Annotated in this window: 75 protein-coding genes, 1 pseudogene and 1 CRISPR repeat array (2 of these 77 running past the window's edge); of the genes and pseudogenes, 21 read left to right on the top strand and 55 right to left on the bottom strand. The window is 70.9% G+C overall.

The window, feature by feature from the left end; translation table 11 throughout:
• Positions 1–689 carry the 3' portion of a glycosyltransferase family 2 protein gene (locus Q2K16_RS23595; RefSeq protein ID WP_302740219.1) on the top strand. Its footprint begins 184 nt before the window's first position, so the window shows 689 of its 873 coding nt (coding positions 185–873); its start codon lies beyond the left edge, outside the window; it ends in the stop codon at positions 687–689.
• A gap of 15 nt (positions 690–704) precedes the next feature.
• Here the strand turns inward: Q2K16_RS23595 and Q2K16_RS23590 are convergent, their stop codons facing one another.
• Genes Q2K16_RS23590 through Q2K16_RS23580 form a run of 3 tightly spaced genes read right to left on the bottom strand, consistent with a single transcriptional unit; the run spans position 705 to position 2,883 of the window.
• Complete coding sequence (locus tag Q2K16_RS23590; protein ID WP_302740217.1) at positions 705–1,832, bottom strand: glycosyltransferase family 9 protein; 1,128 nt, start codon at positions 1,830–1,832, stop codon at positions 705–707.
• An 8-nt stretch (positions 1,833–1,840) separates the two neighbouring features.
• Entirely contained in the window at positions 1,841–2,326 is a 486-nt protein-coding gene (locus Q2K16_RS23585) for an Hsp20/alpha crystallin family protein (RefSeq protein WP_302746588.1), read from the bottom strand.
• 50 nt (positions 2,327–2,376) lie between these two features.
• Complete coding sequence (locus Q2K16_RS23580; RefSeq protein WP_302740216.1) at positions 2,377–2,883, bottom strand: DUF2231 domain-containing protein; 507 nt, start codon at positions 2,881–2,883, stop codon at positions 2,377–2,379.
• 147 nt (positions 2,884–3,030) lie between these two features.
• Between Q2K16_RS23580 and Q2K16_RS23575 the strand changes: the two genes are divergently transcribed.
• Positions 3,031–3,651, top strand: coding sequence for a pyridoxamine 5'-phosphate oxidase family protein (locus tag Q2K16_RS23575; protein ID WP_302740214.1), 621 nt, complete (start codon positions 3,031–3,033; stop codon positions 3,649–3,651).
• Between the two features lie 22 nt (positions 3,652–3,673).
• On the opposite strand, the gene Q2K16_RS23570 is transcribed toward Q2K16_RS23575, so the two are convergent.
• The 8 genes from Q2K16_RS23570 to Q2K16_RS23535 all read right to left on the bottom strand — a co-directional run bounded on the left by Q2K16_RS23570 (position 3,674) and on the right by Q2K16_RS23535 (position 8,169).
• The gene (locus tag Q2K16_RS23570) at positions 3,674–4,261 is read right to left on the bottom strand and encodes an HAD family hydrolase (protein WP_302740212.1); all 588 of its coding nucleotides are present in this window, start codon (positions 4,259–4,261) and stop codon (positions 3,674–3,676) included.
• 196 nt (positions 4,262–4,457) lie between these two features.
• Positions 4,458–4,946, bottom strand: a complete 489-nt coding sequence (locus Q2K16_RS23565) for a hypothetical protein (RefSeq protein WP_302740210.1) — start codon at positions 4,944–4,946, stop codon at positions 4,458–4,460.
• A 119-nt stretch (positions 4,947–5,065) separates the two neighbouring features.
• Entirely contained in the window at positions 5,066–5,233 is a 168-nt protein-coding gene (locus Q2K16_RS23560) for a hypothetical protein (protein ID WP_302740208.1), read from the bottom strand.
• A gap of 122 nt (positions 5,234–5,355) precedes the next feature.
• Positions 5,356–5,910 carry a GNAT family N-acetyltransferase gene (locus Q2K16_RS23555; protein ID WP_302740206.1) on the bottom strand — a complete coding sequence of 185 codons (555 nt, stop codon included), beginning with the start codon at positions 5,908–5,910 and terminating at the stop codon, positions 5,356–5,358.
• 203 nt (positions 5,911–6,113) lie between these two features.
• Positions 6,114–6,323, bottom strand: a complete 210-nt coding sequence (locus Q2K16_RS23550; protein ID WP_302740204.1) for a DUF397 domain-containing protein — start codon at positions 6,321–6,323, stop codon at positions 6,114–6,116.
• On the bottom strand, positions 6,316–6,537 hold the full coding sequence (locus Q2K16_RS23545) for a hypothetical protein (protein WP_302740202.1): 222 nt from the start codon (positions 6,535–6,537) through the stop codon (positions 6,316–6,318). The genes Q2K16_RS23550 and Q2K16_RS23545 overlap by 8 nt, the downstream gene beginning before the upstream one ends.
• 53 nt (positions 6,538–6,590) lie before the next feature.
• The gene (locus tag Q2K16_RS23540; RefSeq protein WP_302746587.1) at positions 6,591–7,169 is read right to left on the bottom strand and encodes a phosphotransferase; all 579 of its coding nucleotides are present in this window, start codon (positions 7,167–7,169) and stop codon (positions 6,591–6,593) included.
• Positions 7,170–7,467: 298 nt separating this feature from the next.
• On the bottom strand, positions 7,468–8,169 hold the full coding sequence (locus Q2K16_RS23535; protein ID WP_489671932.1) for an NsdA family TPR-like regulatory protein: 702 nt from the start codon (positions 8,167–8,169) through the stop codon (positions 7,468–7,470).
• 472 nt (positions 8,170–8,641) lie between these two features.
• On the opposite strand from Q2K16_RS23535, the gene Q2K16_RS23530 reads away from it, so the two are divergent.
• Entirely contained in the window at positions 8,642–9,649 is a 1,008-nt protein-coding gene (locus tag Q2K16_RS23530) for a helix-turn-helix domain-containing protein (RefSeq protein ID WP_302740199.1), read from the top strand.
• 166 nt (positions 9,650–9,815) lie between these two features.
• Positions 9,816–10,109 carry a hypothetical protein gene (locus Q2K16_RS23525; RefSeq protein WP_302740197.1) on the top strand — a complete coding sequence of 98 codons (294 nt, stop codon included), beginning with the start codon at positions 9,816–9,818 and terminating at the stop codon, positions 10,107–10,109.
• A gap of 166 nt (positions 10,110–10,275) precedes the next feature.
• Here Q2K16_RS23525 and Q2K16_RS23520 read toward each other — a convergent pair whose 3' ends face one another.
• Positions 10,276–10,410: a hypothetical protein gene (locus Q2K16_RS23520; protein ID WP_302740195.1), complete on the bottom strand. Its 135-nt coding sequence runs from the start codon at positions 10,408–10,410 to the stop codon at positions 10,276–10,278.
• Positions 10,411–10,457: 47 nt separating this feature from the next.
• Between Q2K16_RS23520 and Q2K16_RS23515 the strand changes: the two genes are divergently transcribed.
• The 7 genes and pseudogenes from Q2K16_RS23515 to Q2K16_RS23485 all read left to right on the top strand — a co-directional run.
• A complete protein-coding gene (locus Q2K16_RS23515; RefSeq protein WP_302740194.1) occupies positions 10,458–11,150 on the top strand; it encodes a GOLPH3/VPS74 family protein in 693 nt (230 codons plus the stop codon).
• Positions 11,151–11,198: 48 nt separating this feature from the next.
• Positions 11,199–12,698 (top strand): APC family permease, encoded by a 1,500-nt coding sequence (locus tag Q2K16_RS23510; RefSeq protein WP_302740192.1) that lies wholly within the window; start codon positions 11,199–11,201, stop codon positions 12,696–12,698.
• A 23-nt stretch (positions 12,699–12,721) separates the two neighbouring features.
• Positions 12,722–13,381: a GNAT family N-acetyltransferase gene (locus Q2K16_RS23505; RefSeq protein WP_302740190.1), complete on the top strand. Its 660-nt coding sequence runs from the start codon at positions 12,722–12,724 to the stop codon at positions 13,379–13,381.
• Complete coding sequence (locus Q2K16_RS23500; RefSeq protein WP_302740188.1) at positions 13,378–14,013, top strand: GNAT family N-acetyltransferase; 636 nt, start codon at positions 13,378–13,380, stop codon at positions 14,011–14,013. The genes Q2K16_RS23505 and Q2K16_RS23500 overlap by 4 nt, the downstream gene beginning before the upstream one ends.
• Before the next feature lie 137 nt (positions 14,014–14,150).
• Positions 14,151–14,543 carry a hypothetical protein gene (locus tag Q2K16_RS23495; RefSeq protein WP_302740187.1) on the top strand — a complete coding sequence of 131 codons (393 nt, stop codon included), beginning with the start codon at positions 14,151–14,153 and terminating at the stop codon, positions 14,541–14,543.
• A 40-nt stretch (positions 14,544–14,583) separates the two neighbouring features.
• Positions 14,584–15,477, top strand: coding sequence for a hypothetical protein (locus tag Q2K16_RS23490; protein WP_302740185.1), 894 nt, complete (start codon positions 14,584–14,586; stop codon positions 15,475–15,477).
• A gap of 31 nt (positions 15,478–15,508) precedes the next feature.
• A pseudogene (locus Q2K16_RS23485) lies at positions 15,509–15,805 on the top strand (transposase); the annotation flags it as partial.
• 543 nt (positions 15,806–16,348) lie between these two features.
• Positions 16,349–17,943: a CRISPR direct-repeat array (repeat unit 37 nt; unit sequence GTTGCGATCCTCGCCCGACGCGGTGGCCGGGCGCAGC).
• Positions 17,944–18,069: 126 nt separating this feature from the next.
• On the opposite strand, the gene Q2K16_RS23480 reads toward Q2K16_RS23485, so the two are convergent.
• From Q2K16_RS23480 to Q2K16_RS23455, 6 genes are all read right to left on the bottom strand, one after another.
• Entirely contained in the window at positions 18,070–18,237 is a 168-nt protein-coding gene (locus Q2K16_RS23480; RefSeq protein ID WP_302740184.1) for a hypothetical protein, read from the bottom strand.
• A 9-nt stretch (positions 18,238–18,246) separates the two neighbouring features.
• Positions 18,247–18,384, bottom strand: coding sequence for a hypothetical protein (locus Q2K16_RS23475; protein ID WP_302740183.1), 138 nt, complete (start codon positions 18,382–18,384; stop codon positions 18,247–18,249).
• A 70-nt stretch (positions 18,385–18,454) separates the two neighbouring features.
• Positions 18,455–18,595, bottom strand: a complete 141-nt coding sequence (locus Q2K16_RS23470; protein ID WP_302740181.1) for a hypothetical protein — start codon at positions 18,593–18,595, stop codon at positions 18,455–18,457.
• Positions 18,596–19,171: 576 nt separating this feature from the next.
• Positions 19,172–19,489, bottom strand: coding sequence for a hypothetical protein (locus Q2K16_RS23465; protein ID WP_302740180.1), 318 nt, complete (start codon positions 19,487–19,489; stop codon positions 19,172–19,174).
• Positions 19,490–19,908: 419 nt separating this feature from the next.
• Entirely contained in the window at positions 19,909–20,313 is a 405-nt protein-coding gene (locus Q2K16_RS23460) for a GntR family transcriptional regulator (protein WP_302740179.1), read from the bottom strand.
• Between the two features lie 64 nt (positions 20,314–20,377).
• Complete coding sequence (locus Q2K16_RS23455; RefSeq protein ID WP_302740177.1) at positions 20,378–20,605, bottom strand: winged helix-turn-helix domain-containing protein; 228 nt, start codon at positions 20,603–20,605, stop codon at positions 20,378–20,380.
• A gap of 553 nt (positions 20,606–21,158) precedes the next feature.
• Between Q2K16_RS23455 and Q2K16_RS23450 the strand changes: the two genes are divergently transcribed.
• The gene (locus Q2K16_RS23450; RefSeq protein ID WP_302740176.1) at positions 21,159–21,848 is read left to right on the top strand and encodes a hypothetical protein; all 690 of its coding nucleotides are present in this window, start codon (positions 21,159–21,161) and stop codon (positions 21,846–21,848) included.
• 54 nt (positions 21,849–21,902) lie between these two features.
• Here the strand turns inward: Q2K16_RS23450 and Q2K16_RS23445 are convergent, their stop codons facing one another.
• Positions 21,903–22,070, bottom strand: coding sequence for an excisionase family DNA-binding protein (locus Q2K16_RS23445; RefSeq protein ID WP_302740175.1), 168 nt, complete (start codon positions 22,068–22,070; stop codon positions 21,903–21,905).
• Positions 22,071–22,256: 186 nt separating this feature from the next.
• On the opposite strand from Q2K16_RS23445, the gene Q2K16_RS23440 reads away from it, so the two are divergent.
• The 6 genes from Q2K16_RS23440 (at position 22,257) to Q2K16_RS23415 (ending at position 25,896) form a co-directional block, all read left to right on the top strand.
• On the top strand, positions 22,257–23,615 hold the full coding sequence (locus tag Q2K16_RS23440) for a sigma-70 domain-containing protein (protein WP_302740174.1): 1,359 nt from the start codon (positions 22,257–22,259) through the stop codon (positions 23,613–23,615).
• A 76-nt stretch (positions 23,616–23,691) separates the two neighbouring features.
• A complete protein-coding gene (locus tag Q2K16_RS23435; protein ID WP_302740173.1) occupies positions 23,692–24,036 on the top strand; it encodes a hypothetical protein in 345 nt (114 codons plus the stop codon).
• Positions 24,036–24,272, top strand: a complete 237-nt coding sequence (locus Q2K16_RS23430) for a hypothetical protein (RefSeq protein ID WP_302740171.1) — start codon at positions 24,036–24,038, stop codon at positions 24,270–24,272. The genes Q2K16_RS23435 and Q2K16_RS23430 overlap by 1 nt, the downstream gene beginning before the upstream one ends.
• Positions 24,273–24,274: 2 nt before the next feature.
• Positions 24,275–24,796, top strand: a complete 522-nt coding sequence (locus Q2K16_RS23425) for a hypothetical protein (RefSeq protein ID WP_302740169.1) — start codon at positions 24,275–24,277, stop codon at positions 24,794–24,796.
• Positions 24,796–25,311 carry a hypothetical protein gene (locus tag Q2K16_RS23420; protein ID WP_302740167.1) on the top strand — a complete coding sequence of 172 codons (516 nt, stop codon included), beginning with the start codon at positions 24,796–24,798 and terminating at the stop codon, positions 25,309–25,311. The genes Q2K16_RS23425 and Q2K16_RS23420 overlap by 1 nt, the downstream gene beginning before the upstream one ends.
• A 120-nt stretch (positions 25,312–25,431) precedes the next feature.
• On the top strand, positions 25,432–25,896 hold the full coding sequence (locus Q2K16_RS23415) for a hypothetical protein (protein ID WP_302740165.1): 465 nt from the start codon (positions 25,432–25,434) through the stop codon (positions 25,894–25,896).
• An 86-nt stretch (positions 25,897–25,982) separates the two neighbouring features.
• Here Q2K16_RS23415 and Q2K16_RS23410 read toward each other — a convergent pair whose 3' ends face one another.
• Complete coding sequence (locus Q2K16_RS23410; protein WP_302740164.1) at positions 25,983–26,213, bottom strand: holin; 231 nt, start codon at positions 26,211–26,213, stop codon at positions 25,983–25,985.
• Between the two features lie 26 nt (positions 26,214–26,239).
• Here Q2K16_RS23410 and Q2K16_RS23405 point away from each other — a divergent pair, with 26 nt between their 5' ends.
• Positions 26,240–26,563: a hypothetical protein gene (locus Q2K16_RS23405; RefSeq protein ID WP_302740162.1), complete on the top strand. Its 324-nt coding sequence runs from the start codon at positions 26,240–26,242 to the stop codon at positions 26,561–26,563.
• Here the strand turns inward: Q2K16_RS23405 and Q2K16_RS23400 are convergent, their stop codons facing one another.
• The 15 genes from Q2K16_RS23400 to Q2K16_RS23330 all read right to left on the bottom strand — a co-directional run bounded on the left by Q2K16_RS23400 (position 26,564) and on the right by Q2K16_RS23330 (position 38,650).
• Entirely contained in the window at positions 26,564–26,794 is a 231-nt protein-coding gene (locus tag Q2K16_RS23400) for a hypothetical protein (protein ID WP_302740160.1), read from the bottom strand.
• Positions 26,795–27,068: 274 nt separating this feature from the next.
• The gene (locus tag Q2K16_RS23395; RefSeq protein ID WP_302740159.1) at positions 27,069–27,998 is read right to left on the bottom strand and encodes a hypothetical protein; all 930 of its coding nucleotides are present in this window, start codon (positions 27,996–27,998) and stop codon (positions 27,069–27,071) included.
• A gap of 8 nt (positions 27,999–28,006) precedes the next feature.
• Entirely contained in the window at positions 28,007–28,471 is a 465-nt protein-coding gene (locus Q2K16_RS23390) for a hypothetical protein (RefSeq protein WP_302740157.1), read from the bottom strand.
• Positions 28,472–28,479: 8 nt separating this feature from the next.
• On the bottom strand, positions 28,480–31,263 hold the full coding sequence (locus Q2K16_RS23385; RefSeq protein WP_302740156.1) for a hypothetical protein: 2,784 nt from the start codon (positions 31,261–31,263) through the stop codon (positions 28,480–28,482).
• Positions 31,264–31,275: 12 nt separating this feature from the next.
• Positions 31,276–33,243, bottom strand: coding sequence for a phage tail tape measure protein (locus Q2K16_RS23380; RefSeq protein ID WP_302740155.1), 1,968 nt, complete (start codon positions 33,241–33,243; stop codon positions 31,276–31,278).
• 67 nt (positions 33,244–33,310) lie between these two features.
• Entirely contained in the window at positions 33,311–33,511 is a 201-nt protein-coding gene (locus Q2K16_RS23375; protein WP_302740154.1) for a hypothetical protein, read from the bottom strand.
• Positions 33,508–34,050: a DUF7426 family protein gene (locus Q2K16_RS23370; RefSeq protein ID WP_302740153.1), complete on the bottom strand. Its 543-nt coding sequence runs from the start codon at positions 34,048–34,050 to the stop codon at positions 33,508–33,510. Before Q2K16_RS23370 ends, Q2K16_RS23375 begins: the two co-directional genes overlap by 4 nt.
• A complete protein-coding gene (locus tag Q2K16_RS23365) occupies positions 34,050–34,805 on the bottom strand; it encodes a phage tail tube protein (protein WP_302740152.1) in 756 nt (251 codons plus the stop codon). Before Q2K16_RS23365 ends, Q2K16_RS23370 begins: the two co-directional genes overlap by 1 nt.
• 18 nt (positions 34,806–34,823) lie before the next feature.
• Positions 34,824–35,276 (bottom strand): minor capsid protein, encoded by a 453-nt coding sequence (locus Q2K16_RS23360; protein WP_302740151.1) that lies wholly within the window; start codon positions 35,274–35,276, stop codon positions 34,824–34,826.
• 1 nt (position 35,277) lies between these two features.
• The gene (locus Q2K16_RS23355) at positions 35,278–35,631 is read right to left on the bottom strand and encodes a hypothetical protein (RefSeq protein ID WP_302740150.1); all 354 of its coding nucleotides are present in this window, start codon (positions 35,629–35,631) and stop codon (positions 35,278–35,280) included.
• Between the two features lie 2 nt (positions 35,632–35,633).
• Positions 35,634–35,975: a hypothetical protein gene (locus Q2K16_RS23350; protein ID WP_302740149.1), complete on the bottom strand. Its 342-nt coding sequence runs from the start codon at positions 35,973–35,975 to the stop codon at positions 35,634–35,636.
• Between the two features lie 3 nt (positions 35,976–35,978).
• Positions 35,979–36,347: a hypothetical protein gene (locus tag Q2K16_RS23345; protein WP_302740148.1), complete on the bottom strand. Its 369-nt coding sequence runs from the start codon at positions 36,345–36,347 to the stop codon at positions 35,979–35,981.
• Positions 36,348–36,398: 51 nt separating this feature from the next.
• Complete coding sequence (locus Q2K16_RS23340) at positions 36,399–36,806, bottom strand: hypothetical protein (RefSeq protein WP_302740147.1); 408 nt, start codon at positions 36,804–36,806, stop codon at positions 36,399–36,401.
• Between the two features lie 27 nt (positions 36,807–36,833).
• Positions 36,834–37,802 carry a major capsid protein gene (locus Q2K16_RS23335; RefSeq protein WP_302740146.1) on the bottom strand — a complete coding sequence of 323 codons (969 nt, stop codon included), beginning with the start codon at positions 37,800–37,802 and terminating at the stop codon, positions 36,834–36,836.
• A gap of 17 nt (positions 37,803–37,819) precedes the next feature.
• A complete protein-coding gene (locus Q2K16_RS23330; protein ID WP_302740145.1) occupies positions 37,820–38,650 on the bottom strand; it encodes a hypothetical protein in 831 nt (276 codons plus the stop codon).
• A 112-nt stretch (positions 38,651–38,762) separates the two neighbouring features.
• Here Q2K16_RS23330 and Q2K16_RS23325 point away from each other — a divergent pair, with 112 nt between their 5' ends.
• The gene (locus Q2K16_RS23325) at positions 38,763–39,158 is read left to right on the top strand and encodes a hypothetical protein (protein WP_302740144.1); all 396 of its coding nucleotides are present in this window, start codon (positions 38,763–38,765) and stop codon (positions 39,156–39,158) included.
• A gap of 162 nt (positions 39,159–39,320) precedes the next feature.
• On the opposite strand, the gene Q2K16_RS23320 is transcribed toward Q2K16_RS23325, so the two are convergent.
• From Q2K16_RS23320 to Q2K16_RS23295, 6 genes are all read right to left on the bottom strand, one after another.
• The gene (locus tag Q2K16_RS23320) at positions 39,321–41,156 is read right to left on the bottom strand and encodes a phage minor capsid protein (RefSeq protein ID WP_302740143.1); all 1,836 of its coding nucleotides are present in this window, start codon (positions 41,154–41,156) and stop codon (positions 39,321–39,323) included.
• Between the two features lie 3 nt (positions 41,157–41,159).
• A complete protein-coding gene (locus Q2K16_RS23315; protein ID WP_302740142.1) occupies positions 41,160–42,680 on the bottom strand; it encodes a phage portal protein in 1,521 nt (506 codons plus the stop codon).
• A gap of 67 nt (positions 42,681–42,747) precedes the next feature.
• The gene (locus Q2K16_RS23310; protein WP_302740141.1) at positions 42,748–42,960 is read right to left on the bottom strand and encodes a hypothetical protein; all 213 of its coding nucleotides are present in this window, start codon (positions 42,958–42,960) and stop codon (positions 42,748–42,750) included.
• 50 nt (positions 42,961–43,010) lie between these two features.
• On the bottom strand, positions 43,011–43,319 hold the full coding sequence (locus Q2K16_RS23305) for an MBT domain-containing protein (protein ID WP_302740140.1): 309 nt from the start codon (positions 43,317–43,319) through the stop codon (positions 43,011–43,013).
• A gap of 15 nt (positions 43,320–43,334) precedes the next feature.
• Positions 43,335–44,630 carry a PBSX family phage terminase large subunit gene (locus tag Q2K16_RS23300; protein ID WP_302740139.1) on the bottom strand — a complete coding sequence of 432 codons (1,296 nt, stop codon included), beginning with the start codon at positions 44,628–44,630 and terminating at the stop codon, positions 43,335–43,337.
• Complete coding sequence (locus Q2K16_RS23295) at positions 44,627–45,115, bottom strand: helix-turn-helix domain-containing protein (protein ID WP_302740138.1); 489 nt, start codon at positions 45,113–45,115, stop codon at positions 44,627–44,629. Before Q2K16_RS23295 ends, Q2K16_RS23300 begins: the two co-directional genes overlap by 4 nt.
• Positions 45,116–45,231: 116 nt before the next feature.
• Between Q2K16_RS23295 and Q2K16_RS23290 the strand changes: the two genes are divergently transcribed.
• The gene (locus tag Q2K16_RS23290) at positions 45,232–45,438 is read left to right on the top strand and encodes a hypothetical protein (RefSeq protein WP_302740137.1); all 207 of its coding nucleotides are present in this window, start codon (positions 45,232–45,234) and stop codon (positions 45,436–45,438) included.
• Positions 45,439–45,591: 153 nt separating this feature from the next.
• Here the strand turns inward: Q2K16_RS23290 and Q2K16_RS23285 are convergent, their stop codons facing one another.
• The 14 genes from Q2K16_RS23285 to Q2K16_RS23220 all read right to left on the bottom strand — a co-directional run.
• A complete protein-coding gene (locus tag Q2K16_RS23285; protein WP_302740136.1) occupies positions 45,592–45,834 on the bottom strand; it encodes a hypothetical protein in 243 nt (80 codons plus the stop codon).
• A gap of 13 nt (positions 45,835–45,847) precedes the next feature.
• Positions 45,848–46,774, bottom strand: a complete 927-nt coding sequence (locus tag Q2K16_RS23280) for a hypothetical protein (protein WP_302740135.1) — start codon at positions 46,772–46,774, stop codon at positions 45,848–45,850.
• Between the two features lie 410 nt (positions 46,775–47,184).
• The gene (locus Q2K16_RS23275) at positions 47,185–47,577 is read right to left on the bottom strand and encodes a PIN-like domain-containing protein (protein ID WP_302740134.1); all 393 of its coding nucleotides are present in this window, start codon (positions 47,575–47,577) and stop codon (positions 47,185–47,187) included.
• 19 nt (positions 47,578–47,596) lie between these two features.
• The gene (locus Q2K16_RS23270; RefSeq protein ID WP_302740133.1) at positions 47,597–48,259 is read right to left on the bottom strand and encodes a DUF433 domain-containing protein; all 663 of its coding nucleotides are present in this window, start codon (positions 48,257–48,259) and stop codon (positions 47,597–47,599) included.
• Positions 48,260–48,375: 116 nt separating this feature from the next.
• Positions 48,376–49,020 (bottom strand): hypothetical protein, encoded by a 645-nt coding sequence (locus Q2K16_RS23265; protein WP_302740132.1) that lies wholly within the window; start codon positions 49,018–49,020, stop codon positions 48,376–48,378.
• Positions 49,017–49,202: a hypothetical protein gene (locus Q2K16_RS23260; RefSeq protein WP_302740131.1), complete on the bottom strand. Its 186-nt coding sequence runs from the start codon at positions 49,200–49,202 to the stop codon at positions 49,017–49,019. The genes Q2K16_RS23265 and Q2K16_RS23260 overlap by 4 nt, the downstream gene beginning before the upstream one ends.
• Entirely contained in the window at positions 49,199–50,002 is an 804-nt protein-coding gene (locus tag Q2K16_RS23255) for a hypothetical protein (protein WP_302740130.1), read from the bottom strand. Before Q2K16_RS23255 ends, Q2K16_RS23260 begins: the two co-directional genes overlap by 4 nt.
• A 198-nt stretch (positions 50,003–50,200) precedes the next feature.
• Entirely contained in the window at positions 50,201–50,395 is a 195-nt protein-coding gene (locus Q2K16_RS23250; protein ID WP_302740129.1) for a hypothetical protein, read from the bottom strand.
• A gap of 16 nt (positions 50,396–50,411) precedes the next feature.
• The gene (locus Q2K16_RS23245; protein WP_302740128.1) at positions 50,412–51,290 is read right to left on the bottom strand and encodes a hypothetical protein; all 879 of its coding nucleotides are present in this window, start codon (positions 51,288–51,290) and stop codon (positions 50,412–50,414) included.
• Positions 51,291–51,376: 86 nt separating this feature from the next.
• The gene (locus Q2K16_RS23240; protein WP_302740127.1) at positions 51,377–51,664 is read right to left on the bottom strand and encodes a hypothetical protein; all 288 of its coding nucleotides are present in this window, start codon (positions 51,662–51,664) and stop codon (positions 51,377–51,379) included.
• Entirely contained in the window at positions 51,661–52,044 is a 384-nt protein-coding gene (locus Q2K16_RS23235) for a hypothetical protein (RefSeq protein ID WP_302740126.1), read from the bottom strand. The genes Q2K16_RS23240 and Q2K16_RS23235 overlap by 4 nt, the downstream gene beginning before the upstream one ends.
• A complete protein-coding gene (locus tag Q2K16_RS23230) occupies positions 52,041–52,262 on the bottom strand; it encodes a hypothetical protein (protein WP_302740125.1) in 222 nt (73 codons plus the stop codon). Before Q2K16_RS23230 ends, Q2K16_RS23235 begins: the two co-directional genes overlap by 4 nt.
• Positions 52,262–52,576: a hypothetical protein gene (locus Q2K16_RS23225; protein WP_302740124.1), complete on the bottom strand. Its 315-nt coding sequence runs from the start codon at positions 52,574–52,576 to the stop codon at positions 52,262–52,264. Before Q2K16_RS23225 ends, Q2K16_RS23230 begins: the two co-directional genes overlap by 1 nt.
• Positions 52,569–53,639, bottom strand: partial view of a UvrD-helicase domain-containing protein gene (locus Q2K16_RS23220; protein WP_302740123.1) — the 3' portion only. The gene runs 612 nt beyond the window's last position; the window shows 1,071 of its 1,683 coding nt (coding positions 613–1,683); the start codon falls outside the window, past its right edge; the stop codon is at positions 52,569–52,571. Before Q2K16_RS23220 ends, Q2K16_RS23225 begins: the two co-directional genes overlap by 8 nt.

Below are 53,639 nucleotides of genomic sequence, written 5' to 3'. Positions count from 1 at the left end.
ACGCGCACCCGGCGGCGGCCACCATGGTCCGGGCGTTGCGCCACCTGGGGCACCCGGTGCTGCTCACCCGCCGGCTGCCCCGGCGCGGGCTGGCCGAACACCGGGCGTACCTGCTGGACCGGTCGGTGGCCCGGTACGTGCTCTGCCTCGACGACGACGTCTGGCTCGAACCGGGCACCCTGGACCGGCTGGTCACCGCGATCGGGGAGCTGGGCTGCGGGTTCGTCGGCAACGCGGTGCACGGCCTGTCGTACGCCGACGACGTCCGCCCCGAGACGCACCGGCACTACGAGGAGTGGGACGGGCCGGTGGTGCCGGAGAGGATCCGCCCCGACACCCCGCAGTGGCAGCGGGCCGCCATCCATCCGGCCGCGAACCTGCTGCACGTCCAGCAGCAGCTGGCTCTGCCGGCGGGGGCCTGGCGAGCCTACAAGGTCTCCTGGATCGGCGGTTGCGTGCTCTACGACCGGACGGCGCTGGTCGACGCGGGCGGCTTCGAGTTCTGGCGGCGGGTGCCGGCGAACCACCAGGGCGAGGACGTCGCCGCCCAGCTCGCGGTGCTGGCCCGGTACGGCGGCGCGGGTGTGCTGCCCAGCGGCGCGTACCACCTGGAGTCACCGACCACGGTCACCGACCGCGACGTCGAGGCGTGGCAGGTCGTCGCCGCCGACACCGCGCAGCCGGCCTGAGCCCCGCCGGGGCCGTCAGCCGGCGGCGCTGCCCGGTTCGGGGCGGAGCAGGTCGGCGGCGGCTTCGAGCACCTCGGCCACCGGCACGTCGGCGACGAACGAGTCCCGGTGCGGGCAGTTGCCGTCGCCGGGCCGGTGCGGATAGATCCCGGGCGTGCAGTCGACCCCGCAGACCGGGCAGCGCGTCGTCCAGGCGGCGATCGGGCGGTGCCGGGCGCGCAACGGCGTCGCCCCGTTGATCATGTTGCCGACCCAGTAGACGCCCACCGTCGGGGTTCCCACCGCACCGGCCAGGTGCAGCGGGCCGGTGTCGTTGGAGACCACCAGCGCGCAGCCGGCGTACGCGGCGGCCAACCCGCCGAGGCCGAGCGTGCCGACCTGGGGACGGACCGGCACCCCGGCCGCCGCGACCACCTCGTCCACCACCGCCCGCTCGGTGGGGGTGCCGGTGACCAGCACCTCGTACCCGTCGTCGTGCAGCACCCGGGCCACCTCGGCGAACCGCCGCGCCGGCCAGCGCCGCCGGGTGTCGGTTGCGCCGGGGTGCAGCGCCACCCGGGGCCGGTCCGGCTCGCCCAGCACCGCCCGCGCCTGCGCCCGGTCCGCGTCGGTCACCGTAAGCGTCGGTACGACGGTGACCGCGCCCGCCCCGACCAGGCCCACCACCTCCAGGTAGCGGGTCACCTCGGGCTGGTAGTAGACGTAGCGGAGCCAGCGGTCCAGCGGTGGGGCGTCCTCGGCGCGCAGGCCGGCGGTGACCCGGGCCCCCAACCGGCTCATGACCGGGTTGGAGTTCGCCCCGCCGCCGTGCACCTGCAACGCCAGGTCGTAGCCCTCCCGGGCGGCGTCGGCCAGGAAGTCGTCGAGCGACCCGGGCCGCTCGTCGGGGCCGGCCTCGCGGATGCCGGGGGCCGGCGGGACGACCAGCACCCGGTCGACCGGGCCGGGCCGGTCGCGCCAGAACGCCGCGTGCCACGGCGCGCCGAACAGCACGATCTCCGCCGCCGGGTACGCCGCCCGCAACGAGTCCAGGGCGGGCAGCAGGAAGACGAGGTCGCCTAGCGCGTTGGCCCGCAGCACGGCGATCCGGGCCACGTCGGGCACCCGCTCCCCCAGCGGGCCACCCAGGGCGGGGCTGTCCACCGGGGCCCCTACTGCCGGTCGAGCGGGTCGACGGCGGTGCCCGGGTGGTGCAGTTCCCGGTCCGCCGCGGGGTCCACGCCGGTGGGCGTACCGCTGCGGGTGGGGCCGGGCGGGTAGCCGGTGCGGTCGACGGTGATGGTGCGCGGCGCGGGCCGGGCCGCCCGGGGCAGGTGCACCCGGAGCAGGCCGTGGTCCATCACCGCGTCGATGGCGTCGGGGTCGACCCGGGACGGCAGGTCCACCCGGTACTCGAAGCCCCGGGTCTCGAACCCGCCGGGGATGCCCTGGTCGGCGTTGACCTCGGCCTCTGACCGGGCCCGGACGCAGAGTTCCCGGTCGTCCAACTCGACGGCGACCTCCTCCGGTGCCACCCCGGGCAACCGGACGACCACCTGCCAGCCGTCGGCGACCTCGGTCAGCTCGACGTCGGGCGACGCGCCCCGGCCGCCGACCAGCCGGCTCAGCTCGGCGCGCAACGCCTGGAGTTCACCCATCGGGTCCCAGCCCTGCTGACGGCCACGCCAGCCCCGGCCCGGCTGCTCGCTCACCGCACCTCCCCGACCTGACGGCCGGCCGCGGCGGGCCGCAGCGAACTGGGGGCGTCCAGGCCGGCGTCGGAGTCGACACCGACCCCCAGCCGGTCGACCAGTTCCCCGCCGAGCCAGGCGCTGACGCCGAGGATGGCCAGGCCGACCACCTCGATGGCGATCAGCGCGCCGCCGGCCGCCCGGGATTCGGCGTTCAACCGGACGGCCCAGACGGCGGCGAAGAGCAGGATCACCGCGACGTTCGCCGCCGCGTGGGTGAGCGCCACCCGCTTGGCCCGGGTGCCGGCCGGGATGGCCAGCAGGTCGAACGCGCCGGCCGCCGCGGCCAGCAGGCCGCCGACCAGTCCGACGGTGATGTTCCAGTACGCCACCTCGGCGAGGAAGTCGGGCCCGCCGACCGTGTCCACGATGTCGAAGACGGTGCCGGTGACCAGCAGCGCCACCGGGAACATCACCAGCATCGGGTGCACCGGGTGCCCGAGCACCTTCAGTCGGCTCTCCATGGCGGCCCTCCACTGCGTCGTCGGGGCGGGACGAACCGGTGCCCGCCGTCGTCGGGGCAGACCCGGTCGCCACGCCCACCTAGGCTGACGGACGGCGGCCGGTGTGCCACCGCCCGCCACCGGGACCAACGGACGGGGGAGGCGGACGTGACGGCGGAGATCACCTCGCACGAGGAGTTACGCGCGCTGCTGGGGGCACCGATGCCCCGGGCGGCGGCCAAGGAACGCACCTCGCTGCACGAACGGGACCGGCAGTGGCTGGCTGCCTCGCCGTTCTGCCTGGTCGCCACGGCCGGCGCGGACGGTGCCTGCGACGTGTCCCCCAAGGGCGACCCGGCCGGCTTCGCGCTGGTGCTCGACGACCTGACGATCGCCGTTCCGGAACGGCCGGGCAACCGGCGGGCCGACGGCTACCGCAACATCCTCGACAACCCGCACGTCGGGCTGATCTTCCTGATCCCGGGCCGGACGGACACCCTGCGGATCAACGGCCGGGCGAAGCTGGTGCGTGACGCGCCCTACTTCGACGACATGCTCGTCAAGGGACACCGGCCGGTGCTCGCCGTCGAGGTGGCCGTCGAGCAGATCTTCTACCACTGCGGGAAGGCGTTCATGCGGTCCGCGCTGTGGCAGCCGGAAACCTGGCAGCCGGACGCGCTGCCGTCGCGGGCCCGGCTGGCCAAGGAGGTGGAGACGCTGACCGAGAGCCTGGCCGACCTGGAGCGCTACTACGGCCCGACGTACGCGGAGAAGCTCTACCGGGGGTGACGGCCCCCGGTCCGGCCGGGGTTCAGCGTTGCCAGGGCGGCGGGACCCGGACCGAGGCCATGCCCGCCGCCGTCGCCGCCGCGACCCCCAGGTCGGTGTCCTCGAACACCAGGCACTGCTCCGGCGGTACGTCGAGCAGCCGGGCCGCCATCAGGTAGCACTCCGGGTCCGGCTTGGCCCGTGCGTAGTCCTCCGCGCAGACCAGCACGTCGAACCGGTCGAGCAGGCCGAGCGCGGACAGCGAGGCGGTCACCGACTCCCGGGTGCTGCCGGACACCACGGCGAACGGCAGCTGCCGGTGTGCCCGTTCGATGTGCGCCAGCACCCCGGGCACGGCGGTGAGCTGCGGCAGGAAGCTCTGGTAGGCGTCCTCCCGGCGGCGGGCCACCACGTCGACCGGCATCGCCAGCCCGTGCCGCGCGTTGAGGTCGACGACGATGTCGGCCACCGGCCGGCCGCCCCAGGCGTAGAAGAGGTCCTCCGGCAGGTCGCAGCCCCACTCGTCGAGCGCCGCCCGCCAGGCCAGGTGGTGCACAGGCATGGAGTCGACGATGGTGCCGTCGCAGTCGAACAGGTAGGCCCGGAAGTCGCCGGGCGGTAGGGGCAGCACGGGCCCAGGATAGCCACGGCGGACCCGGCGACGGTCACGCCGGCACCGACCGCACACCCGGGGCAGCGGCCACCAACGGTCACAGGAGGCGCATCTCATCGAGGGGTCCCACCGGGACTGCGTAGATCGCCACACTCCCGGCACCCCCGACTCCAACACTCGAAGAGTTAGGAGTTGTAACGGGTCAGAGGTCTACTCACCGCTGACCGTTTGACTGGTCGCAGCGGTGTGGATCGTCGCGGGCGGAGGCAGCGGCGATGCCGCTGCGCCATCCGGGGGCGCTGCCGTCTCCCGGTGGTTTCAGCTGTGCTGCGTCGATGCCGGACGTGGTGTGCAGGAGCCAGGAGATCAGCGAGTTGGAGTTCCACATGTCTTTGATCCCGAACGCATCGCGTCCCCAGACCAGGCGCGGCACCTCGGAGACGCGTGCGAGAAGTGCGCGGGCTTCGACGGAGGAGAGCAGGAGCCGGGTCGGCGGGCCCGTTGCCCAGGCACGGTCCGGGATGGTGCCGTCACGCCAGCATCGGACCTCGTAACGGAAGAGCCGGGAAGCGCCGAGCCACCGCGCACCGACCGGTCCGCCGGCGACGACGCCCCGGCTCCCGGCTGGCCCGCCCCATGCTGGCGTCATCTCGATCACGTAGCGGGCGTGGCCATCGAACACCTCAAGGGCCGCGTGAAACAACGGGCGAGCGCGACGATGCTCACGATGGGCGTTCAGTAGTTCCCACCATCTGCTCGTATGGATAACGACATGCCCTCCCGCTCCCACAGGCAGCCACAACAGGGCGACATGGGGGTCCGTCATGGACGGGTGCGAACACACAGGGTCTGACCCCCACGCCCGATCCACCCGAGCAGACGGGGCACGTACGCTGCCGGCGGCGGGGTCCGTGGCGGGAACAGCACCAGCAGCAGGTTGGGGGCGAGCACGGCGAGGCCGATGATCAGACCCAGCGTTGAGAACTCCACACCCGGAGGCTATCGCCCCGCGTTCCTCTACCGCTCGCACCGGGTCGGTCAGGCTACGGGGTGGGCAGGCGCACGTCGTGCAGGCCCGCCGAACTGATCGCACCGTGGGCGTGACCCGCTGCTCAGGCTCCCTCGGTCTTGAGTATGCCGCTGATGTACGGCTGCGCCGGCCGCTGGAAGCAGGCACCCGATACCCGCGACTCAACGGTGCGGACGTGCTGGAAGTCCTGCCTGCGGTAGTAGTCGTGCAGCCGAGAGTTGGTCGTCCAAGCGTCCAACCGCAGCCACGTCAGCCCGGCTTCGTACGCTCGGCCTCCGGCCCAGTCCAGCATCTCGCCACCCAGCCCCTCGCCGGCGTACCGCAGTGGGATCATCATCTTCGCCGCATACAACGCGTCGGCCGGGTCGTCCTCCGGATACCACAGCGCCTCGGGGTCCCGGTCAGGTTTCCACAAGCTGTCGACGTCGACGTACGCGGTCAGGGTGATCGTGGCGATCGGGTCGTCGCCGTCCCAGACCATCCATGTCTGCCCGGCGGAGACGGTCGACGCGACGGCGGAACGCGGTAGGGGGATGGACCACTGCTCCTCACCCCTCGCTGCGAGCCAGGAGGCACGTTCGCGTCGCCAACTCATGATGACGTCGACATCGCTCCGCCGCGCAGGCGTGATGATCATCGGGGCTCTTCCTCCGGCCGGAACCAGTCCACCCCAGCAGCAGAGGAACATCCCGTCCACCGGGCACACCGCGTACCCCCTGCCGCTCCCTCCGGCAGTTGACCTGCCGCTGATGGGCGGCCTCGTCATGGATTTCGCGGCCACGCCGCTACCGGAAGCAGCCGGTGTCGACCGGCTGCTTCCGATGGAACGGCCCGCCCCGGTTACGGGGTCAGCACGCCCTCCCGCAGGGCATCAGTGAAGGCCGTCCAACTCCGCGCCGTCACCACGATCTGACCACCCTGCGGGTCCTTGCTGTCCCGGACGAAGACCGCGTCCTGGCGGGCGAGCAGGTTCGTCGCCACCTCGACGCAGTTCCCTCCGTTGCCGCTGCGGGTGCTCTTGCGCCAGCGGGCCGTCGTCATATCAGCCACGGGTGAATGCCTCCATCACTCCGGTGATCGACTTTCCCGACAAGGTCTCGTCGAGTGCTCGTGAGGTCACGTCGTTCCAAGTTAGTTCGTAGGCCGCCACCTCGGTCAGCTTGTTCAGATAGAGCGCGCCCTGCCCCACCTTGCCGACGTAGCCGCGGTTGCAGGTGATGCGTCCAGCGAGAACGCGGAGCGACCAGACGCGCTCGGCCCGCATTCGCCGTAGTTGAGCAGCGCACGACGGTAGTGCTCGACTCGGCATCTGACGGCCTACCGGTACCGCTGCCAAACCGCCGATCGATCACCTTTCAGGTAGGTGCGCAGCCGGTGCCCCAACGTCTGGGCCACCTCGGGCCGACCGGGGAGCTTGTCCAACACGCTGGTCACGAGTTGCAACTCCCGCACTTCGCGCAAGAGTGGCCACGACGGCGAGGTCGAAAGGTCGAATCCGTAGGCAGCGGCGAACTCTTCGTATGGCGCTCTGGGATCACCAAAGCGGGTAGCGCTGTGAACCAACGGCACCAGATCCCACTCTCGGGGACCGACCGAGAGCGAATCGAAATCGCATAACCGGCCCGCCAGGAGGTTGCCAACGTGGGCATCACCGTGGATGACACCTGTGGGTAGCTGCCACGTAGCCCCTGCGACCTGCCGCTCCAACGCATCGCACCGATCGTTGAGCAGCGCCGCGAGGCTGTCGAGCGACAGACCCACCTCGCGGGATGCCCACCCCTGCATGAACAGGAGACCGTCTGCTGGCAGAGCGTCGAGCACGGCCAGTCGACGGCGAGCCGCCGTGATCGGTGCCCAGCGCGGGAGAAACGCAGGAGTCTGCGTGATGGTATGCAGTCGTGCGAGGGGCGCGGCCAGCTCGATGGCATCTGGTCGACGCGCAGGATGTGGGGCGTAGTGCCAGCCGGAGCAGCGACACGCCCTTGACTACTCGCTCAGCCCGCTGACGAGCAACCTCCCCTTGGGGAGGGCCGAAGCACCCTGTCCCCGACCTGGTAGACAGCGTTGATCGTGTATCGCAGCAAGCGGGCCTCACCCGTAGTGAGCCCGGCCTGTTGGCGAACCGCATCGAGTCCCCGCTGGATCTCTCCAGCGGCCTCGGCTGTCAGGGTGGTCGACATACCGCCAGGTTAGGTCACGCCGCTGCGCACGCCCTGATGGCGGTCGCCACCTCCGCAAGCTCCTTATCGTGACTGGGCTCGATGACGTCTGCGACGTCGCACAGGCGGTCGAGTAGCCGACGAGAACGGACATGTCCTATCGCTTGCATGACTGCAGTCGCGTGCAGTCCGACCTTGCTTCGTTCGCCGAGAAGTGCGTATCCCAGCGCCATTGTAACGTGGTCGAACGCACCGCTGCGTGATCGTTCGGTCCGCCGCTGCAGGGCGCGATCAGCGTGCCTCACGGCGAGGGCTGCGTGCTGATCGCGGTGCTCTGAATGGCGGGCCAGCGCAGCGTGGACTACTCCCGACATGCCATCCATGTCTGCCGGTTCGCAGAAGAATCTCGTCCATTGCGGCGCTTGCGCAGTATCGGCTCTGTCGATCTCGTCACGAGCACGTGCGAGCGATTCCTGCATTGCGGATGCGTTCCCCATTCGCGCGTGAGCCCAGGCGATGTTCGCGTACAGGATGGCAACCGAGGTCAGGGAGCCTGAGTTTGTGGCGACGATCTGACCAAGCTGGAAAAGATGCAGTGCCTCCGCAGGATTGCTTTGGTGGATGCTGACACGTCCAAGTCGGTAGTACGAATCCGCCATCAAGGCATAGCTATTCGCCTTATGGGCGAAAAGAAGACCTTGTGCCAAGTGGCGGCGTGCCTCCATGTATTCGCCCAGATCGCGTCCAGACTCGACCTTTTAGACGCGGTATTCGACGACGGCGGCTGCCGCGGCGAGGATGACGGTGGCGATGTTGGCGAGGGCGCCCAGCCAGGTAGCCAGGTCACCGAGCTCCCATGGCCGCATGGCTAGGTAAAGGAGCAGGTCGGACGGCAGTAGCACGAGGCCAGGCTAGGGGATCGACGCAACTGTCCCGAGGGCTACTGCTCGGGCCGGTGAGGTCGCCTGCGCCGCGTTGGTGATGCGGGTGCCCCGGCCGTCTCCGTGCGTCAGGGACGAGCAGGAGGCTGTATGACGCTGACGCCTGGTCAGCCGCGCCCGGGTGGGCCAGCCGGGCCCGACGGGACCGGCTGGCCCCGGCCGAGATCCGTCGGGCCGCGACGCATTCCGGGTACCGTCGACTGTGGCGGATCCGCCGGAGTAGCGGCCGCCGGTCCGCCGCCCAGCCCGCTACCTGGGGAGCACCGCCATGCCCGGACGCCTCCGCACCATCGTCGACCCACGATTCCCCGCCGAACTGGCCCGACTGCGCCGCGAGCGCGGCCTGTCGCTGCGGACCCTGTCCCGGCTGGTCTTCTACGGCAAGAGCTACCTGCACGCTTTGGAGGTCGGGCGCACCCGGCCATCCAGTGACGCTGCCCGGCACCTTGATGAGGCGCTTGACGCTGGCGGGGTGCTCGCCGCCCTGGTCGTCGATGCCCCGTCGGTGGCCACCGATGACGACCGGCAGCGGCTCGCCTACGTGGTCGACCGTCCGACCCGGCTCGACGGGCCGACGGTGCGGCTGCTCGCGGACGTGCTCGCCGCCCAACGCCGTCTCGACGACGCGCTACCGGCGTCGATGATGCTGCCGGCGGTGATCCCGCAATGGCACGCCGTTCACGACCTCGCCGGGCAGGCCGGCGGGGCGCACGCGGACGGGCTGCGGTATGTGGCGGCGGAGTGGACGCAGTTCGTCGGCTGGCTCTATGCGTCTGCCCGCAACGACGACCAGGCGGTGAGGGTTCTCGTCGACGCCGGCAGTCAGGCGGACGCGGTCGACGATGGTCCGATGGCGGCTCAGGTGGAGAACTTCCGGGGCTACGTCGAGCGGCAGCGCGGGAACCCTCGCGGGATCGTGCGGCACTTCCTCACCGCCTACCACACCCCGGGCGCATCCCCGTTGCAGCGGGTCGGGGACGCCGTGCAGGCCGCGCACGGGTACGCGCTACTCGGCGACCGGCGGGCCGCTACCCGGCTGCTCGGTGAGGCCAGCGACCTTACCTCCGCCGCAGAGTCCGACCAGGCACCCGCGCTCGCATACTGGCTGACGCCGACGTTCTCCCGAATGGGGCTGGGCCTGGCGTACCTCGCGCTCGGCGACACCGGGGCAGCGGCGGACAACCTACGTGCCGGCCTCGACGGTCTACCGGCCGACCAGGTCGACGCCGAGTGGACCGAGGAGTACCGGCAGGCGCTCACGGTGGCCGCCGGCTGACCTGTCCACAACTGGTTCTGGACGGTGGACGGTGGTGACGGACACCCGCCTACTGCCTTGTGACCGTCTGCTCACCGGATGCTGATCGAGAGCGCGCCAGGCGCGCTCTCATCGGCAGCCGGTCCGGCTGCCGGGGTCACATCGCGGCTCCGGAGGGTCACTCCGCATGATCGACGAACACGGGCGGGATGCCGACGTGCAGCCCGTCTTGCGCTCAATTGAGCGCGTTCCCGGCATCGACGGGCACGTTCCGGCCCGGCCGGCGTGGACGTGCGCCGCCGGCTGCCCGGACCCGTGGCCCTGCCCGCACGCCCGGGAGCGCATCACCGCCGCCGCCGACGGCGACCGGGTCGACCTGTCGATCACCATGGCCCGGGTGCTGAACGTCGCCGTCGTCGACCTGGTCCACGTGCCCGGCGACCACGACCTGTTCCGCCGGATGCTGGCGTGGACCCGGTGACCGGCCGGCAGCCGCGTCCTCGGCCACCGTCCGAAGTGCGCGACCCGCACGTGGAGCAGCACCCACCCTGCCTGGAACTACGGGTCCGCATCACCACGCTACGGCGTTACGGCGGCGCACGATGACCGGCACCCACGAGAGCGACCACCCCGGCGACCGGTACGACTCAGCCCGCAGAACGGTCCTCGGCCACCTCGACCGCACCTGCTTCGAGTGCCGCGACGACGGATGCGCGCAGCACCGCTGGGCCGTCACAGAACTGCGTCACCACCCGGTCGGCCGTGGCCTCCTCCAGCGTCACGGCCTCCTCGACCCCTCCGACGCCCCGACCCAGGAAGGCCAGCAGCGGTGACCACCTCCCCCGCCGATCGGCCGGTCCGCGCGGTCGCTACCGCCCGCCGTCAGCCGTTGCTGATCGCCAACGACTTCTACTTCCTGGCCCACGACGATCGGACCGGGCAGCCGCGCCTGTTCCCCGCCGCGCTGTCTCTCGGGTTGGCGGCCGGGTTGCTCATGGAGTTGCACTACGCCGGCCGGATCAGCTTCTCCCAGGGCGCGGTTCATGTCTGGCGGGACGGCCCCACCCCGGTGGACTGGCTGCAACACAAGATCCTCGACCGGATGCTCACCGAGCCCCAGAACACGCCCGTCCGGCAGTGGCTGTCGTACCTTGCCGCCAGCGCGGGCGACCAGGTCGCCCAGCGTATGACCCAGGCCGGGCTACTCCGGGAGCAGACGACCGGCCCGTGGTGGCGGCGGCGCACCGTCTACGTACCCACGGACATCAACACCGCCGCCTGGCCCTGGGCCCGACTGTCCCAACAGCTCCGCAACCGTCGCGGCCTTCCCGAGCACGACGTCCTCCTCGCCGGCCTGGCCGCGCACACCCAACTGGACGTGGCACTGCTCGACGGTGCCTCCTGGCTCGCCCGCGACTACCTGAGCCTCTTGGTCGAGCACCTGTTTCCGCCGTGGCCCGGCCTGCTCGGCGAACTCGGTGCCGCCGTCGGCGCAGCCGTGCTGAGCCACCGCACCTCCTGAGCGTGCACGAACCATCGCCTGTTCCTCTTCGCCCCCACGGAGTCCCCTATGCCCGTTCCCGCTCTCCGTCCACCCGACACCATCTCCGCGACCCTGGCACGCGGTCGGCTCGGCATCCCCTCCGTCGTGTTCTTCGTGATCGCCGCCGCCGCGCCGCTGACCGTGGTCGCCGGAGGTGCGACCACCGGCTACGCCGTCACCGGTGTCACCGGCATCCCGGTGGCGTACCTGGTGGTCGCCGCCGTGCTCGCGCTGTTCACGGTCGGCTATGTGGCGATGTCTCGACACATCGTCAACGCCGGGGCGTTCTACACCTACGTCACCCGGGGACTCGGCCGCCCGGCCGGCGTCGCCGCCGCAGCCGTCGCGCTGCTGGCCTACAACGCCATGCAGATCGGCTTGTACGGCGGCTTCGGCGCGGTCCTGGCCCAGTTCCTCCACGACCGCTACGGATGGGCCGTCACGTGGTGGCTGTGCGCCCTGACCGCCTGGGCAGCGGTGACGGTCCTCGGGGTGCTGCGCATCGACCTCAACGGCACCGTCCTGGCCGTCATGCTGACCGCCGAATGCGCGGTCGTGGTCGTCTTCGACACGGTCATGGTCACCCACCCCGCCGCGACCGTCACCGTCGACACCCTCGCCCCGACGCACGTCCTCGCCGCCGGGATCGGCGCGGCGCTGGTCACCGCGATCACCGGGTTCGTCGGCTTCGAAGCGACGGTGGTGTTCTCCGAGGAGACGAAGGACCCACGCCGCACCGTCGCCCACGCCACCTACCTCGCCGTCACCGTCACCGGCCTGCTCTACGGCCTGTCCGCCTGGGCGATGTCCGTCGCCACCGGCCCCAACCGGATCGTCGACGCCGCCCGCACCGACGGCACCGACCTCATCTTCCACCTCGTCACCCCACACCTCGACGCAAGCGTCGTGACCATCGGCCGGGTCCTGTTCATCACCAGCCTGTTCGCCGCCCTGCTCAGCTTCCACCACACCGTCGCCCGCTACCTGTTCGCCCTCGGCCGCGAACACGTGATCCCCGCCGCCTTCGGCCGCACCAGCCGCCACACCGGCGCACCGAAGATCGGCTCGATCACCCAGAGCGGCCTCGCACTCACCGCCCTCGCCGGCTACGCGGCAACCGACGCCGACCCGATCGTGCACCTGTTCTTCTGGATCACCGTCACCGGCGGACTCGGCATCCTCATCCTGATGACCGCCACCTCCACCGCCGTCCTCGGCTACTTCACCCGAAGGACCGGCCACCACGAGGGCCACTGGCGGGCCACCGTCGCGCCCCTGACCGCCACACTGACGCTCGCCGCGATCCTCACCGCCACCCTCCGCGAGTTCGACACCCTCCTCGGCGTCGACCCACACTCACCACTGCGCTGGCTCTTCCCCGCCGCCTACGCCGCCGCCGCGCTCCTCGGCGCGGTCTGGGCACTGACCCTGCGCACCACCAACCCGCCCGTCTACGCCGCCATCGGCCTCGGCGCGGACAGCCACACCCTGCCCCTACGCAACCACCCGACCCGCCAACCGGCCTGACCCCGCAAGGAGTTTCTACGACCATGCCCGACACCGATACCGTCACCGTGCGTCGCGCGACCAGCTCAGACGCGGGGCCGCTGATCGCCGTCCTCGCCGAGGCCTTCCACGACGGACCCGTCGCCAACTGGCTGATCCCCGACCCCACCGACCGCCGCGTCGTCCTCTACCGCTACTTCAAAAACGCCTTCCACCACGGCCTCACGCACGGCCACATCGACACCACCACCAACCTGTCCGCCGTCGCCATCTGGTACCCCCGACTCGACCCACCGCCCCAGGGCCACACCCGCGAACGCCAGGAAGCCCTGGAACACGCCACCGGCCCCTACGCGCCGAAGTTCACCCTCATGGAAGCCATGTTCGACGCCTTCCACCCCGACGAACCCCACCACCACCTCGCCTACCTCGCCGTCGACCCGGAACACCAGAACCAGGGCATCGGCGCCGCCCTACTCCACGAACACCACCAACAGCTCGACAAGCTGGGCCTACCGGCGTACCTGGAAGCCACCAACACCCGCAACCGACAGCTCTACCACCGACTCGGCTACACCCCCGGCCCACCACTCATCCTGCCCACCCAAGGCCTACCCATCTGGCGCATGTGGCGCGGCCAACACACCCCCACCGGCCGGGCACCCTTCCCACCCAACCCACAGCCCCAACGGCGCACCCGATGAACCCGATGGCCCAGATCCGACCCGCGCAACCCGGCGACGTCCCCACCATCACCGCCCTACTCGTCGACGCCGCCACCGCCGACCCCGTCGCCGAATGGCTGGTACCCGACCCCGCCGAACGCCGCGTGGTCTTCCACGGCCTGCTGGCCATGGAGGTCGACCACGCCGTCGAGTGGGGCCACGTCGACGTCCCCCTCGACCTGACCGCAGTGGCGGTGTGGCATCGCCACCCCGTCCCCGACGCCGCCGTGCTGTCCGATCACCACCTGGGCGTCTTCGCCGGCCGGGCGCTACCCCGCTTCCGACAACTCCACGCACTCATCAGCAGCCACCGAACCGACACACCGCACCACTGGCTGTCCAGGCTCCACGTCACCCCCACCCGACGGGGACAGGGCATCGGCGGGCGTCTGCTCGACCGGCACCACCACCGCATCGACCAGCCCGGCGACCCCTACGACACCGTCGTGACGACGGAGGCGACCCGGGACTTCCTGCGCGGCCACGGCTACCGCGCCGGACTGCCCCTACACCTCCCCAGCGGACCCCGACTCTGGCCACTCACCCGCAGCAGCAACCCGACCGGCGGCCGTCGGACCACACCCCACACCGCCGGCCAATCGGACACCTGACTACCCACGACGGTGGCCGCCACCAGCGACGCGGCCACCGTCGGCGGATTCGAGCCGGCCCCGTAAGGCCATCGCCCGTCGGCCCAGCACCGGAGTCGGCCGTTCCCTACGACCTCCCCAGAGGAAGCGAGAGAACCGTGAGCACCAGTGCCGTAGTCAGACCCGGCAGCACCATCTGGATCGCGCCGGCCGACCATCTCGGCGGCACCGACGGCCTGACCGTCGTCATCGACGAAATCCCCGAGGATCTCGACAAACTGGAATGGGTCGAGGTCTCGATCCGCAGCCCCGGGGACGAGGCTTCCACCTCCCGCAGGGTGCTCGTCCGCAGCGACGCCCTCCGCTCACCCCGTTCCCCCAACACCCCCACCGACCTACCCCAGCGCCAGCAGGACTTCACCCACGGCATCGCCTCCTACCCACCCCCGCCGCAACGCCGAGCCCAGGGGCCGCTGGCCGAACGACTGACCCACATCCCCCGCCACCCCAGACGTGAACACGGGCACCCCACCTCCACACCGAGCCAGTGACAGCACCGCAGCCTGCACAATCCAACAAAAGGCATCAACCATGACCGGAGCCCAAACCCCCACCGGACGGCAGCGGACCACCCACGCACTGATCATCGCTCTCACCCTCACCATGCCCACCGCCTGCGCCGCCGTCCGACCTCCCACGCCGCCCACCGACATCGCCGCACGGCCCCCCGCCCCGCCAACGCCGACGACCGAACCACGGACGGCGGGGGATCAGTTGCGTCTCCTGGCCGACGCCATCACACCCGTCACAGCCGACGCCGAGCACAGCCCGCACACCTACCTACACGTTCAATCGTGGTCCCGCGCGACAACCGTCGTCAGCCGACGGGACATCCGCCGCTGGAACCAGCCCGACGGATCCGGACGGATCATCGAACGCCAGCTACCCGACCGGGGCGACCTCACCCGCCTACCGAACGGCACCGACCGCAACGCCCTCGCGGCGGCACCCGTGGTCTCCGACAGAACGTACGGACACGGCGGCCTCGTGCGCCCCGGCTCCGAGCCGGTACCCGGGGACCGTGCCGGCCTCCAACAGCACCTCGGCACCATATCCCCACCCGAGAACGGCCCCGGCTCGACCATCACCGCCGTGGTCAGCCTCAACAACGAGCACTACCTCGGCCACCACCAACGCCAAACCATCCTGCTCATCCTCGCCGACCTACCCGGCATCACCACCACCACCGCCACCGACATCGCCGGCCGCACCGGAATCGCCGTGAGCCTCAACCACGACGGGACCACCAAACGCCTGATCATCCACCCCACGAGCGGGGAACTCCTCGCCTTCCAGGAAACCTTCAACACCTGCCGCCCGACCCGAAGCAAGCCATGCCCCCGACCCGGCCTGTTCGACTACCGCCTCTACCTCGAACGCAACCACACCCCACCGGCCGACACCTCACCCACACCACAACACTGAAACCGACACCCGAAAACCACCGACACCACCTCGCGGCCGGCCCCGGCAACGACCACAGTGGCTGCACGCCGACCGTGGCTACGACTACGACTGCTACCGCCGCCAACTCCGCGCCAAGGGCATCACACCGGTCATCGGCCGACGCGGCACCGGCCACGGCTCCGGCCTCGGCACCCGACGATGGGTCGTCGAGCGCACCATCGCACTGCCGCACTGGTTCCGCCGCCTCCGCATCCGCTGGGAGATCCGCGACGACATCCACGAAGCCTTCCTCACCCTCGCCTGCGCCATCATCTGCTGGCACCGACTCCAACGCTCAAAGAGTTAGGAGTTGTAAGGCGGGGCGGTTCTCTTGCCATCCTGGCCCCAGGGTCAGCGAAGGCACCGACCCGCCTGAAGCTTGTCGCTGGTCGGGCGACAACCCGCCCGACGTGATCATGGGCCGCGTCGGTCGGTCGAATCTGATCGCACGCAGGCGTTTGTGTGTGGGGGGCCGGGGGGCGATTCAAACCGCATCGATGAAAACGAGGCCCTGACCAGCAGTGATGCTGGTCAGGGCCGCCCTCTGAGCCGCCTGACAGAATCGAACCGTCGACCTACGCTGCCCGAATCTGACGGTCCCTGGCTTGTCAACGTTCACTACGAGCTGCCACTGAGCTGCACAGACACGATCGCGGAGTGGGCCGTGATTGTCACCGGCAGTCGATGATCAGCAGGAGTGGGGGGGGTAAACGGGGGGCCGTTGACCCGCGCCGGGACGATCACAGCCCCGTCAGGGGCACTCTATCCGGGCGGCCGTCGCCCCGAAACCCAGACCGTCATAGGACTCCGGACCGCCCGAATAAGTCCAGCTGATGCCGCGTACCCAACCCAAGCGATCCTCGCCCGCCGCAGTGGCCGGGCGCAGCGTGGGATGAGACCGTGCCGTCGGGAGCACGTCTCCCCGTTGCGATCCTCGCCCGACGCGGTGGCCGGGCGCAGCGCGAGGAGCAGCGCGAGGAGCAGCGCGAGGAGCAGCGACAGCGCACTGTTGCGATCCTCGCCCGACGCGATGGCCAGGCGCAGCCCCGTCGGTCAGACCCAGTGGGGTACGACCGAGGAGGCGTTGCGATCCTCGCCCGACGCGGTGGCCGGGCGCAGCCTGACCTGGGCATCCCACGCCAACCCCGACGGCACGTTGCGATCCTCGCCCGACGCGGTGGCCGGGCGCAGCTGCGGGCCGAGCGATGTGGTGTGGGACCCGTTCACGTTGCGATCCTCGCCCGACGCGGTGGCCGGGCGCAGACGTTGACGACGCCCACATGTACCGCGAATTCCGTAAGGGTTGCGATCCTCGCCCGACGCGGTGGCCGGGCGCAGGCATGGGCGTGCTGCTGACCACGGGCTGTGGTGCGCGTTGCGATCCTCGCCCGACGCGGCGGCCGGGCGCAGGTGATTCAGCCTCCGGCCACCAGCCCCGCTGTCCCTGGTTGCGATCCTCGCCCGACGCGGTGGCCGGGCGCAGAGCCCCCGCGGCGGGACGGGTGTTGTCCGGGGTCGGCCGGAAGTTGCGATCCTCGCCCGACGCGGTGGCCGGGCGCAGAGCCGATGATGTCCAGGCTACGCCGGTCCGGGCGGTTGTTGCGATCCTCGCCCGACGCGGTGGCCGGGCGCAGCGGGCTCGCCGACGTCGGCGGCGGCCCGGACGAGCCGTTGCGATCCTCGCCCGACGCGGTGGCCGGGCGCAGCCCAAGACGTCGTCGAGCACCGGCCGGGGCTCGACTGGTTGCGATCCTCGCCCGACGCGGTGGCCGGGCGCAGCTCGACCATCTGCGCGATTTCCCCGCCCCGTGCGACGATGTTGCGATCCTCGCCCGACGCGGTGGCCGGGCGCAGCCTCACCCACCGCCTGACGTGCGCGGGTAGGTCCGCCAGGTTGCGATCCTCGCCCGACGCGGTGGCCGGGCGCAGCACGGGACGTGCCGGCCGTACGCGAAGAGCACCGCCGGGTTGCGATCCTCGCCCGACGCGGTGGCCGGGCGCAGCACGACGGAGGAGTATTGGCAGATCGTGGAGAGGCACGCGTTGCGATCCTCGCCCGACGCGGTGGCCGGGCGCAGCCCTGGTTCAACGACCAGGCTGCGTTGGCGAGCTTGTTGTTGCGATCCTCGCCCGACGCGGTGGCCGGGCGCAGCGCCGATCGTCTACGGCGACGGGACGCTGCTCGGGGTGTTGCGATCCTCGCCCGACGCGGTGGCCGGGCGCAGCACCCGCCCAGCCTGAGCCCGGTCGATCAGACCGACGTTGCGATCCTCGCCCGACGCGGTGGCCGGGCGCAGCCCGGCCAATCTGGTCCTGGAGATCCGCCACGTGGAGTTGCGATCCTCGCCCGACGCGGTGGCCGGGCGCAGCTGGAAGAGATCGGACGGAACGCCTTCCGGGCCCGATCGGTTGCGATCCTCGCCCGACGCGGTGGCCGGGCGCAGCGGCTCCTCAACAGCGGATATAGCAACTCGACGATGCGTTATCGACTTAATCAAGGTCCGTTTTGTTCATCTAATCCAGATATTCCCCCTCGGAACCTTCCGGGGCTCCGGCGTCCACTGGAGGTTCCTAGATCATTAAAGCTTCGCACAGGTTGATGGGACGAACCTCCAAGGTCAGCCCGATACTCAACACGAGAGAATCATCCCACCGCCGCTCTCGCAGCACGCCCAACGCCTGCACGTCGGCCACCGTCTCGATGCGTCGCGCTCGCTTCTCACCGAGGAAGTGCGCCACCGACACACGTCAGTGCGCGTGGAAGGCGTTCTCCAGGTCGAACATCGCGCCGTCGGCCTTGGCGCGCAGCGCAGCGACGACCGGCGTGCCAGCAGCTCCGACATCCGCTCCCGGATCTGCCCTTCGGTGCACCAGGCCCAGCTGCACAGCTCGTCCGGCGGCAGGTTGATGTCGGCCGCGCCCACCTCATCGAGAGTGCCGCCGTCATAGACGAACATCATGCCCTCGGTGCGGCCCGGTAGTCCTTGTAGACGGGCTCGACCAGCAACGCCCGCCCACCGGCGTCGGTGAACATGACTGCCGCGCCCATGCGCTTACGGGGAAGCGTCGCCGTGTAGTCCCCGGATGGTGTGCTCACCCCCGCAGGCTACCCGCGCCAGCGGCCCTGCATGTCACCTTCGACGGTCTTGGACGGCTGACGAGTCGTCTACAACCATCGCCCGCGCCGACGCCAAAAGCGCCGCCGCGCAGCTTGGGCACGCCACCGAGCAGGCCACCAACAAGCACTACATCGTGAAACCCGTCCTCGCCCCGGACAGCTCCGACATCCTCGAACAGCTTGGGGCAGGTCCGAGGATCACCGGCCCTGCGCCTCAGGATGACAGGAACCGCAGGGCCAGGTAGCCGCTGCACCCCTGCTGGCAGGTGCGCTGCACCTGATCGCCGGTAGGCGCTTGTGGGGGTTTTCGGGGGGCGATTCAAAACTACATCGATGAAATGAGGCCCTGACCAGCAGTGATGCTGGCCAGGGCCTCCCTCTGAGCCGCCTGACGGAATCGAACCGTCGACCTACGCATTACGAGTTGATCGGACACCCGAATCAGGGCTCAACATGGGTGATCCTCACGTCACTCTCCCCCTGCTGAGAGCGCCATTATCAACTATGGCAACGCATGTTCACTTCCGATACTGCAACCTCTCTGTGCAACCCACCTCAGGGGTTGCGCAGGTCGGTGGTATCGCCCTGATCGTCATCCCTACCGAACGCGTCTTGGGCGGCGTCGCCATACCCCCGGTAGTACGCCTCTCGGGGCGCCGCCGCGACTGCCACGGTGATGACGCGCTCCCCCCTGGAGCCGGTCTGCCGGGTGTTGACGGCGAGGCCCACAACGGTCAGGGCGCCGGCCAAGCCGAGGGCCGTGTAGAGATGGTGGGTTTCGTCGGCGACCGTGGCGAGCAGTATGAAGGCGGCCCAGCTTGCCACCGCTGCGGCGACTAGCACATTGGCGGCGGTCAGCTTGTTGGTATGCAAAGGGGTCTCCGATCAAGCGGGACGGGTGTGATCGAAGGTCGGTCGCGGTCCGGCCTCCCGGTGGGCAAGCGCCTCCTAGTGGTGGGTCCGGTGACCGGGACTGCGTACGGGGATCAATGCAGCTCCGGGCCGGTGAGGATCGCACTACTGTACGAGATCGCGCTCCCACATGTGGGACGCCCGTACAGCACCCCCGGACTGGGAGCGCACCCACCACCCATGGTCACAGCGGCCTGTGATCACGCGGATATGCCGGGTAGCCGTACATAGATGGCCGTGCTCCGCATCCGGGGTGTATGTCCGATCCGCCCCCACGAGTCGGGGCACATCGGACGTCATCACGATATGCGAGATGGGATGCTCCGGGCACAGGGCGGCCCAAGATCGTCGATCACAACGCGACCTGGCGCTAGATGGCGCTACCTGAGCCTCAGCGTCACCCGATCCGCCGGGTGTACCCCGCGCACCCGCCCGCCCAGCGTGACCACCTGCACTGGCACCCCCTCCGGGATGTCCAGCTCCGCCCGCTCCTCCGGCGTCGGCATCCGGGCGCTGACAAGCGCGCCGCGCGGCACCGACACGATCTCCCGGTCGGCCGCCTCCCGCACCCGCGTGCCCCGCCCTGACGCCGCGTCGACCAGGCCCTCGGCACGCAGCTCGGCGACCGCCCGCCGGACCGTGCCCCTGCCCACCCCGTGCTCCTGGCTCAGCCGCGTCTCGCTGGGCAGCAGCGCACCCGGAGGGTACGTGCCGTTGAGGATGCGGGCGCGCAGCACAGCGGCGAGCTGGTAGGCGACGGGCACCCGGGTGTGCGGGCTGATCACAGGGCGGACGCTAGGAGCGGCGGCGCGAACGTCCGGCCGGCGCAACGTTCGAACGTTCGGCTGGCTAAGCGGGCTGCTCCAGTGCCACGAAGCTGCCCCTGCCCTGGTGCACCTCAATCCAGCCGCGCTCATCCAGGATGCGCAGGGCCAGCCGGATCGGCGTCGCCGACGCCTCGTACTGCACGCACAGCTCAGCGATCGACGGCAGCTTGTCGCCAGGGCGCAGCGCGCCGGACCGGATCGACGCCGTGATGTCGTCGATCACCTGCTCGTACACGGGTTGTCGGGGCATGGCGGGGCCACCTCTCGTCAGCCCCCTGATCGTGGCACCCGGCATGACACTCTGTGCATGCACTGTTGACTCTGCATACACAGGATGCAAAGCTGCCGGTCGGGCCTCTCGTCAGCAACGGCGGCCCCCGCCGGGCCGGGCTGGACCCTCGTGCCACCCCGGCCCGGCGCACCTCGCCGCGTCACCGGCTGGAGGCACCCATGACCGACCCGCACCAGCACACCTGGCCTGGTGGGCGCTGCCCCGACGGCGTCGAGGTCCCCCAGCCTCCGAAGCCGCCCGCTCCGGCTCGCTGGCCCGGGTGGGTGATCGCCGCCGTGGTCCTGGTCCTCATGGCCGCAAGGATCGCTGGGTGGTGGCAGCGGTGAGCGAGGTAGGCAGGCGCACCTGGTGGCAGCTGATGATCCAGCACCGGCCCACGGATGGCCGGTGCCCAGTGTGTGGGGTGCGGCGGTGCGCGGAGCGGGCGTACGCACGGTGGGCGCTGATCGTCGGCGGACTCTGGCACCTCGGGCCGCCGGCCGACCTTTGACCCAACGAGAGAATGGATCTCATGATCACCACCGCTAACGCCACCCGTCGTGGCACCCGCGATCACAACTGCGACGGCGCGCACACCTGGACGACCGCCGATGGCACGACCCACGCCACCGTCATCGACGGCACCGGCGACAGTCGCGAGCTGGCCCACCTCGCCGACGTCGCGGCCGTCGCCGTCTCCAGGATTGCCGACCGCCGCAGTGGCCTGGCCGGCCTCCTCACCGCCGCCGACCTGTTGGGCGACGACCACACCGCCGCCGCAGTGACCGCCACCGTCAGCTCCGACGGTGGGGTGCAGGTCTGCTGGATCGGCGACTGCCGCGCCTGGTGGTGGGACGGGTCCGCCCTGCGGCAGCTCACGACCGACCACACCATGGGTCAGCTCCTGCGCGTCTCCGGCGGATATGCCGCCGAGCAGGTGGCCGCCAGCCAGGACCACTGGCTCCGCCTCAGCCTGGCTGAGGCCACCCCGGTCACGGTGGCGGAGGTCCGGGCACTCGACGCTGACGACACGCTGCTGACCGAGGGGCATCTGCTGCTGCTCACGTCCGACGGCGTCCACCAGGGCGGCGTGCCCCTGGCCGCGTTGACCCGGCTGCACGCCAAGGACCCTCAGCGACTGGCCGACGTGCTCGTGGCCGCCGCCCAGGCCCGCGACGACGGGTACCGGGACGACGCGACCGTGGTGGTCATCGCTGCCTGACCCTGACACACGACAGCCCCGACCGGCCTGGTCGGGGCTGTCGTGTGTCAGGGGCTACTGGCCGGCGCTGCGTTTCTGGATGAGAGCGGTCACCGACTCGGCCTTGATGCGCCGGTGTCCGCCCCGCTCGGTCCGGTAGGAGTCCAGCACGCCTTCGTCGATCATCCGGCGGACCGTCGATTCGCTCTCGCTGAAACCGGCGGCCCGGAGTCTGGCGAGCACCTCGCCGATCGATAGCCACGCACCATCGCCTACCACCGGACCCCCTGTCAGACCTGCCGAGTTGACCAAGTCTGGCAGATCGCGGCGGCGGGGGGCGACAGCCGGGCTGGGTGCGTGAGCGAGCCTCATGCGACCCGAGTCTGTCAGAACTTCCGAATCTGTCAAACCTGTGCCATGATTCCGGGCATGCAGATTCCCGAGTCGATCCGGCCCGCGGTCGACGCCGTCCTCACCTGGCTGACCGGTTACGGCCAGCCCCTGCTCTTCGGCGCTGGCGTGGTGGGCGCACTGCTTGCCCTCGGCCTGGTCCTGCGGTTCCTGCGCACGGGTCAGGTGCACGAGCGCCTCGGCCTGGTCGCGGTCAGCCTCGCCACCCTGTTCGCGATGGAGGGCATGTACGAGGTCGCCCACGGGCCTCTCGGCCTGAACACGCCCGGGTCGCTGATGTTCTGCGCCACGTTCGAGGTGGTGATGCTCCACCAGGGCAGCCTCGCCGCCCACAAGCTCGCCGCCGCGATCGACGGCGACACCCCGGACATCAGCCGGCACATGCGGTTCGTGTGGATCGTCGCGGTCGCCTCCGGCGTCATCGCCTCCACCGCCTCCAGTTCGCTGACCGAGGTGGTGCTCCGGCTCGTCACCCCGCCGCTGGCCGCCGGCATCTGGTACATGAGCCTCTACGCCGACGTCGAGCCCGCCGAGCGGCAGCCGTCCCGGTGGATCTGGACGCCGCAGCGCATCGGCGTGCGCCTGGGCCTGCTCAAGCCCGGTGCGGTCGACGATCTGACCGAGGTGTTCGCGCAGCGGCGCATCGTCGCCCTGGTCGACGCGGGCATGGAGCTGCACGTCCAGCAGCAGGCTCTCCGACTGCGCGGCGACCAGCCGGCCGAGCCGGCCCGGTGGTGGCAGCGTCGGCGGCGCGACCCGCTCGCGGCGGCGCTGCGCCGGCTCCAGCAGCTCACCAAGGAGGCCGATGCCGACACGGTCGCCGCCGCGCGGGAGCAGCTCCGCCGGGTGCTGAACATCGAGACCGAGCTCTTCCGCGACGACACCCAGCCGACCGACCGCGAGCGGGAGCTGATGGACGAGCTGCGGCTCATCATGAGGCAGGCCACCGACCGACTCAGCGCCGAGGGCCGCAGGGCGTTCGACGCGGACCACCGCGAGCCCCTCGTGGAGCTGGGCGGGATCAGGATGCCGGCTCACATCGCGGCCCAGATCGGCCCGCCGCCGGCTCAGGTCCCGGCTCAGTCGACCGCCGCCCGTGAGCCCGTCGCTGAGCCGGTCAGTGAGCCGACCAGCCCGGCCCGCCGTGAGCCGGACACCGGCTCACCAGTGAGCCCCGCAACGGCTCACGCCCCGGCTCAGCGACGGGTCACCGAACGGCTCACCCAACCGGCTCAGACCGACAGCGCCAAGCGGCTCAGCCAGGCTCGCGCCCGGCTCACCAGGCGGCTCAAGCGTGAGCCCACCAACGCCGAGTTGGCGGAGGCTACGGGGCTCAGCCTCGCGACCGTCAAGCGCTGGAAGCCCCGCACCAAGTAACCGCCCCGGGGCGCGGCTCACCGACTGGACATCGCGCCGCGCCCCGGGCCTCCCAACACACGGAAGGACACCCATCATGACGACCACACACCGCGTGCGCGGCGAGGTCCCCCCGGACTCGCCGTTGAAGGCCCTGGCCGGCCGCACGGTGACGATGCCGGCCGAGTCCCTGGAGCAGCTGGCCGGCAGGGTCCGCGAGATGCGCCAGGCCCGGATCGACCCCGTCGTGCTGCCGGCCCGGCGCATCCCCTGGACGCCCATCGCCGTGGCCCTCACCGCCAGCATCATCGCCGACGTCATCGCGGCGATCCTCGCCATCATCAACGGCTCCGAGCTGGTAGCCGGCATCGCCGCCGCCGGAATGGTGCTGGCCGGCATCACCCTGTTCCCCGTGCTCACCCACCTGGAGATGGACCGCTGATGGCCGCCCTGCCGTACCGCCTGCACATCTTCGACGGCCAGTACGAAGTCCTGGCCGACCGGCGGCACATCGTCATCCTCGACCTGTCGCTGCCCGGGTACGGGACCATCCTCGGCCAGCAGCTCCAGGCGCTCACCCGGGACGCCCTGGCCGCCAACGAGCCGATGGACGCGCCCCGGCTGACGGTCCACGACGCGGGCACCGACGCCTACATCCTCGACTGGACGGGGGTCTGACCGTGGCGCACACCATGTCACCCACGGCGGTGGCCATTCTGCTGCTGCTCGCCCTGCTCGTCGACTACATGAGCATCGGACCCAACTCGCTGCGGGACCGGCTGGCGTTCGTGATGGCCGTGCCCGCCCTCAAGGAGGGCTTCGACGGGTCGCCGGCCGACGCCAAGACCGTCGCCGCCGCCGGTGGGGCCATCCAGGGCCTGTTGGACGCCACCGGCGGGGCGTACATCGCCGGGGCCAGCGTCAACGCCATCCTCGGCGTCGGCATCGGTCTGCTCTGGATCTACGCCATCGGCTGCCTCCTGCCGGTCAAGAGCAGCAAGCGCCTCGGCCGGTTCGCGACCCTGTCGTGGCCGCAGAGCCCCCTGTACCGGATCAACTGGAAGATGTGGGTCGTCGCCGCGCTGCTCGGCATGATGTCCGACCTGCCCAACGGCCTCATCGGTGACGTCACCCGGTCGCTGCTGGACATCGTCACCAACGTCGTGGCCCCGCTGCCCGCCCTCCTGTTCGGAGCTGCCTGATGACCACCACCGCCACCGTGCTGCTCGCCGCAGCCGCCGACGAGCCGACCCGTGGTTGGGGCGGCCCGATCGCACTCGGCATCGTCGGCGTCATCTACGTCACCGCGGTCACCCTGCACGACCGGTGGCTGCGCCGGGACCCCTCCCCCACCGAGGGGGGCGACCCCGACACTGGTGTCAACGCGCAGGTCAGCGCGGTGTCTGACACCGATGACACCACCCGTGACACCGGTTGGTGGGGGCGGATCGTGGAGGTCGACGGCCGGCGGGTCCGGGCCGGCGAGCGCAAGCCGGCGCCAGCCGATCCGGAGGTTGACGTCGACCTGGACGACGTCGCCGAGGACGAGCCGGAGGAGCAGGAGACGGTCGAGGAGGTGATCGGCACGATGCTCGATCGGGGGCACGGGTACGCCGACATCGTCCGCACCATCCAGGAGGAGTTCGACATCAGCGAGGCGACCGCCAAGCGCCGGATCAGGGACGTCCGGGCGGAGCGGATCGCCGCCGCGAGCTGACCTGGAGACGACGCAGCGCCCCCGCCGGCCGGAGCCGTGCGGGGGCGCTGTCGTTGGTCTCACCGTCAGATCCCCGACGATCACCCAGCCGGGTGGCCGGCCGCCGGTACGGTGCCCGGCATGACCCCCCGCCACCTCACCGCGCTCACCGCCGCCGTACTCCTGCTGGCCGGCTGCGGCGGCGACCCCGAGCCGACCGCCGCACCCACGCCGGCGGCGACCAGCCGCGCCCCACTGCCCCTGCTCGTGCGCGGCACCTTCACCCTGGAGCTGCCCAACTTCGGTTGGTCCTCTCAGACCAACATCTGCGCGGGCACGGGCGGCCACGACGACATCGCGGGCGGCACCAAGGTCGTGGTCACCGACAACACCGGCACCATCGTCGGGGTCGGCGCGCTCGACCAGGGCCAGCCGCAGACGGACCCGGAGGACCGGACCCGCGCCGACTCCTGCCTGTTCCAGTTCACGGTCAAGGACGTGCCGTCGGGGAAGGGCTTCTACTCGATCGAGGTGTCGAACCGAGGCAAGGTCCAGTTCAAGGAGACCGACCTCGCCAAGGACTTCGTGCAGCTCGGCCTCACCTGACCCGGGACGCACTGCGGGCCCGCTGACGACGAAACGCCCCCCGCCCGGCCGCAAGGCCAGACGGGGGGCGTTCGTGTTGGTGAGGTCTACCGCTCGTTGGTCACCAGGCTCGGCGAGTCCGGCTCGCCGGCGCCGGCCGACACCACCGAGGTCAGCAGCGACAGCACGGCCGCACCGGCCGCCACACCGCCGGCGAGCGGGAAGTCGGCGTGCAGGACGTTGAACCCGGCGTCGAGGGCCCACAGCCCCAGCAGCGCCTGCGCTGCGCTCTTGCCTGCCCGCTCGGCGGCGGCCTTCCAGAACCTGCCCGTGAACATGGGTACCTCCTGGGTACGTTGATGGGGTGGTGCATGTGCCTTCCCTGCCAGCTCGGGGCCGGCTGCTGCTGGCTGAGCTGTCGGGAGTCGCCGGCCGATACGGCATCGGGGCCGACCGGGACGTCGACCGGGACCAGGCGGTCGCGGCCGTCCGGGCCGTCACCGACGACCCGGTGCTGCTGGGCATCCAGGCCGGCGCGGCGATGGCCGACCCGGTCGGGATCTCTGCGCCGACCGTGGAGCTGCTCGCCGCCGCCGGCGCAGACATGGCCGTGGCCGAGCAGCATGCCGCCGAGGTCCGGGCCCGGCTGGAACGCCAGGGCGTCCGGTACGACCGGCCGCCGCCGTAGTCACGAGCAGCCGAACTCCCGGCGCAGCTCGGCGATCGAGTCGGCGATCCGCTTCCCAGCGGGCGTTTGCGGCGGGGTCTGCTGGTACGCGTCATCCAGGGTGGCGACGATCCCGCACCACCGCTGCTCGGCCTGGTGGGCCGCCGCGTTGGTGTACAGGATCGACGTGATCGACGACCCCAGGGCCGCGAGTAGACACGCCACCAGCACCCGCCATCCGGTCCAGGTCACGCCGGATCACCCGCCCCGGACGGCGCTGGCGACGACGAGGATTCCGACGGCGACGACGAGGGCGACGACGGAGAGCCAGATCCGCCCCCACTGGCCTCCCGGCGCAGGCCGACCACCCCGCCCAGCGCTGGCCCCGTAACCAGCGTGAGACCGGCCACCACCAGCATCTCCGACGCCTGCCCGGGCGGGACGATGAACGCCTGGTGCCCCACGATCCCCAGGCCAAGGAGCACGGAGCACCAGTCCCGCACCATCTGCCGGATGCGCTCGCCCGTCACTCACGTGCCTGGCCCGGGACCGGGGCGGCACCGGTGGGCAGCAGGTCCCGCAGCTTGGTCAGCACCTGCTCGGCGGTCAGCTCCCCGGACTCCAGCCGCCGGAGCAGGTCGGCGACCGCGTCCAGCCGGCCGGTCAGCTCGGCCAGCGCCTGGGCGTCACGCTGCACCTCGGCCGCCGCGACCTCGTTGATGCGGGCGATGATCCCCGGCCCGTCCACACCCTTCACCGCAGCGAGGGTCGCCTCTGCCTTCGCCTCGATCCGGGCCAGGGCCTCGGCGATCCGGTTCGGTTCCCGGCGGCGCGTCTTCTCGCCGTCGATCTGGTAGTCGGCGGGGGCGCCGGACAGCAAGGCGGCCGTCCGGTTGGTCGTCGCCCACGCGACGGGGTCCTGTGCCACGGGCACCTCCACGGTCGGGGCCTTGATCAGGCCGATGTGTGTCAGGTAGCGGCGGATCACCGCGGTCTGGTCCCGGCCCGCCTTGATGGCGTCCCGGTGGTAAGAGATGTGGGTGTGCCACAGGTGCGAGTCGTCGCCGGTGGAGCGTCGGCCCAGCCGGTCCCAGCGGCGCACGACCTTGCCGTCCGGGGAGTAGATGACCTCCCGGATGTCCCGGGTGTCGGCCGTCCCCGCCTTGCACTGGTCGACGAGCCACGCGGACAGATGCCGCAGGTCGTACCGCTTACCGCCGACGGTCACCGCGAAGCTGCCGACGTCCAGCGCGGAGGCGTGCTCGGTGAGGCCGGTCCGATCCCGGGACGACTCGACCACCGAGTAGTCGCCGGACACCACCCGGTCCGAGCCGGTGTGGTAGCCGCCCCGGTGGGCCGGGTCGCCGACGATCCCCACCGCCGCCGGGTCGAGGCCCTTGATGGTGTCGAGCAGGAGCCGGCGGACCGCCAGCAGGTTGGCCGGTGCGGTGGTCATGGCAGCTCCTACGGGTGCAGCAGGATCGACAGGCAGGTGTGCCGGGCGTTGAGGCGGACGTTGGACGTCGACGGGGTGATCGACGCGCGCAGGCCGAACGAGTGCGACCCGGCGGCCAGGGCGAACGGCCACGACGCACCAGGCGTCAGCCGCATGTCCGTGACGTTGCCCGGGTCGAACAGCGCCTGCGGGGCACCGGTCGGGATGGCCCCGTCGATGGTCAGGTCCAGGGTCGCCGCGGTGACCGTGGCCGACGTGGTGAGCTGAAAATCGCCCTGCCACACGGCCAGTCCAACCATGCCGCCCTCCGGCACCACGATGGACGTGGTGCCGGAGCTGTACCCCGGGGTGACGTTGGTCAGGGTGAGGTCCGTGGCCGTCGTCGTCAGGGTGTAGTTCGAGCCCAACTGGAGCTGGAACGCCACCGGGTTGAGCCTGCTCGGGGTGATGTAGTCCCCGGCGTCCGTCGTCATATCTCTCCTCAGAGGGGTGCTACAGCCGGCTGCCACACCTGCACCGGAGTGCCGGCCGGCCAGGACCTCTCGACGCCGTTGACGGCGCGGGCGGACACGGTCGCGGTCTGCGGGCTGGACGAGCCGGCAATCGCCGACACCGTCACCCGCTCGCCACCCACCGCCAGGTCCAGAGGCATCGCCGACGCCTTGGTGGTCCAGAGGCCCGCCGTCGACGCCAGGGACAGGGTCGTCGGGTCAAAGACCCGCACGTCATCCCAGGTGACGACCGGTGCGACGTTGGTGTTGCCGGTGCCGAGGATCGCCCGGCACGCCTGCCGGCCGGCGGTCAGCGCCGAATCCGTGCCGGTGCAGTCCCAGGTGGTCGGCTCCGGGTCGGTGGCCAGCCACACGCGCATCGCCAGCAGGGTGCCCCGGGCGCGGGCCCGCATCCGCAGGGCGGCGCCGGGGGCGAGGGCGGTCTGGGTCTTGCCGATGGTGCTCTGCACGCCCGCGACGCGCTTCTCGATACCGGCCCAGATGCTTTGGTCAGGCCGCAGCTCCACCACGTACAGGTACGTGTTGTTGTTGTCGGTCCACCTGAGCCCCAGCATGGGCTGGATGTCGCCGTCAACGGCGAGCGGTGCGGTGATCGTGGCGACCATGTCCGCGTCGGCGCGGCTGGTCCCGACGATGGCCCGGCGGGACACGAGCACGGTGCCCAGGGCCATGCGGCCGACCCCGCCGGAGGCGCTGTAGTCCGATGCGGTGCCCTCCACCGTCCAGGAGCCGCCAACGTCGGCGGTCGGCCAGGACGAGGCGGCGGTGGCCGCGAATCCGGCGGACACCACGGTCGCGCCGGCCAGGTCGGTGTCAGCCGCCAGCGTCGACCCGTCCGTCGCCGCCCGCCGCGCCCCGCCGGCCGTAGCGACCTGCCACGGAGCGGCCGGCACCACGGACATGCTCGCCCGCCACGACTGCCGCCCCCGGAACGTCTCGCTCGCGCCGACAACCAGCTGGTCGATGACGCCCGGGACCGCCTGAGGCGGCGGGTTGACCACCTGGATGCGCGACCCGGGCCGGCAGGCCACCCACGCGGCAGCCAGCTCCCGCGAGCTGCCCAGGTTGATGCCGACCGACGGGTATCGGGGCTCTGCGACCGTGGACTGCCGCAGCCGCCAGCCGGCCTGGTCCGCCAACGGGGCGTCGCTGGCCAGGTTGAGGTTGGCGCTGGCCTCGATCCGCCCCTGCACGGCGATCGACGCCGGGTCGTCGGCCGTCGCCGAACTGCCCTCGGTCCGCTCGACCGTCCAGGAGTTGCGCAGGAGCTGGTCGTCGTCAGTCGGCTCGAACGCGCCGGCCAACTGCCTGGCGTCGGCGTCGATCGTGAGCGTCACCGGCGCGTTGTACCGGGCCGCCCGAGGCAGGTACGCCAGCCCAAACCCGGACTCGTAGAGGAGCCCACCGTCGGCCGCCTCGCACTCCTCATACAGCGGCATCGGCGTCGACTGCGGCTGCCAGCCCATCCGCTGGTACGACCACAGCGGCACCGTCGGCATCGTCAGCGGCACGCCATCCTCGGCGGCCAGGCGCCGCAAGCGATCACCCGCCGACTCGTTCTGAAAGGAGCGCCTCGCCTCGCGCACGAACACCCCGGCAGCATCAACGCTGCTGGTAGGCACCGCTTCCACCGGCAGGGGCGCACGCGCCCACACGGCGACATGTCCGGCGAGCAGCTCGGCGGTGGCGGTCGCTGAGGCGGGATTGACCGCCACCGACAGGACGCCGCCAAGCTGGCCGGAGAACGTCGTCGATCCCGGGAGGTTGGTCGCCGGGCCGCCGTCCAGGCGCACGGTCACCGTGCCCGCCGACACCGATGCCGACACCCCGTAGCTGACGAAGGTCGATGTCGTCGACCCGTAGTCGATCAGGGTGGTCGGGGCTCCGGCGACGTTGTAGCCGATGACCTGGGTGCGGCTGAGGGTCGTCATCTTGAGCTGCCATCGCCGGTACGTGCCGCTGTCGCACGTCCACTCCATGAGGACCGTGTCGCTCGGCAGGGTGGAGTAGTCGGCCCTGATCGCCGCATGGACCGTCCATGCGCCAGCAGCGGTAGCGGTGACCGCGGCGGCCGGCAGGGCGGCGGCGAGCTGGCCGCCGCCGGAGAGGTCAGCCAGGGCGGCCGTGCCGTACCGGGTGACCGTGATTCCCTCGTACGAGTAGTCCGGGACCCGTTTGAACTCGACGATCCCGGACACCCTCAGCGGGCCCTGTCCGGCGATGGCTGCGGCGGCCTGCTGGGAGAGCACCCCGTCTTCGGCGGGCCAGTACGCGACCGGGCGGGCTGCGGTGATCGTCCGGTACATCGGCGTCCGGGCGGGCGGGGAGCCGCGGTTGACCCGGCCGAGGATGCCGACGGCCTCGATCCGGGCCAGGGCCATCTCGGCGGATCGACCCGGCCAGGTCAGGGGCCACCGGCGAATGTAGCCCGAGTACCGGTTGCGCCAGCCGACGCCATCGCCCAGGTCGATGTCGTATGAGATCGGCGTCCACTTGCGGACGTTCGGCCAGTACGGCGACATTGGATGCCCGGAGGTGAACCGGCCATCGCTGTTCTTCAACGCCAAGGTCATCGTGCTCGTCTCGGGCTGGACAGCGCCCTGCGACCGACCCCAGCCGATATTCACATCCACCGGGGCGTGCCACCATTCGGTGACATCCGTCCACGTCCAGGTCGCCGGGTCAGCCGCGATGGCCGCCCCGAACGCGATCCGGATCCGAACCCCCAGCGGGTCGCCGGTCAGGTACGACACTTCCTCCCCCTTCTACGCCGTGCCCATGACGCGCTGCACGCTGCCGCCACCTTGGGCGACCTGCTCCCGCAGTACGACGACCAGATCGGAGCCCCGGATGCGGAACTCGCCGCTGAGCAGGAGCCGCATCAGGCCGGCGACGGCTGGCCCGGACGACAGGGGTTGGATGGTGGCCCCCCGGTTGAGGTAGGCCAGCTCGGGGCCGCGCTCGCCGACGACGCTCAAGCCGGGAGCGAGCGCGGTGCCACCCTTGGCCAGGTAGGGAATGTTCGGGGTCGACAGGGTGACCGAGGGGATGCCGACACCGAGCACAGACCCACCACCCAAGGTGAGCTGGAAATTGTTCCACCGGCCGATCATCCAGTTGACCGCCGACCGGAATGCACTCTTCAGGCCGTCAAACATTCCCCGGGTGGCGCGGCCCATTCGCACACCGAGGCCGAACACGAAATCGACCAGGGCGTTGAATTTCCCGACGATCCAATTCTTCGCGCTCGTCGCCCCTGCCTTTATCTCGGACCAATGCTTGGCGATCCAGTAAACCGCCAAACCGATGGGCCCGGTGATAATCGCCAACAGCAAAGGCCAATTCTCGCTGACCCAGGAAAAAACGGCCACCGCACCGTCCTTTATCCCGGTCCACGCCCATTTCCAGGCGTCCTGAAACCAGCGGGTTTTCGTCGCGATGACCACGATCACGGCGACCAGGGCGACGATGCCGAGCACGATCCACGTGATCGGCGACGTCCACAGCGCCAGGTTGAGGATCACCTGCACGGCCGCCCACACCCGCATAGCGATGGTGATGGCGTAGATGACCGAGGCGAGTCCGGCCAGGCCGGTCACCAGAGGCACTACCCACCCGGAATTCCTGCTCAGCCATCCGAAGGTGGCCTCGATGTACGGCACCGCAGCGGCGAGCTTCTCGACCAGGGCCTGCTGCGCCTGCCGCTTGAACGCCTCCAGCTTCTGACTGGCGGTCTTCTCCAGTGCGGCACCGGCCCGGTCGGAGGCGCCCGCCACCCCCTCAAGCCCGGCACCGGTCGAGGACAGGGACCGCAGAAACTCGGGGATGTCCTGGACGTTGAGATCTTCCAGCGGGGTACCGAAGAGTGCGATGGCCGCGTTGGCCTGCTTCGTTGGATCCTTGATCGACAGGAGTCCGTCGACGGTCTGCTTGAAAGCCCCCTGCGCGTCCTTGCCGCCCTTGAGAATCTTGTTGGACATTTTCTCGGCGTCCAACCCGATCGACTTGTATGCGGCCACCGAGGCGGTCGACATATCCGTCGACCGGATCGTGAATTCCTTGAGCGCGTCGCCGGCCTTGTCGATGCCGTACGTGCCCTTCTCGGATGCCTTCACCAGCAGGGAGAACGCCTGATTTCCGTCGAACCCAAGCGCGTGGAAGAATTGCCCGTACTCGTTGCCGGCTTCCAGCACGTCCTCGCGCAATGCGGCCGGCACTCGCCCAGACGCGGCCGTGATCAGGTCCATGGCCTGGTCGGCGTTCTTGACCAGGCCGGATCCGATCAGGGTGGAGGCGTACTGCGTCGCCGTCGCAACGTCGGTGTCCCACGCGGTGGCGTACGCCTGCACCTTCGCGGTCATCCGCTCGATCGCCCCGGCGTCGTCGACCTTGGCCAGGTGGGAGGAGACGACCGCCCGGGCGGCCTCCATCGCCTGGCCGGCGGACTCACCGAAGCCGCGGGCGTAGACCCGGCCGGCAGCATCGCCGATGGTCTTCGCCAGCACCGGGTCGCCGACCTGGGCGGTCAGCTTGGCGCGGGCGGCGTCGAGGTCCATTCCGCCCAGGAGGCCGGCGCCGATGCCGGCGGCCAGGGACGCGCCGATAACAGGGGCGAACTGCTGGGCCTTCTCGCCCGCCTGCCGCATCTTCGTCTGGGCCGCCCTGAGCCCCTTGGCGAGCTGCGTGTCATCCGCGCGCAGGTACGCGACCAACTCGCCGAGCTTGAGCGCCATCGGTGATCGCCTCCTAACTGGACGCCGGCCGGTACGGTGCGCGGGGTCACCACTGAGGGCAGGCCACCTACTGACCGGGAATCTCCGGGTCGGGAGCAAACGCCCGGTAGGTGCGGGTGTCCGCAGCCAGCAGGGCAAAGATCCGAACCTCAAGCCACCGCCAGGACCGGGCCCGCATCAGGGCCCGGTCCTCGACGTCGATGCCGTACTCCGAGTGCAGGTCAGCCTCGACGAGCGCCCACCGGCCGAGCAGGGCCGACCAGCTCACCGAGCCTTCCGGCGGCCCCTGCTCCTGCGCCCGGACGTCGTCGGGGATCTCGTACCACTCGTAGAGGCCAGAGACTGGGTCTCGCCGCCCCCGCCCGTACGGGTCCCGCCAGTCCGCTGCTGGGCCCGGCGCTCCTGCCGGTTCGCCGGGCCCGGCGCTTCCGGGTGGCCACCGGATGTCCAGTACCGTTCAGCGGCCTCCTCACCGCCGATGATCCAGATGTAGGCGGCCTGCCCGCAGAACTGGATGTACGGATCTTTGATCTTGTCGTCGACCATCTGCTGGTAGACGTCGCCGAGGACCCGCTCCGGCAGCGACAGGTCACCAGGGAGCTGCGGCATCCGCTCGATCCGGGCAACCGCAGCCTGCATCTCAGCGTCAGAGCTGGCCCTGTGCACCTCGCCGGTCACCTCGGCCAGCCGCCGGCACCACAGACCCAGCTCCGCCGACGCCAGCGGCACCACGTACTCCCGGCCGTGGACCGTCAGCGTCAACCCAGGAGACCAGTACTGGTCGAGATCGCCGAGCCGAGCGCCCATCAGGCGTAGGTGTAGTCGTCGGCGCTGGTGTTGGCGCTGGCCCCAGTCGTGTTGGTGACCTTGACCTGCACCGTTGCCGCCGTGTGCGCTGGGGGGATCGCCACGATGTGCGAGTCGGAGACGATCGTGTAGTCCGTCGCGTCGTCGGTGCCGAAATCCACCGCGGTGGCACCGGTGAAGTGGACGCCGTAGATGTTGACGACTTGGTCGTCGCCGGCCGTGGATCCGGAGGTCGGGAAGATGCTGGTGATGACGGGGGTGAGGTTGCCGGCCGGGTTGGTGATATCGGCAATCGGCCCCTGTCCCTGGAGCACCACGTCGACTGTCTCGCGGCCCTTGCCACCCGACGGCGCCCAGGACTTGACGTAGACGCGGCCCTCGTGGCTGTTCCCGTCGTCGAGCCCGTCGCGGTGGTACCAGCGGATGCCGAACTCGTTCTTGCCCGCCGAGCTGGTGCGCAGGGCCTTGAACCTGGCGCGCAGGAACGCCTGGATCGTGTCGATGCTGGTGCCGGCCAGGTTCGTCGACCACGCCAACTTGACCTCGATGCGCCAGGAGTACCCGGTCACTTCCTCCCGCGCCGCTCCCGCGTCGGAGTACATCTCGTCGTCCTCGGTGCGGCGCTCCTCGACCAACTTCGCCTCCTCGATGCCGAGGAGCTGGCCGTAGGAGACAGTGGGGTAAGCGCCGGTGTCGATGTCCAGTCGGTGCTGGCGGGCCAGCTCGGTGACCCGGGTGACGGGGGTGGTCGCCATGGCGGGACCCTGCCTCTCTCAGTCGATGCGGTTGGCCGTCGGGCGCATGGCCTGCACGGTGTAGTTGCTGGAGGTCTCCCACCGCCGATTGCCGTCCTGGCCGAGGGAGGTGTACGAGCGGCGGGTGATGTCGACGACCGAGACGGTGCCGACCGCGGCCCGGCCGAGACTGTCGAGCAGGTCGTAGACGGCGTCGGCCAGGTCCTCGACGTCGCGCGGATCGTCCGGCAGCCCCCGGCAGCGCACCTGCACACCCACCGCGTGGTCGGCCATGCCGGGCAGGTCGGCACCGAGCGGGTATGCGGCGAGGGTGATCAGCCGGTCGGGCTGCTGCGGGATGGCGCGGATGACGATGGCTGTGGCGTCGGAGGGGTACGCGCCGGATGGCTGCCAGGTGCCGACGTCGGCGGCGTCGATCAGCTCGGCCAGGCCGGTGAGGAGTTGGGAGGTCCAGCCGTCGCCGGTCACCATCTCAGCCTCCCAGCGGCTTGCGCGTGGCCCGCGCGATGAGGGCGAGCATCGTGTCCCGCTCCGTGTCCATCGGCTCTTCCAGGTACTTCGCTTGCCGACCCTCGTCGTGTCGCAGCGTCATGTCCTCGTGCTGCTTCACCGCGTACGGCCGGTCGTACGAGACGGCGACCGCTCCGGTGCCCGGGTCGCTCGACACCTCACCGGAGCGCTCCAGGTCGCCCTCCTCATGCGGGGCGAGCCCGGACGACATCTGAAGCAGGTGCTCGCCGGCGAGCAGAGTGCCGTCGAAGGAGGCACCGGCCAGGGCGGCGAGCACCTTGTCTCCGTCCCAGTCGAGGCGGAACTCCTCGGGCATGATTACTCCAGGGATAGTTCGACGTGCTCTGGAAGCGGCAGCCCGTGTGCGGAGATGTCCGACCGGGCCAGCACCCGCAACGTCCGGCCGGCCCAGGTCACCCGGGATCCGGGCGGGCACACGGTGCCGGGCGGCGCGTACACCGTGGTCGATGACACCTGCTCGGCGCCGGCCGCGTCCTGGGTTTGCACCCGCACCATGCGGCGGGTCTGCTCCACCACGCACGGTGTGACGTCCGCCGCCGCGGCGTAGACGTCGCCGTACGCCCCGGACCCCTCGTACGCCTCCACGCTGATCGTGGCCGGGGTGGGGATGTGCAGCGCGATGAACTCGGCCCAGTCCACAGCTCACCTGCTCTGCGGGCCGTGGCCGGTCAGCCCGGCAGCCTGAAGGATGATCCACGCCTGCTCCCAGAGACCACGGATCTTGACCGGGGTGTCGTCGGCGGAGGCGGCCTGGACGGTGAGGCGGCCGATGGTGAAGCCGCCACGGCGGCGGGTGCCGCTGCCGGTGACGTCGCCGTGGTCGAGGCCTACGGCGATCTGCTCCAGCGTCGCCTCACGCAACGCGTCGACGACGGCCGTGCTCTCCGGGTCGTAGACGGAGCACAGGAGCGCCCGGTCCACGTCCCGGCTCGCCCGGTCGAGGAGTTGCTGCGCGTTGGCCGGTGTCCGGCCGAGCTTGTCGTGGAGCTGGTCGACGGTCGCGTACGCCACCGGTGCCTCCTCGGCGGGGTGGCCGGGCCGCGAACCCGACCACCCCAGGACTCAGATCCGCTCGGACTTGCCGGTCTCGAGGTTGCGGCGCAGCTTCACGCCGCCGACCTCGTACTCCTCGTACCGGTCCTTCGAGGTGTCGCGGCTCGGGTCGCCGGCCGGCGGGACCTCTCCGGTCTTGACGTAGCCGACGACCGCGCCGACGCCGTCCTTCGCGGCCTCGGCGAGCTTGTCGCCGGAGACCACGACGGTGGATACCCGCTCGCGCGGGTCGGTGGTGTCGGCCGGCCCGTCGCCGGGGGCGGTGATCTGCCGCTCGCCGGGGACCTGGCCCTCAGCGACGGTGACCTCCGGGACCTGGCCGGGGGCGTGGCCCTCGGCGGCGACCTGCTCGGCCGCCGCCTGTGCCGTGTTCGGGGCCTCGTCGGCCTTGGGCTTCCTCTGCGCGCTGGTCGCCATGACCCGCGCCTCCTTTCTGCGGTGGGCTCAGCCGTTCAGGACGCCGGTCATGCGGGCCGCGGCCTTGCCCGCGAAGACCGCCACGCCGGTGAAGAACTCGATCCGGGTCCGGTAGACCGGCTTCGCGTCGATCTCGCCCAGGTCCCGGACGTCCACGCCGCCGTTGGTGAGGCCGGTGACGCCCTTGTCGCTCTCGTCCTGCCCCCACTTCACGGCGTAGATCGAGGACGCGGTGCCGGCGGCGGTGCCCTGGGTTTCGGTCTGCGGCAGGATGTCCACGCCGGCCGCCGTCTGGCCCGGGTCGAGGACGGGGATGCCGTTGTACGTGAGGACCCGCTTGCTGGTGAGGTCCTCGCGGACAATGTCGACGCCGCCGATCCGGCGGCCCGCCGAGCGGATCTTCGCGCTGATGAAGCTGTTGGCGTAGATCGCGCCGTTGCTGGCGTTGATGCCCGGCACCCGTGACAGCAGGTTGTCCAGGGCGTCGAAGAAGGCGTGCGGGTCGCTGGTGCCGTTGCCGACGACGGGGATGCCGTTGGTGCCGGCGGCGAACACCTGGCTACCGGTGAGCCGCTTGCGGAGGCCGTCGAAGCCGTTCGGGGCGTCGCCGCCGCCGGCCACGTCGCCGTTGAAGAACGCGTCCTGGAACCGGTAGCTCGCGGCCTTGACCTTCATCGCGGTCTGGACGGCCCGCTGGTCGTTGATGTTGCCGCGGGTCTTGACGATGAAGGTGTCGACGTCCGCGTCGCCACCGAGGATGACCAGGGACTCCGTCGACTGGTTGACCACGCCGGTCGACTCGGTGTACTGGCCGTTCACGGCGCGGAACTCCACGCCCGGCAGCGTGCCCTCGCTGTTGTAGGCGTACGCGTTGCCCTCGATCGTCATGAACGGGATCCGGTCGAGGATGGGGCTGACCTGCACGAACGTTTCGATGACGCCGCGCTGGAGGTCGTTGGTGCTCAGGGTCGCGGCCTGAGCGAGGGTTACCGCCACGGTGGACTCCTATGGGTTCAGGTTTGCTGGCTGTAGGCGTGTCGGAGCCGGTCGATGCCGGTCCCGACGTGTTGGGTTGCGCCGCCGGCCGGTCCGCCGCTGAAGTCGCCTCCGGAGCGCGCCGGTCCGGCGGGCTGCTGCGGCAGCGCCATGGGCGGGGACGGCGGCGTGCCCTGGCCCTGCGGCCCCTGTCCGTCGCCGGCTGGGGCGGCGGGTGCCGCCATCCACGGGTTCGCGGTCAGGACGGCCTGGATGGTCCATGTCAGCCGCTGCGCGTAGTCCGGGGCCGCCGGGTTGAGCTGGGCCGCGGCCTGCTGCCAGGCCAGCGACCCGACCAGGGCCTGCGGGTTGACGCCCAACTGCGGGGCGAGCGCCCACGCCTGCTGGGATACGGACGCGACCTTGAGTTGCGTGGTGTGCTGCTGGTCGCGGGCCCGGAGCCGCTCGATTTCCTCCCGCGCGCCCTTCGGCAGGCGGGTGAAGTCGTAGCCCTGGCCGTCGTCGCCGCCGTCGGCCGGTGCCGGCGGTGGCGGGTAGGCGGCCGGCAGCACCGGGTACCCCTGGCCCGGCTGGGCCTGCGGGTACGGCTGCTGCGGGGCGTGCGGCTGCTGGGGTGCCGGCTGGGTCGGCGGCTGACCGGGCACCTGCGGCTGCTGGAGCCACGCCGGTCCGGCGGGCTGCGGCTGCTGCGGGGGCGCGGTGGGCGGCGCGTAGCCGGGCCAGGCCTGCGGGGTGTACGGAGCCGGCTGCGCGGGCGGCTGGCTGGGCGGCTGCTGGGCGGGCTGCCCCTGGGGGACGGTCGGCGCAGCGGGCGGCGCAGTCTGCGGCTGCTGGGCGGGCTGGGTCATCGGTGAGCCTCCGGCTCGTGTCGGATTGGTGACCGGCGGCCCTTGCCGCCGGGCTGTACCGTGCCCGGGTCATCACCTACGGGAGGCATCTATGAGGGCACGTCACATCTGGGTGGTCGCCGCGCTGGTCGGCGCACTGGCGGGTTGCGGGAGTAGCGAGGACGCCCCGCAAGCAGCTCCGACGACGCCGGGCGGTCTCAGCTCCGAGGCGATCGAGAAGGCCGAGGAAGCGGCCGGTATCCCGCCGAAGCCGGACCAGAAGACGGCGGAGGCGTACCTTGCCGCACTACGAAAGATCGATCCCGAGATCGTTGGTGACAAGGACCCTGACCGGATCATCGACCGAGGGCGCGACCAGTGCAGCACCATCAAGGGCTTTCCCGACGACCAGGCCAAGGTGATCATGTTCGTGAACACGAGGTTCACCAGCCCCGATCATCCGGACGGGTTCGGTGACGCCAAGGCGAAGAAGATCAACGAGGTGGTGAAGAAGTACATCTGCCCGTGAGCAGGTCAGGAATCTCGGTCGTCCTTCGAGGCAGGGCCTACGCCGGGCGGTAGGGGTCGGGTCGGGTCGACCGGCGGGCGGTAGTCGTACTCCTGCGGCTCGTCCGGGGCGGCCTGGCGCTCCCTGGCCGACGTCGGCCGCTCCTGTCGGTCACGCCTGCCATCAGCCACGGAGCACCTCCACGTCCACACGACGCTTGCCGTCGATCACTCCATGGTCGCGGACGACCCGGTACCGGGTGCCCCGTGCGAGCAGGATCTCGGCCTCTGCCTCTGATCCGCCGTCCTCGCCGCCGAGGTCGGACACCCGCACGGCACCGGTGCCTCGGGGGACGAGGATGCGCATGATGATGCCGACCCGAGAGCCGGCGAACTCGGCGGCGACGGTTGGGTCGGCCGTCACCGAGCTGTAGGCCAGCTCGGTCCATTCCCAGCCCGTGACGTCGGCGGTAGCCCAGTCGTTGCCGAAGGCGTCCGTGGGTCGGAAGCCCCGCTCGACGACGATGTCGGTGATGAGCCGGGACCGGCTGAGCGCGTCGTCTAGGCCGGCCCGCAGCTCGGCGGCGCGCTCCGGCAGCGGCGAGACTCGCTGCCGCAGCGCCTTGTTGACGATCTGGAAGCCAGACCCCTGGTAGGAGCGGACGGCGTCTCCGGCGGCCTGCTGACCAGGCCAGGCGTCCCCGCCGGTCAGGCGGCCGGTGCGCGGGTCCAGGCGTAGCGGTGCCGCATCGAGCGCGCCCTGGCCGGTACGTGCCCTGCCGGCGCGGTCGTCCCACGCCTTGCGCGCCGCCTCGGCGGGGTCGACGGTCGGCGCGGGCGAGGCCGGGCGCGGCCGAGGCGTAGCCGGGGCAGCCGCAACGGGCGACTTCGGCGGGATGTTGCCCGCGCCGATCTGCTCCCGGTACGGCAAGCGCTTCAGCTCCGGGTTCGCGGCGAGGTGGTCACGCATCGCGCCCTGCCACTGGCGGGTCTTGACCTTCGCGCCGGCCGCCGCCTCGGGGGTCAACGCCGACGTCTCCCGCTCCTTCCACCTCCGGATCTGCCGCTCGATGGCCCTCTGCCGCTCCTTGGCCTCGTAGCCGCGCGGGTTGGCCGTGGGGCGCGCCGGTCGGCGGGTCGCCCCGGGCAGGTAGGAGCGCAGCGAGTGCGTGCAGTTCGGGTGCTGGAGACCCGCCGCCCGCGCCTCGGCCACGCTGCCGGCGATGTCCACCGTCACCGTGCCCGACCCGACCATCCTGGGCATCTCCACCCGGCCACGCTGGGCGCCGGAGATGGACAGCACCTTGCCCTCCCACGGCCGGCACCGCTCGCACTCCCGGGGCGAGTCCGACACGATCACCGTGTCCACGCCGAGCGTGGTCAGCCGGTCGGTCTGGCCCTGCACGGCGGCCCGCTGGGTGACGGTGCGGGCACCCATCTCGACGTAGCTGGAGAGTCGCCAGCGCCGGCCACCCTGGTCGACGAACGACGTCACACCCTGGTCGACGAACCGTTGGTACGCCCACTGGCTGGCCTGCCGGCGGGTCATCCCGCCCGCCACCGACACGGCGGACGCCTGCGCGATCGTCTGCCGGTACACGTCCAGCACCCGGCGCAGCACCGCGCTGTGCTTGGCGCTGATGTCCGCCACCAGCGCACCGGCCAGCGACTCCACCACGCTCAGCCGCGGTACGGTCTGCACCGCCCTGGCCAGGTCCGGAGCATCCCGCAGCAGCGTCGCCGGCAGGTCCCGGGTCGCGATGCCCTGCCCGGTGCGGTACGCGGCAGCGAGCATCTCCCCGACCAGGTTCGGGGCGCGGCCGGCGACCAGGGCGAGAATCCGCTCCGTGGACTCCCGCAGGGAGCCCAGGGCGGCGAGCCGGGTCACCGCCCAGTCGGGGGCGTCCTGGCCGGCAGCCAGACGGCGGGTCACCTCGGCGAGGATGGCCTGCTCTGCGCTCCGGTACAGGTCGACTGCACCCCGGGTGACGTCCTCGATCTGCTCGCCGGTCAGCGCCACGGGCTACTCCTCGACCGGCGGGGGCTCCCCGGTGCCCGGGTTGTTGCCGGCCAGCGCGCCCAGCGCACCTCCGACCTCGATCGGCGCCGGAGCGTCGCCCTTGATCCGGTCCACCTCGGTCTGAATCTCGGTGTCGTCCCAGTCGGGATACTGCTTCTTGACTTTCATCCAGGTGGAGATGGCCTCGGCGGCGTGCAGCAGTTGCAGGGTGCGTGCCTGCTTCTCCGGATCTTCGGAGACGGTGTCACCGAAGTCGATCTGCGGAACTTCGGGTGTGACGGGGGTGTTGAAGATCGTCGCATCGACCATGAGCAGGGTTTCGAGGATCTCCCCGAGCGCCGGCCGCCAGTGAATGATCTTCGCATCGCGGCCCACCCACGATTCGCTGCGCCGCGCCCCGACCTCCGTGGCCGTTATCGCCTGACCGCCGGAGTCCGCCATGCCGAACGACTCCGCCGAGTAGCCGGCGGTCTCGACGATGCTACGGGTGATCTGCTCGGCGATACGAAGGTGCTGCTCCACCCGGATGTCCGGCTGCACCAGCTCCAGGTTCAGACCCCGGTCGTCGTCGCTGAGCGTCTTCAGCCCGTAGAGGATCTCCTTCGCGGCGTCAAAGGCGGCACCCTTGCCGGGGCCGAGCGACGTCAGGTATTCCTCCGGCACGTACAGACGGGCGACGCCGAGGCGGAGGTCTCGCATCAGGCTCGACCAGGTTTCGTCGAGGCCGTCGAGGAGTCCCTCCACCCCGTCATAGTCAGAGCGGCCGAGGTCGACGGCGGCCGGGATATCCGCCCAGATGCGGGTGGGGGTGACGTTGGGGACGTAGACGGCGGTGAGTCGTCCCCGGACTGTGGGCACGGCCGCGATACGGCCGGACCACTGGACGCCCTCCAGCGACTTCAGCCAGGCGGCGTCCGGCCAGCCTCCGACGTCGACCAGTTCACCGAGCTGGTCCGGGGTGCCGTTGTAGACGCCGTGCCAGATCACGCCCTGTTCGTGGCGTTCCAGGTACCGCACGACCGCGTTGTTGCTGCGTTCCAGCTCCTTCCACACGGTCAGCGCGGTGAGCACACCCCAGCGGAACTCGGGTACGGCCGAGGCGGCGTCGACCCGGGCGATCCACGGCCGGGGGCGCAGCGAGCGGTCCCAGACGATCCGCAGGTAGGTACCGCTCTTCGCCGATGCGGTCTCGGCCGCGCCGAGGAGGGCTGCGTGCGCGCCGTCGTCGACCAGCTCGTCCAGGCGGGCCTGCGTCTCGGGGTTGGTCGCGGTGAGCGTCGGTGGCTCGGAGAACAGGAGCCGGGCGGAGGTCTGGGCGATGTCGGCGGCCAGCGGTACGTGCAGCTTCGCGCGTCGCTCGCCCTCCGGCACCGGCTCGCCCCACCACCAGCGGGCGGCCCGTCCGAGCACCCCGCCGCGGTACTGGCTGGGCCGGTTGCGCGGCCGGGAACGGTCGTACACGGAGGCCAGGGCGTCAGGCTGGCCCGAGTACCAGGCCGTCCACTCCTCGATCTTCGCGTACACCGGGGCAAGGTCCCGGGGCGGCCACGGCTGCCGAGAGTCGGAGGGCAGCGGCATCGTGCGGTCCCTCCTACTCGGTGGGCGGGGTTACGGCCAGGCCGAAGACGGGGATCGGGCCGGCGAAGACGAGCCACACGTGACCGCCCGCGGCGAGCTTCTCCAGGTCGCCGGGTTCCAACTCGCAGCGCACCATGGCGCGCTCGAAGCCGCCGTCCACGAGGCCGTCGAAGAGCGCTTCAACGGGGGCGATGTCGGGGCTGGGTCCAGCGATGATGCCCTTCATCGAGCCTGGGTGGGCGGCGACCTGTTCGTCCGGGATCGTGGTGGGGCGCATCAGACACGCGGCGGCCAGCACCAGGTGCCCGGCGGGATCGTGCCGCCGGAGGGCTCGTGCCCGTCTGCGGGCTCGCCCCGCTTCCGGGAGGTCACCCAGTGCTGCTGGGTGCCGTCGAGCTGGACGACCAGGTTGGCGGTGCCGGAGGCCTCGTCGAAGACGGCGGTGATCGTCGCCGGGTAGACCTGGCCGGCGCTGACCGGGTTACGGTGCTTCTGGACGGCGATTGTGTCGCGGCCGGCGTTGATGGCCGCGACGTCGGCGTCACTCAGCCGGTAGTGGACGATGCGGCCGATGGTGGGCTTCATGGAGGTTCCCTTCGGTTAGGCGGCGATCTGGAGGCCAGGGCGGACGATCGGCCGCCACACGGTCCGCGGCGTGTGGACGACGTACCGGGAGGCGTCGATGCCGTGGTCGGCGACCTTGATGGGCTTGTCCTCGCCCCGCTCGGCGGCCTTGTCGTCCCAGCAGTAGCCGGGGATCTCCAGCAGTAGGTCCCGGCACGACTCGTGCACGTCGAGCAGGTTCAGCGCGAACAGGGTGCTGAGGGTGCTGATGCCGGGCAGGACGTTGTTGTCGGCCAGCCGCGCGGACACCCCGTCGTTGTGGAGCTGCACCCGGAAGTTCGCCGCCGACGGGTCGACGATCGTGTACTCCGGGGCGACGCCGGTCAGGTCGGAGCGGGGAACCGGCACGGTGGACAGCCACTGGCGCAGCTCGCGGGAGTACTCCGCGTCGGAGAGCTGCCGGCGCTTCTGCGCCGAGTCCCACCGCCACTCCCGGGTGATGTGCAGCCGGCGGTCGGCACCCAGACCGAGGACGACGGCGTGGAACGGATTCCGGGTGCCGTGGTCCACGCCGAGGCCGATCCACCGGGAGATGGCCGGCAGGTCGGAGGTGACGTGGCGCTTCTCGTCGAACATGTCGAAGATCGCGCCCTCAGCGGGCACCCAGAGGCCCTGGATGTACCGCTTGAAGAACAGGCCCACGTACTGCCGCTTCAGGCTCTCGACGAAGTCCGGGGACAGGTGCGGGTTGTCGTCGAGGGTGAAGGAGAAGCGGTGCAGGTCAACCGGGTCTGAAGCGTGCCCGGTGGAGGTGCTGCCGTCGTGGCCGATCCACAGGGCCGAGCGGTCGAGCCAGTTGCGCTTGAGCCAGTGCACCGGGCCGGCCGGGTTGCAGGTGCCGAAGAACTGGGCGCCCGGGATGCTGAGCCGGGTGCCGAGCATGTCCCAGAACGGCTCCGGCCAGGTGGCGATCTCGTCGCCGTATGCGCCGGCCAGGGTGAGTCCCTGGATCTTCTCGACGGCGCGGATGTCGTTGGCACCGGCGGTGTAGATGCGCCGGCCGAACAGGTGCAGCTCGCCAGCCCCGGCGAGGTATCGGCAGCGCCGGCTGCCGACCATCTCGATGATCGGGTCGATGACGTTGCGCTTCAGGCTGCGTTCGGTCTTGCCGACCATGACAAGGTTGCCGGCGGGTCCCCGGCGGACGTACTGCATCCATCGGAAGGTGCTCGCGACCGTCTTGGACGACCGGACCGCGCCTTCCCACACGTTGAAGCGGGCGGTGGAGAACCGCACTGACCGCTGCGCCTTGCCGGTGAGCGGGCGGATCATTCGTCCTCGTCCCCGCCGCCGGTCATCGCTGCGAGCCAGGCGTCTACGCCGGACACCGAGGCATCGGCCTTGTCGTATTCGTCGAGCTTCACGGCCCGGTCGACAGCGATACCGACGGACGACAGGATCCTTTGCTTGTCGGCGAAGGTCGGCTCCTTGAGGGTCCAGTCGACCCGGAAGTACTCCTTGCCGCCGTGGTCAACGTAGCTGGCCTGCTCCCAGAGCTGCTGACGGAGCCGTGCGGCGTCGTCGAGCAGGTCCAGGGCGAGCGCGGCCCGCTTCGCCTTGGCGTCAGCTACCCGAGCCTCCGTGGCGACCTTGGTCTGCGTCCGGTCGAATGTCAGGCCCAGCTCGACGGCGATCTCCGAGATGGTCTTGCCGGAGCGGCGAAGCTGCCGGCCGATGGCGTTGCGGCTGAGTCCTTCGGCGTGCAGTGCACGGACGCGGTCGTAGTCGTCCTGGGTGACGGGACGGCCTCGGGGCATGGGTCACCTCGCTGCGGCCTCGGCCGATCAGGAGTCGGGAATAGACGCTGAGCGACGGCAGTTGATCAACCTGCACATCCGGCGACGTCGCCGGCCACCTAGGAGGAATTCGTACAGTGACCAGCTCCGAAAGCGCTCCGGGCGTCATCGTCCAACGCGCTACCAACAAGATCGACCGCCACCCCACCGCCCTGAAGTTCTACGTGAAGGACGGGCACCTCTTCGTGCAGAGCCACAGCGATGACATCGCCGTCTACGCCCCGAGCGAGTGGAGGCGCGCCAAGCACGGCGACGCCGAGTCGTGGGAGCAGCCGAACTCCTGAGCGGGGGTGCACGGGCAGGCCGGCGCCGCACCGACCTGCCCGCTCTCCCCGCGCTCGCGTGCCCCGTTCCTGGACACGCAACAGCCCGGCGGGACCTGGGGGTCGACCGGCCGGGCTGCGGGCACACTCCGCCTGTAGCGGTGAGTGATCAAATCATGCGGTGAGGACCGAGGCGGCGTCAAGCTGACGCGGCCGTCCGCGTGGCGTACGTCGCTTGGCGGCTTCGATTGCGGCGGCCTCGTCGAGCGGGTGGTAGACAGTACGGCCGACCCGGTGGGCGGTGAGGCCGTCGCGCTGGTGCCAGTTGCGGACCATGGCCACCGAGACGTCGGAGCCGAGGCGTGCGGCGATTTCGGCGGCGGTGCCGTACTCGCGGCCGTTGACCCAGATCGTCACCCGTCCAACATAGTCAGGAGACGTCCGGGTTGATCAGATCCTCCGTAGTCACGACGACGGGCGTGGCCTTGCCCAACTTGCTTGCGGTCGCCTTCGGCGGCAGCGCCCGCACCCCGACGAGGTACACCCGGACGCCTGACATGTCCACGTAGGGGAAGGAGACACCCTTGGACTCGTCGGTGGGGAACTGGAGCGGGCGCCCTGAGATATTGAATACCACCAGGTAGGCGACGCTCTTCTGGTAGTCCTGGGCGTACTGGACGATCTGGTTGTACCCCTTGGCGAGGTAGCCCTTACTCCGGGATCCAGCGTCGAAGATCTTCCCGTCACAGATCAGGGCATCGTCCGAGTCGACCTCGCCAATGATGTCCGCTTCGCCAGACGCTGACCGCGGCTTGGCGTGCGTAACGTAGTTCCCCTCCAAGTACAGGAACCGCTGGAGGTCCAGGTTGTAGACCTCCTCGCCGTTGCGGGTGTCCTGCTGGAAGCGCGCGTAGAGCTCTTCACGGTCGAACCACTCCACCCGGCGGACGTAGCGTTCGAGAACGTAGAGCACGCTGCTCTCTTCCCCGACGCGCTCGCTGAGGTAGTCGAAGAACGGGGCGAGGGCCACCTCCACGAACTTCCGCCACCCGTCGTTGAGGTTGCGTTCCCCCGTGGCGAAGGCCATGTGAGGGACTGCTCGGCCGTTGCTGCCGTGCTTGGCGTCATCGTCAGCGATGTGCTGCATGAGACGCCACACCAGAACCGCCCGGCCCTCTTCGGTACTGGTAGGCCAGGCCAGGTCCCGGTTGTTCAGGCCAGACAGGAAGCTGGCGAAGTCAATGTCGGGCTCGACCTGTTCAGCCTCGGCGATCGCCGCACGCAAGGCCGGCTGCTTCTTCACCCACTCCACGACCAGCCGCGTCTCGTGTCCGGCAAGGCCGTAGTCCTGCGTCAAGATCCGACGCAGGCGCTCGCGGAGCGCAACCTGAAGATCTTGCTGATGCCTCATCTGGTCCAGCCCTTCAACGCTCGGTCGAGCATTCGCTCAAGGGTGCTCCCCAGGGTTTGCATCTGGCCGCTGCTGTCGAGGAGATGAAGCCGGAGTCGGCAGCAGGGGCACGTCACGGTGCACTGGGCGATGACCTCGGAGAAGCGGATCCAGACCGGGTAGCCGCATTCCGGGCAGTCGACCTCGTGATCGCCGTGCAGAATCTGGCTGGCCAGAGAGGGAGACACAAGAGGCATCATCCGCCCGTGCCGGGGGTTGAGGCCAGTCGACCACGTGCGGCGCGCCGAAGGCGTCATTATGATGCTCCGCAAATCGGTCTAATCGGGCTCATATGCGGGGCGGCCTGACCACTTCCGCTATCGACGTCGGCGCCTTAGCGTTGCCACCCGCTGCTCGTAGCTGATCACTCCGTCGAGATGGAGCCAGTACACGTTGGGCTGCCTAGCCGAGGCCAGCGCGCAAATCTTGGCCAGGTTGAACTGCACCAGCTCAATGATCTGGGGTCGCGGGACATCCCCGGGAAACAGGAACATGTGGATCCGGGCGTCCAGCAGGGCCTGTAGCTCCATCTCCCTCTTCAGGATGTTCTGGTCCCGACCGAAGACCACCCACCCCTTGGCACCAATGACAGGCAGCCAGTCCTCGTCGTCGAGCCCATCGTCCAGGCGGGTTCGGCCGAACACGGACGCAGGACTGTGTACCTGGTAGCCGAGGTCGGCGATGAACCGACGCAGAGTCCGGCCGTGCATGTTCTCGTCGATGTAGAACTCAGGCGGCGCGGCCCAGGAGGATGCGTGCGGCGGCTCGGGCTGCGCTGATGTCGATGCCGAACTCGTCCGCGACTGTCTCAGCGCTCTCACCCGCCTTCATCATCCCGGCGATATCCGCTACCCGGGTCCCGGTCGCCGCGAGGATCGGCTGGCCAAAGGATCGGCGCACGTCCACGATCACCTTCGAGGGCTGCCAGTTCGCCAGCGTCAGTTGCCTCGGCAGGCCGTCGCTGCCGAACGCGATGTACTGCATGTGCTCAGCCACGATCTCCTTGATCACATGCTGGCCGGTGTTGCCCACGATCAGTCCCTCACCGGCACGGCTCCTGCTGAAGTCCCAGAGCACGTCGATGCCGTCGGTGGCGAGTTCGGGCGCGACAAGGACGTACTCCTGGCCGAACTCTCGCTGAAGCTCGTTGAGTGCTGGCCGGATCTTTCGCGGCTGCACGCCTGCAGTGCGGAGCGCCTCAAGTACGTGCGCCTCGGCGAGGGCGATGAACGTCACCGGCAGCGTGTCCCGGTCGTTGCCGACGACGTGCAGCAGGGGGCCGCCCCGTTCGTACCCGCGCGCCCAGCGGTGGAAGGTTTGCTGCGGCACGCGAAGATGACGTGCGGCATGGGCGAGGTTGAGAATGCCTTGCGTAAATCGGGCATCATTCACTTTCCTCCCCCTTTCCGTACGTCGATCTCTGTTGCCAGCATCGCATAGTCAGTCCGCTGAACGCATCAGTGCATCGTCCACCGATCGAGTGAACCGCTGGACGATTGAAAGCAGCGTCAGTTCCGCGCCAGATGTCCGGTGAGCACCTCGCTGCGGGGCCAGATGTGCACCGGGCCCTCGACCGCGCCAGGCTGCTCGCACCGGCAGCCCTGGCCGACGCACCGGCATGGCTTGCCGCACACCACGGTCCAGGCGTGCTCGGGGCCGGCTATCTGGACGTAGACGAGGCGGTGGCGGCAGGCCGGGCACTCCACACCGGGCAGGGGCTCGCGGTCGGGTCCGATGCGGAGTTCGCGGCGTACCCGCTCGTCGAGCTTGCTGAGCAGGGTGGTGAGGGTGGCGGCGGTGCCGGGCTGCATGCCTGGGATTGCAACCTGGACGCGGTGCAGCGGGTTGATGCCGCCGGTCGGTGGCAGGTGGTGGGCGACTGCGGCGAGGCGCTCCAGGACGTCGTGGTGAAGGTTGGCGTAGCGGTTGGGTCGGGCTCCGGCGCGGGCGGTGAGGACAGCGTCGCCGGTGGGGTCGCCGTGGCCGCCGAGGGCGGTGCGGCGGCCCCAGCTGGCGGAGCGGAGGGGCTCGCGGACGGCGGCCTGCTCGGCGCGGATGGCGCGGGCCTCGAGTTCGGCCTGGGCGCCGAGCTGGTCCAGGGCGAACTCGAGGGAGAGCGTGGCGGCGCGGGCGTGCAGGTAGTGCGGGGTCACGGGCGGGTCCTCCGGCGGAGCAGGTGCGGGATGGGCTGGGCGACGAACACGGCGGCGACCGCGACGAGGACGGCGGCGGCCGGGTCGCCCCAGGCGCTGCGGGCTGCGGCGAGTGCGAGGGTGGCGGCCGCCCCCGCCACCACGGCGATGGCGAGGGCGGCCAGCAGACGGCGCCGGGTCACGGGGTGGCCCGATCGGGCTCGTCGAGACCGGTCTGGTCCTCGGTGGCGCACGTCCAGCAGCGGGCGTCCTCACCCAGGCCGACGGTGCGCGGGTAGGTGGAGCCGCAACAGGGGCATCGTCCGCCGGGCCCGACCAGGCCGGCGTCGATGATGGCGCGGACCGCGATCTCGGAGGCGCGACCCGTGCCGAGGACCGACCAGGGGGCCTCCAGTGCCTCCCGGACCGCGTCGATGGCCCGCTGCTCCCAGTCGGCGGGCCGGATCGGCTCCGGGGCACCCAGGGCCCGCAGCACCTGGGAGAGCGCGGCGGCTGCCGTCGGACCGTCGGCCGGGTCGACCACCGCCGAGACGGCCACGTCGCCGGACCTGAGCGCGCCGAGGCCGTCCTTGTGCAGGGCGGTGACGACGACCTCGTAGCCGGCCGGCGAACCCTGTGCGCGGGTCGGGCCGGAACCGGGGGACGCGCTGGACTCGCCCTCGGTGCGGTCGAGCTGGATGCGCAGTTCGCGGATCGCCTCCAGGGCCTGGGTGAGCTGGCCGGCGGTGGACAGCTCGGCCCGGAGCGGCATGCGGTCCTGGGACTGGGTGGTCACGGCGGGGTCCTCCTGGTCGGGCCAGCCGACGGTGACCACGGCGTCGCGAATCTGCCGCCGGAGGGCGATCAGGGCGGCCTCGTCGAGGTGCGGGTAGCCGCGGTTGTGGAAGTGGCCGCGAAGGGTGCTGTTGTCGATGTCGCGGGCGAGGTCAGCCATGAGGGTGGCGAGGTGCTGGCGGGCTTCAGCGGGGGTCAGGTCGGCCATGGCGGCGGGTCTCCTCGATGTCTTCGCGGATCTGGCGGCAGCGGGTGCGCCAGGCGGCGGGGCTGGGTGGCCATGCGCCGCCTCAGGGGTCTTCGGGGTCGACGGCGGGCGGGGGTGGGACGTGGGCTTGGGCGCGGGCGATGGCGGCTTGTGCGGAGGCTCTGGCGCGCTTCATGCCGGGCGTCAGGTGCCGGGCGGTCATGCGGCCTGCATTCGGCGACGACGAGCCCGGCCGGCGGCGGCCCGGCGGCGGGCGACACGCGCCTGCTCGTACTCGGCGGGGTCAACCAGGTCCCCATCCGGGATGTCCTTGACGGCGGGCACCAGGGGCTCCGGGGGGATGCCGACCATGCGGTTGAGGGCGTCGGAGTGCTGGGGGGCGGGGCGGTCCACGGTGCTCCTTCCGGGGTCAGGCGCTGCGGGCTGCGGCGAGTGCGAGGGGGTGGCAGGTGGGGCAGCGGCGGATTCGGCCGTCGAGTTCGATCTGCCGGTTCGGGCCGCACCGGTCGCACTTGGGCGGGAGGTTGTCGACGGGCTTGCGGTCGACGCGGATCTCGTCGAGCAGCTCGGTGAGGTCGGCGTCGGACATCGCGCGGATGTAGCCGCCGAGGTTCCGGGGCCGGTACCGGGTTTTGATCGTCTGGATCAGGAGTTGGCTTTCGTCGTCTGTCGCGCCGGTTCGCGTGATCAGGTGAGCGATGGTGGGTGGCTGCTGAGGGATGACGGTCTCGGTCACGGACGGAGAGGGCGGGCGCTGAGCGACGGATTCCGTTGTTTTCCGCCCCCCTTGCGTCGTTGAGCGCCCGCCTTCGGTCGTTGAGCGCCCTCCTTCTTGAGTAGGAGGGCGTACGCGCCCGCCTTCCTGACCTCGGGTTTCATCGGAAGGTGGGCTGTCGCGCCCGCCTTCCTGCACGTCATCCACAGCGCTGTCCACAGCCGGTTCGTCCTGGAATCGGCAGTCGCCGCAGCCGCACCCGGGCGGCGGCGGGAACACCGGGAGCTGGTAGCGGGGCACCTGTCCCCGGTAGGCGTAGACCGGGTTACCGGCCCGGTCCGTGCCGAGAGCAATCCGGACCTCGATTTCTCGGTCCTTGAGGCGGCGAAGGGCGGCGCGAACCTTGCTCGGGTCCAGGCCGCCCGTGCGGCGGCACAAGGACTCGGTGTCAAGTTCGCACTTCCTGGCCACCGTCGAGCGGATCTCTTCGGCGATCGCAACCAGGACGAGGCGCTCTGCTGCGGTCATCGGGGGCGCGTGGTCGAGCACCTCCTGGACCAGCTGGTACGCCACTTACGCCTCCGGGGGTTCTGTGCATCGGATCGGGTGGTTCGGGTGCCGGCCCCGGGCGGCGGGGAAGTGCCGCCCGGGGCCGGCGGTCAGCGGGGCTCGGCGTCGGGGAAGCAGGCGTCCTCGGTGCACGCCTGCGCACCCATGTGGTCGGCCCAGCCGGCGGAGAGCAGCCGGCATTCGTCGTCGTCCGGCGCGCACGCGGCCACCGGCACGGCAGACCGCTGCTCGATGCCGAACACGAACACCCCGTTGAGCCGGTCGTCGGTCGTGGGGCGGTGGGCGACGGAGCCCTCACCGAAGGGCAGCCGGACGGCGACGGACGCGCCGCCCTGGGTCAGGTCCTTGGGCAGGCGGGGCAGGGTCTTGGTGGTCATGCGGCTCGGGTCTCCTCGATCGCGGGGATGGTGGTCGTGCTCTGCCGCGCGCGGTGGCGGCGGTAGTAGTCGGCCCAGTAGCGGCGCCGGTCTTGCCGCCACGCCCGCACCTGCGGGACATGGCACCGGCGGCACAGGACGGTGGTGCGGCGCGGGTCCGGCCGCTTGTCGTCGGGGTAGCCGCACTGGCAGATCGGGGCGATGCCACCCCGCTCCAGGTAGGCGATGCCGGCGCGGATGACACCGGCCTCCCCTGCCGTCGTGTCGGCCGCGCAGGTGGCCAGGGCGGGGCAGGCGCGGCAGATGGCGAGGGCGAGGCGGTTGCCGTCGTCGCCGAGGTCCCACCAGTCGGCCGGGAGGGTGCTGCACAGGCCGGTCACTGGTCGCCGCCGATTCGGCGGAGGTGCTCGGCCTGGGCGGCGGCGGTATCCGGCTCGTCGTGCCGGGGGTGCCGCCGCGGCACACCGCACACGCACAGCCACCGCTGCGGGTCCGCCGGGTCGGGGGTACCGACGTCGGCCCGGTAGACGCACGGGGTCAGCCGGGACTTGACGGTCTGCTTCGCCCGGCGAGGGCGCGGGCGGGCACGGCGGGCCATCACGCGCCCCCGTCCGGGTCGGCCGGCCAGTGCGCGTCGTCGGCGGTCGGCCGCCCGTAGCCGAGGGCCTCCAGCTCCGCCAGGGCCAGCGCGAGCAGGCCGGCCCGGTGGTGGCAGCGGAGCCGGATCACCTGGTCGGCGGCCCACGGGCCGGGGCACGGCCGGGCCGGCGGGCAGTCGTGGGCGTCGCGGTGGTCCCGGACGAGCTGGACCAGGTCCCGCAGCTCGGCCAGGTGCTGGTCGGCGGCGGCGGTGAGGGCCGGGTGGCCCCCGGGGGCCGGCGTACCGGCCCCCGGGGTGTGCTGCTCAGCCACGGGGTGCCCCCGCGGGGACCGGGGCCGGCCACGAGTCGCGCAGGGACGGGGTGCACAGCCAGCAGCAGGCGCGATGCTCGTCCGCCCGCATGCGGTCCGGGCCGTCCGGGGTGGTGTCCAGCACGGTGTCCGCCGCCAGGGGGTCCGGGGCGTCCGGCAGGATCGCGTGCTCCGGGACCGGCCGGGCCGGCGCGACGGCGGCCGGCGGCGGGACCGGGGCGGGCCGGGTGAACCAGTCGACCCAGGCCAGGCCGAGCCGGTCGAGCGTCACCCGGGCCCGGGTCACCGCCACGTACGCGAGCATCAGCTCGTCCGGGACCAGCTTCGCCCGTCGCGTCACCGGGTCGATCCGGGGCTCGCGGAAGTCCCCGGCGATCCGAACCCGGTCCCACTCCCGGCCCTTCGCCTTGTGCGCCGTCGAGATCACCACGTCAGCGGACGGCTCGGCGACCAGGCTGTTGACGACCTGGATGATCTGCGTGGGTCCGTAGTCGTCGATCAGCTTGACCAGCACCTGGAGGTTGCCGGAGGCGTCGTCCTGGGCGGCGTGCTCCCGCACCTGGTCCCACGTCTTGAAGGCCACCAGTTCGGGGTGGGAGGTGGCGCTGCCGTCGATCAGCTCCCGGGCCGCCTCGGCGAGCCGCTTGATGTCGTCTCCCCCACCAACCAGCGCCGGCCGGCGGCCGGTCGCGGCGGCGTGCATCACCTGGGCGATGGCGCCCGCGTTGGAGCGGCACAGGATCGCGTCCGGGTCGCCGAGGATCGGCTCGACGGTGGACCGGGCCGGCGGGAAACCGCGCAGCCGCAGCGGGGCGTCGAGCAGGTCGAGCCACTTGTTGGCCTCGGCGGCGATCTCCGGGCCGAACCGGAACGACTGGCTGAGGGTGAGTCGCTGGTCGGCCTCGAACTTGGCCATGGCGTCGATCGCGCCCCGGAACCCGTAGATCGCCTGCGCCGAGTCGCCGACCATGATCCGCTGGGCGTGGGTCTGGAAGTGGAACAGCGACGCCATGACGGGGCTCAGGTCCTGGGCCTCGTCCAGCAGCACGTAGTCCACGGGGAT

Origin of the sequence: Micromonospora cynarisoli (assembly GCF_030518815.1) — a bacterium.
Taxonomy (GTDB): Bacteria; Actinomycetota; Actinomycetes; order Mycobacteriales; family Micromonosporaceae; genus Micromonospora; species Micromonospora wenchangensis.
Note: the sequence above shows the minus strand (reverse complement) of the source record. Positions and strands in the feature narration are given on the sequence as shown.

Excerpts from the sequence above, each read along its gene's own strand:
- Q2K16_RS23525 (WP_302740197.1), top strand. The coding sequence starts at position 9,816 with ATGATCGACGAACACGGGCGGGATGCCGACGTGCAGCCCGTCTTGCGC.
- Q2K16_RS23360 (WP_302740151.1), bottom strand. The coding sequence starts at position 35,276 with ATGGTGACCGGCGACGGCTGGACCTCCCAACTCCTCACCGGCCTGGCC.
- Q2K16_RS23510 (WP_302740192.1), top strand. The coding sequence starts at position 11,199 with ATGCCCGTTCCCGCTCTCCGTCCACCCGACACCATCTCCGCGACCCTG.
- Q2K16_RS23580 (WP_302740216.1), bottom strand. The coding sequence starts at position 2,883 with ATGGAGAGCCGACTGAAGGTGCTCGGGCACCCGGTGCACCCGATGCTG.
- Q2K16_RS23490 (WP_302740185.1), top strand. The coding sequence starts at position 14,584 with ATGACCGGAGCCCAAACCCCCACCGGACGGCAGCGGACCACCCACGCA.
- Q2K16_RS23230 (WP_302740125.1), bottom strand. The coding sequence starts at position 52,262 with ATGGCCCGCCGTGCCCGCCCGCGCCCTCGCCGGGCGAAGCAGACCGTC.
- Q2K16_RS23505 (WP_302740190.1), top strand. The coding sequence starts at position 12,722 with ATGCCCGACACCGATACCGTCACCGTGCGTCGCGCGACCAGCTCAGAC.
- Q2K16_RS23430 (WP_302740171.1), top strand. The coding sequence starts at position 24,036 with ATGGCCGCCCTGCCGTACCGCCTGCACATCTTCGACGGCCAGTACGAA.
- Q2K16_RS23555 (WP_302740206.1), bottom strand. The coding sequence starts at position 5,910 with ATGATCATCACGCCTGCGCGGCGGAGCGATGTCGACGTCATCATGAGT.
- Q2K16_RS23390 (WP_302740157.1), bottom strand. The coding sequence starts at position 28,471 with ATGACGACGGACGCCGGGGACTACATCACCCCGAGCAGGCTCAACCCG.
- Q2K16_RS23300 (WP_302740139.1), bottom strand. The coding sequence starts at position 44,630 with ATGATCCGCCCGCTCACCGGCAAGGCGCAGCGGTCAGTGCGGTTCTCC.
- Q2K16_RS23355 (WP_302740150.1), bottom strand. The coding sequence starts at position 35,631 with ATGCCCGAGGAGTTCCGCCTCGACTGGGACGGAGACAAGGTGCTCGCC.
- Q2K16_RS23370 (WP_302740153.1), bottom strand. The coding sequence starts at position 34,050 with ATGGGCGCTCGGCTCGGCGATCTCGACCAGTACTGGTCTCCTGGGTTG.
- Q2K16_RS23365 (WP_302740152.1), bottom strand. The coding sequence starts at position 34,805 with ATGGCGACCACCCCCGTCACCCGGGTCACCGAGCTGGCCCGCCAGCAC.
- Q2K16_RS23500 (WP_302740188.1), top strand. The coding sequence starts at position 13,378 with ATGAACCCGATGGCCCAGATCCGACCCGCGCAACCCGGCGACGTCCCC.
- Q2K16_RS23395 (WP_302740159.1), bottom strand. The coding sequence starts at position 27,998 with ATGACCACCGCACCGGCCAACCTGCTGGCGGTCCGCCGGCTCCTGCTC.
- Q2K16_RS23305 (WP_302740140.1), bottom strand. The coding sequence starts at position 43,319 with ATGAAGCCCACCATCGGCCGCATCGTCCACTACCGGCTGAGTGACGCC.
- Q2K16_RS23455 (WP_302740177.1), bottom strand. The coding sequence starts at position 20,605 with ATGCCCCGACAACCCGTGTACGAGCAGGTGATCGACGACATCACGGCG.
- Q2K16_RS23330 (WP_302740145.1), bottom strand. The coding sequence starts at position 38,650 with ATGACCCAGCCCGCCCAGCAGCCGCAGACTGCGCCGCCCGCTGCGCCG.
- Q2K16_RS23380 (WP_302740155.1), bottom strand. The coding sequence starts at position 33,243 with ATGGCGCTCAAGCTCGGCGAGTTGGTCGCGTACCTGCGCGCGGATGAC.
- Q2K16_RS23340 (WP_302740147.1), bottom strand. The coding sequence starts at position 36,806 with ATGGCGACCAGCGCGCAGAGGAAGCCCAAGGCCGACGAGGCCCCGAAC.
- Q2K16_RS23435 (WP_302740173.1), top strand. The coding sequence starts at position 23,692 with ATGACGACCACACACCGCGTGCGCGGCGAGGTCCCCCCGGACTCGCCG.
- Q2K16_RS23310 (WP_302740141.1), bottom strand. The coding sequence starts at position 42,960 with ATGAAGGGCATCATCGCTGGACCCAGCCCCGACATCGCCCCCGTTGAA.
- Q2K16_RS23545 (WP_302740202.1), bottom strand. The coding sequence starts at position 6,537 with ATGCGGGCCGAGCGCGTCTGGTCGCTCCGCGTTCTCGCTGGACGCATC.
- Q2K16_RS23415 (WP_302740165.1), top strand. The coding sequence starts at position 25,432 with ATGACCCCCCGCCACCTCACCGCGCTCACCGCCGCCGTACTCCTGCTG.
- Q2K16_RS23275 (WP_302740134.1), bottom strand. The coding sequence starts at position 47,577 with ATGCACGGCCGGACTCTGCGTCGGTTCATCGCCGACCTCGGCTACCAG.
- Q2K16_RS23255 (WP_302740130.1), bottom strand. The coding sequence starts at position 50,002 with ATGGCCGACCTGACCCCCGCTGAAGCCCGCCAGCACCTCGCCACCCTC.
- Q2K16_RS23410 (WP_302740164.1), bottom strand. The coding sequence starts at position 26,213 with ATGTTCACGGGCAGGTTCTGGAAGGCCGCCGCCGAGCGGGCAGGCAAG.
- Q2K16_RS23530 (WP_302740199.1), top strand. The coding sequence starts at position 8,642 with ATGCCCGGACGCCTCCGCACCATCGTCGACCCACGATTCCCCGCCGAA.
- Q2K16_RS23585 (WP_302746588.1), bottom strand. The coding sequence starts at position 2,326 with ATGGGTGAACTCCAGGCGTTGCGCGCCGAGCTGAGCCGGCTGGTCGGC.
- Q2K16_RS23440 (WP_302740174.1), top strand. The coding sequence starts at position 22,257 with ATGCAGATTCCCGAGTCGATCCGGCCCGCGGTCGACGCCGTCCTCACC.
- Q2K16_RS23240 (WP_302740127.1), bottom strand. The coding sequence starts at position 51,664 with ATGACCACCAAGACCCTGCCCCGCCTGCCCAAGGACCTGACCCAGGGC.
- Q2K16_RS23295 (WP_302740138.1), bottom strand. The coding sequence starts at position 45,115 with ATGCCCCGAGGCCGTCCCGTCACCCAGGACGACTACGACCGCGTCCGT.
- Q2K16_RS23450 (WP_302740176.1), top strand. The coding sequence starts at position 21,159 with ATGATCACCACCGCTAACGCCACCCGTCGTGGCACCCGCGATCACAAC.
- Q2K16_RS23420 (WP_302740167.1), top strand. The coding sequence starts at position 24,796 with ATGACCACCACCGCCACCGTGCTGCTCGCCGCAGCCGCCGACGAGCCG.